The following is a 57671-nucleotide window of genomic DNA, read 5'->3' as shown; positions in this document are numbered from 1 at the left end:
CGACAGTCTCGTTATCTGCGGCACAACCGGCGAATCTCCTACACTAACGGAAGAAGAGAAGCTCGAAAGTTTTCAAAGGGCCGTAAAGCACGCGCGCGGCCGCTGCAAGATTATTGCAGGGACCGGCAGCTACGATACCGCTCACTCCATTCATTTGTCGCAAGCGGCCGAAAAGTTGGGTGTCGATGCGCTGCTACTGGTGGCGCCGTACTACAACCGGCCTTCGCAAGAAGGACTGTACCAGCATTACAAAGCCATTGCCGAGTCGGTTAACATACCGATCATCCTTTATAACGTGCCCGGGCGGACCGGTGTCAATATCGATCCGGAAACGACGATTCGTTTGTCGCACATTCCAAACATCGTTGCGACGAAGGATTGCACGGATACGGACCAGCTGACGCAGATCATTACCGGCGCCGCACCGGGCTTTCTTGTCTACAGCGGCGACGATAGCGCCACGCTTCCCGCTTTGGCGGTCGGAGCGCGGGGAATCGTTAGCGTTGCGAGCCATGTAATCGGCAAAGAAATGAGAACGATGATCGATTGCTACTTGCAGGGCGAAGTCAAAGAGGCGGCGAGGCTTCATGGTCGACTGCTTCCGGTGTTCCGCGGGCTGTTCTTATGCCCTCACCGCGTACCGAGCCCGGCTCCGGTCAAGCATGCGCTTAACCTGAAAGGACTGCGCGTGGGCGGGGTTCGCCTGCCGCTCGTGGACGTCACGGAACAAGAAAAACAATTTATCGCTTCGCTTTTTGCATAAGCTTTGCGAACCGGTGCCCTGCGGCATCGGTTTTTTTTGTTTTGGGAATAATACGAATTACGCAAGGTGGATGGCCGATTGACCGGCTCACTTGTAAAGAGTCATTTTTTTCATGTATAATGAATGTCAAGTGACTGGTGCGGTTAAAATTTGGTTTTGATTAATCATATGGAAATCGTCGTCAATTACATTGAGGAGGTTTAGTTACTTGTCCAAGAAAAATATAGACAAATTAACGATTTTCGCCCTGGGCGGCGTGGGTGAAATCGGGAAGAACATGTATGTCGTTCAATATGCGAACGATATTGTAGTCGTAGACTGCGGATTGAAATTTCCGGAGGAAGATATGCTCGGGATCGATATCGTCATTCCCGATATTTCTTACTTGACGGAAAATCGCGATAAAGTGCGCGGAATCGTCATTACACACGGCCACGAGGATCATATCGGCGGTTTGCCTTACGTTCTTAAGCACCTGAACGTTCCGGTGTACGGAACGAGGCTGACCATGGGTCTGATCGAGATGAAGCTGAAGGAAGCGAATCTGCTCGGGGAAACGAAACGGATCGTTATTACGGCCGAATCGGAATTGAAGCTCGGCTGCATGACCGCCACGTTCTTTAAGACGAACCATAGTATTCCCGACTCGGTAGGGGTATGCTTGGAGACGCCGGAAGGCAATGTGGTTCATACCGGTGACTTTAAGTTCGACCAGACGCCGGTCAACGAACAGTACGCGGATCTTCACCAGATGGCAGCGATCGGCCGCAAAGGCGTTATTGCACTGTTATCGGATAGTACGAACGCGGAGCGTCCGGGCTATACCGGTTCGGAGCGCAGCGTAGGCGCGGAAATCGAAGACGTATTCCGCAAAGCGAAGCAGCGCGTCGTTATCGCGACCTTCGCCTCCAACATTCACCGGATTCAGCAGGTCATTGACGCGTGCGAATCGACCCGCCGCAAGCTGACCGTGATCGGGCGGAGCATGGTGAATGTCGTGAGCATCGCCAGCGAACTGGGCTACTTGCGCGTTCCGGATGGCATGCTGATCGAACCGGAGGAAGTGAACAAGCTCGCGGCCGACCGCGTAGCCATTCTATCTACAGGGTCTCAGGGCGAGCCGATGTCGGCGCTGACGCGGATGGCCCGCTCCACGCATCGCAAGATGGACATTTTGCCCGGCGACACCGTCATCATCGCCGCTACGCCGATTCCCGGAAATGAGCGGTACGTAGGTCGTACGGTGGACGAATTGATGCGCATTGGCGCGCATGTCATCTATGGGCCTGGCTCGATCACAGGGGTACACGTATCCGGACACGGCAGCCAGGAAGAATTAAAGCTGATGCTGAATATTATGCGTCCTAAATATTTTATACCGATTCACGGAGAGTATCGGATGCTTCGCCAGCACGGGATGCTTGCCGAATCGGTCGGCATCGCGCGCGAAGATATTTTTATCGTGGATAACGGCGATACGGTGGAAATTCAGGACGGCGTTGCCCGCAAAGGTTCCAAGGTGCCGGCAGGCAACGTTCTCATCGACGGCCTCGGTGTCGGCGACGTCGGCAACATCGTGTTGCGCGACCGCAAGCTGTTGTCCCAAGACGGCATTCTGGTCGTCGTCGTAACGCTCAGCAAGCAGGACGGGACGATCCTGTCCGGTCCAGATATCATCTCTCGCGGCTTCGTATACGTACGAGAGTCGGAAGGACTGCTGGAAGAAGCAAACCGGATCGTGACGAGCACGCTCCATCGCTTAATGAACGAAAATGTCAATGAATGGGCTTCGCTCAAAACCCATGTCAAAGACGCACTCGGCCGATTTTTATATGAGCAAACCCGAAGAAGACCGATGATTTTGCCAATCATCATGGAAGTGTAAAACTTCCCACCAGTCATACGAACTCACTTGAGGATAGAGTTTATAAAAGCGGTTTTGTGTAAAGACCACGTAAACGGGGATTATTTCCCGCGCTTTACGCGGTCTTTTTTTCGTATACCCATATTCGGCGCCCCGCATAGTTTTGCCCGACTGCACCATACTAACAAGGACATTTCAGCTAACGGAGGGATGTTCTTCATGCAATCCAAAGATAAACAAGAGCAGCAGCCGGTGCAACCGCCCCAGGCGCCGACGACGGAAGAAGGACGCAAAAGCGCAACGGTCGATGCGATTCAGCAGCTGGGGCAGACAGCCGCGCCTGCCACCGAATCCAACATTTTTTGCATGACCATTATCGGGCAGGTCGAGGGTCATATCGTTCTGCCGCCGCAAAACAAGACGACCAAGTACGAGCATTTGATTCCGCAGCTTGTCGCCGCGGAGCAGAACGCGAAAATCGAAGGCGTGCTCATTATTTTGAATACGGTGGGCGGAGACGTGGAAGCCGGGCTGGCAATCGCCGAGATGATCTCTACGTTGTCCAAACCGACGGTAACGCTTGTACTCGGCGGCGGGCACAGCATCGGAGTTCCGATTGCGGTCTCGGCTAACTATTCAATCATAGCCGAAACGGCGACGATGACGATTCATCCGATCCGTCTGAACGGTCTGGTGATCGGCGTCCCCCAGACCTTCGAATATTTGGACAAAATGCAGGAGCGGGTTATCCGGTTCGTCACCCGGCATTCCCGGGTCGACGAGGAGAAATTCAAAGAACTGATGTTCAAAACGGGCGAGCTCACGCGTGACATCGGCACGACGGTCATCGGTGCGGATGCCGTCCGATACGGACTCATCGACTCGCTGGGCGGCATAGGGGAAGCCATTCGCAAACTCAACGCCTTGATCGATGAGCGGCGAGCCGGCAATGGAGGAGGCATGATCCAATGATTCATTATTCGATCCTGCCGCTGGAAACCGTCTACGAAGGAATCGAAGCGATGAAATCGTCCACTGTCGATATTGTGATGAACGGGGTCAGGATGCAGGTTGAGCCGGTCAACGCGCAGCAAGCAAAGATCGTCCGGCTGATCAGCTGCAACCCGCAAGATTTTTTGAACCCCCAATACGCTCCCGGGCGAATGATCGAATTTCAACCGATGGTCCGGGAATCCGGCGAATAAAGGGAGTTACGCAGAGGTTGGAGCGCTTCCTTGCCGCTTAATGGCCGGAGGGGAATATATTTTCGCATTCTTCGTTTAGCTTCACCCCAGTTTATGGTATAATGAAGGCTCGGGGGTGAGCGGCCTTGGCCAGGAAAAGGAAAAAGGGCAAGGGAATCAAATCAAATCTCAAATTTGAACTGTACGGCATCGTTATTTTGATTTTTTCGATCATCGCTTTATCCCGTGAAGGTTCGGTAGCCCGTTCGTTGACCTATCTGTTTCGATTTGTGATCGGAACTTGGGATTTTCTCATTCCGCTCGTGTTTATATACGCCGGATTGTACGCGATGATGAAAAGGGAATGGCCGGTGTGGCGGACACACCGCAAGCTCGGGGTGCTTCTGATCATCCTGTCGCTGCTGCTGATGAGCCATATCAGCCTGTTCTCGCAGCTTTACCCGAAAGGGAATTTCACTGAGGGCCAAGTGCTGTCCCAAACTTGGGCGAGCATGGTAGACGGACTGGATCCGACGGAAAAGGGAATGGCGATTCTGACCGACGGCGTCGGCGGGGGAATGATCGGGGCAGTGCTCTACGCGGTGCTGCACTTTTTGTTCAGCAACCTGGGCGCCCGTCTGATTCAATACACGCTGTTCGTCGTAGGATTCATTCTCATTACGGGATTGTCGGTCGGCGATATCATGAACAAAATCAGCGGGCGCAAGCCGTTTGCCGAGACCCTGCTCGGCCAATACATAAAGCGCAAGCTGCTGGAGAGAAGCCGGGCGAAGACGGCGGCCGCGAGCGCGCAGCGCAAGAAGAAGCCGGCAGCCGCAGCGGTCTATGTGCCGCCGCCGGAGGACGAGTTCGACGAAGAGACATTGAAGCCGGAGCGCAAGGAACGGAAGCCGGGAAAAATGCGCAGCCTGTTCTTCGAGCTGCTTAAACCGTCTGAAACGCAGGAAAAGAACAAGGCGGAGGGCAAGCCGAAAAAGGGACGCGTTCAACCGGAAGAGGAAGAAGAAGCGGTCACGGTCTATTCGGCGGCCCAGGATTCGCACGACAGCGATTCCGGCTTGCCGGAACAGCATATCCCTTACGAAGAAGAACACGAACCGGCAATCCCGGTGATCCGCGATTTTCAAGAGCAGGTTCATCAGGAAGCGGCGCGTGCATCCGACAGTCCCGCTTCCGCTGAGAATGCCGCAGACCGCAAACCTGATCCGGTGTCTAAGGAGCAGGAAAGTGCGGAAGGGGCGGACGATTTTGACATCAAAAACAAACCGCTCGCTATCCCGTACGAGCTGCCTTCCTTGCAGCTGTTGGCCAAGCCCCCTTCGGGCAAAGGAAGCGACTCGCTGGATTACAAGGCGGTTGCCCGCAAGCTGGAAGCGACACTCGAAAGCTTCGGCGTACGCGCCAAGGTGCTGGAGGTCGTCCGCGGCCCTGCGGTTACCCGTTACGAAATTCAGCCGGACGTCGGCGTAAAGGTAAGCCGCATCGTCAGCTTGACGGATGACATCGCCCTCGCTCTGGCTGCGAAGGATATTCGTATGGAAGCGCCGATTCCGGGCAAGTCCGCCATCGGGATCGAGGTGCCGAATACCGAGGTATCCGTGGTCACGATGCGCGAAGTTATGGAAAGCCCGGCCTTTCAGGACGCGGCGTCCAAATTGTCGATTACGCTGGGACGCGATATTTCCGGGCAGCCGATCGTCGGCAATCTCGCACGAATGCCGCACATGCTCGTCGCAGGGGCGACCGGCTCGGGGAAATCCGTTTGTATTAACGGGATCATCACAAGCGTTCTTTATAAAGCAAAGCCCGACGAAGTCAAATTTCTGATGATCGACCCGAAGATGGTCGAGCTGAACGTGTACAACGGCATTCCGCACCTGCTGGCACCGGTTGTAACCGATCCGAAGCGGGCCTCGCTTGCGCTCAAAAAAGTCGTCGTCGAGATGGAAAAGCGGTACGAGCTTTTCTCCAAAAGCGGTACGCGCAATATCGAAGGCTACAATTCGATGCTGGTGGAAACGCAAACTGGCGCTCCGCTGCCTTATATCGTCGTTATCGTGGACGAGTTGGCGGACCTGATGATGGTTGCGGCCAACGACGTGGAGGATGCGATCTGCCGCCTCGCTCAGATGGCGCGCGCCGCAGGCATTCACCTCATCATCGCTACGCAGCGGCCGTCGGTTGACGTCATTACCGGCGTCATCAAAGCGAACATTCCTTCACGGATCGCCTTCGGCGTGTCCTCGCAGGTAGACTCGCGGACAATCCTTGATTCTGCGGGCGCGGAGAAGCTGCTTGGCCGCGGGGATATGCTGTACTTGCCGATGGGCGCTTCGAAGCCTGTCCGGGTTCAGGGAGCCTTCCTCTCCGATCAGGAGGTGGAAGCGGTCGTTGGCTTCGTCCGGACGCAGGGGCAGGCGGAATACGTGGAAGACATGGTTCCGCATGTCGAAGATAAGCAAGAAGAGACGGAAACGTTTGAGGACGAATTGTACGATCAGGCGGTCCAAATTATTCTGGAAGCGAAGCAAGCGTCCGTATCCCTGCTTCAGCGCCGCATGCGTGTCGGTTATACGCGTGCCGCCCGGTTGATCGATACGATGGAAGCGCGCGGCATCGTAGGCCCGTACGAGGGCAGCAAGCCGCGTGAAGTCTTGATGTCGCTTGAACAGTATCAAATGAACCGAATGAGCTCCTGAGCGACTCTTGGATGATGCGTTATCCTGGCCCAGCGATTCCCAGTTTAGGCTGAATAGAAGCTGACTCCCTTTCTCATAATAACCTTAAAAAGGTTGCCGCAACGAAGGCGGGAAAGGTGAGGTTGCCAGAATGAATAAACGATTGATCTTCATTACGCTTGGCCTGGTATTTATTCTGTTCGCCGGACTTCAGTTCAAGCAGCATCTGAAGGTGCAGCAGACATTCAGCAAGAACGAAATCCGCTACGGCGCGTCCGGCACGGCCGACGTCTACGAGCTCCAAGGTCGTTTGAAGCATCTCGGATTTTATTACGGCAAGGTGGACGGCGATTTCGGCTATCAGACCTTAAAGTCGCTCAAGTGGTTCCAGTCCGAATTCGGGTTGAAGGTCGACGGCATCGCCGGGGACAAAACGAAGCTGAAGCTGTGGGAAGCAACAAAAGGATGGAAGGCGAAAGCCGAAGAGCTGCCTCCTTGGGTAGCAGGTGCCGGACGAGGGCAAGCCGCCGAAGGCGGACCCGTGCCCGAAAGCGCTGCGCCGCCGGCGAACGCAGGCATACCGCGTTCCAACCGTCTCGGTCTTTCCGAAGAGGATCTGAACTTGATGGCCAATGCGGTACACGGCGAGGCGCGCGGGGAGCCGTATATCGGCCAAGTCGCCGTTGCCGCCGTTATTCTCAATCGCGTGAATTCGCCAAGCTTTCCGAATACGGTCTCGGGCGTCATTTTCCAGCCTGGAGCGTTTACAGCCGTAACGGACGGACAAATATGGCTGACACCGAACGAAACGTCTCGCAAGGCGGTTCAAGACGCGCTGAACGGGTCGGATCCATCCGGCGGATGCATTTATTATTTCAATCCGATAACGGCCACATCCAAGTGGATTTGGACCCGTCCGCAAGTCAAGCAAATTGGCAAACATATTTTCTGCAAATAGCGCATGTAGTAGAAGTAACCATCTTCACGGTTGCTTCTTCTGTTTATAGAGGAATATAATGGAATATACCCGGGAAGGCGGAAGTGAAGCCATGATGATGAGAGGAGTTGTTTCGTCTTTGAAGCAAATACGATTCGAACGGGGAATGGTGCAGGGCGTGCGTGTGCATGTGCTGCCGACGGAGCAGTTCAAAACTTTTGCATTATCCGTCTATGTGGGCAGTCCGCTTCAGGAGGATACGGTTACGCCAAACGCGCTTATTCCTTTTGTGCTGCGGCGCGGCAGCAAGGCCTACCCGGAAACAAAGCAGTTCCGCGAGAAGCTGGACGATTTGTATGGGGCCGGATTCGGGTTTGACGTGTACAAGCGCGGAGATTACCAGATGCTTCAATTCCGTATGGATGTGATTCAGGACGATTTCGTTTCCAGTCCGCAGCCGCTCCTTGATCAAGCCATTCAATTTTTGGGCGAAGCGATTACGCAGCCGGCCATGGAAGGCGGAACTTTGGTCCGCAAATATATCGATTCCGAGAAAACGACTCTGCAGAAGCGGTTGGAATCCATCGTTAACGACAAAATCCGCTACGCTGCGGAACGGTGCATCGCCGAAATGTGCAGCAAGGAGCCTTATCGGCTCCATCCGCTCGGCGCGATCGACCGAATCCCTTCGATCGAGGCGGAAGGTTTGACCGAACGGTATGAAGCCCTGCTGCGGCAGTCGCCGATTGATATTTATGTTGTAGGCAATACGAATCTGGAGCAGGTGCTTCCCTTAATCGAGCGCTATTTTGCCGCCAGGGGCGAGCGATCTTCGGATTACTCGCTCAGAGCCGAACACCGCAGTGTCGGTCAAGTAAAGGAAGTCGTCGAGCGCCTCGATGTCAATCAAGGGAAGTTGAATATGGGACTTCGCGTCCGAACCTCGTATGCGGACGATTCGTACCCTTCGGCGCTGCTCTATAACGGTATCTTGGGAGGATATCCGCATTCCAAGCTGTTCACCAACGTCCGCGAAAAGGCGAGCTTGGCTTATTACGCCTCCTCCCGCTTGGACGGACACAAAGGCATTCTTACGATCCAATCGGGCATCGAAATCGCAAATTATGAGAAAGCCGTCTCGATTATTAAGGAGCAGCTGAAAGCGATGGAAGAGGGGCAAATCAGCGACACGGAGCTGCAGCAGACGAAAGCGATGATTACGGGACATTTGCGGGAGCTGCAGGACTCGGCTTTCGAGCTGATCGCTTTCGATTTCAACAACCGTCTGTCCGGTGCCGACCGTACGGTTCCGGCTCTGATCGAAGCGGTGGAGCAAACGGATAAAGAGCAGATCCGCCGGATGGCCCGCCAGGTGCAGCTGGATACGATATATTTTTTACGTGACAACAAAGGGGGGCAATAAATGCGCACGATCCCTTATCCGCATGTGAAGGAAACGCTGTACGCCGAAGAGCTTCCGAACGGGCTAAGCGTCTTTGTTTTACCGAAGGAAGGCTTCCAGAAAACGTATGCCACCTTCACGACAAAATACGGTTCGATCGATAACGATTTTCAGGTCGAAGGCGAAGCGCGGCGCAAAGTGCCCGACGGCATCGCGCACTTTTTGGAGCACAAGATGTTCGAAGAGCCGACAGGAGACATCTTTTCCGTATTCGCTGCCCAAGGGGCTTCCGCGAACGCGTTCACAAGCTTCGACCGCACGGCTTATTTATTTTCCGCGACCGGGCACATCGAGGACAACTTGTCGACGCTGCTTAACTTTGTGCAAAATCCGTATTTTACGGACGCAAACGTTGAGAAGGAAAAAGGCATCATCGGCCAGGAGATCAACATGTACCGGGATAATCCGGACTGGCGGGCGTATTTCGGACTGATCGAAACGATGTACCATAAGCATCCGGTACATATCGATATCGCCGGAACGATCGAATCCATCGGTCAAATTACGAAAGAAATGCTTTACGAGTGTTACCATACGTTTTATCATCCGAGCAATATGAGCTTGTTTGTCGTAGGCGGGGTCAACCCGCAGGAAATTATGGAACTCGTTAAACGGAACCAAGCGGGGAAAACGTTCAAGCCGCAGGGAACGATCAATCGTTATTTTGAAGACGAGCCACAACATGTGAAGGCCACGCGGAAAGTAACCGTGCTGCCGGTCTCGCTGTCCAAGTGCTTGTTCGGCTGCAAGGAGACGGGCCAGCCTTTGCGGGGGCGGGAGCTGCTGAAGCGGGAACTGACCATGAAGGTGCTCCTTGACTTGCTGGTAAGCCCCAGCTCGGCGATTTATCAAAAGCTGTACGATGAGCAGCTGATTTCCGACAGCTTCGGCTCCGAGTACAATATTGCCGAAAACTATGCATTCACCGTGATCGGCGGAGATACGAAAGACCCCGAACGCTTGATCGGCCGTGTGCAGGAAGAAATCGACCGGGTCAAAACGGACGGCATCGCCTCCGCCGATTTCGAGCGCAGCAAGAAGAAAAAAATCGGCGCTTTCCTGCGCCAACTCAATTCGCCTGAAGCGATCGCCAATGAATTTACGAAGTACCGGTTTAAGGGCATCGATTTGTTCGATATCCTGCCGGTGTATGAAGAGCTGACCTTGGAAGATGTCAACGAGCGGCTGCTCGCGCATTTCGATTGGAGCCGTCTGGCGGCTTCCATTGTGACAAGTGAAGCGAATGGAACCTAGTCATTGCAAGCCGTTTCCGGAGCAAACGGTGCTTGTCACGGGGGCGAGCCGCGGGATTGGCGCCGCGATCGCCTGCCGTTTTGCTTCGGTGGGCATGAATGTAGTTATTCATTACCTGAATTCGCACGAAGGGGCGAATGAAACGGCTCGCAGCTGCATGAAGCTGGGGAGTCGCGTGTTAACGGTAACGGCAGACCTGCGTTCGAGGGAGCAGATCGAACGGATGCAGGAGAAGCTGGCGCAGCACGGTCTCGTTCCGGATATTTTGGTCAACAATGCGGGCATTTCCCACTATGGCCTGTTCTCCGATCTGGAGGAGGCCCAATGGGATGAAATCATGGACATTAACTTGAAGGGCGCGTTTCTGATGACTCGTCAATTTATGCCGGCGATGATCCGTCAAAAGTACGGCAGAATCATCAACGTATCCTCGATTTGGGGCATCTCCGGCGCTTCCTGCGAGGTCGCCTATTCGACCGCCAAGGGCGGCATCAATGCTTTTACGAAGGCGTTGGCGAAGGAGCTTGCGCCATCCGGGGTCACCGTGAACGCCGTCGCTCCCGGCGCGGTCGATACGTTGATGATGGCGGGCTTTGACGAGCGGGAGAAAGAGATGATCGAGAACGATATTCCTGTCGGCCGCTTCGGCAAGCCCGATGAGATCGCGTCGCTCGTTTATTTCCTTGCGCTTCCCGAATCCGGCTACATCACAGGGCAAATCATCAGTCCCAACGGGGGCTGGCTGACCTGACGGCCCGTATAAATCCTTGTCGAAATGCAAACATTAACGTTGTAACGACATTCATTTCGATAAGGAGGATGCATGCATGGCGACGATGCTTAAGGTGTTCGATCGTTGGAAAGAATTTTTGGGAGAGCGTGTGGAGCAAGCGGAACGGGCAGGGATGACGGAAGAGACCATCTCGCAGCTGGCTTTTCAAATCGGTGAATTTTTGTCTGACAAAATCGATCCGGAAAATAAAGAAGAACGCGTACTGAAAGACCTGTGGGACGTATGCGACGAAGAAGAGCGCAAGGTCCTGGCACGGGCAATGGTCAAATTGGCTAAAGCACATCATTAATTATCCGGCATTTTACATGAGCCTCCTGTCCAGGGAGGCTTTTCTCTTGTTTCCTGCTGCTGCGCTTTCCGCATTGGCTTCGTGGCCGGTTTTCTTATATACTGGTATAGACGAATGGGAGAAAGAGGTTGAACCGCAAGTGAAGAAGCTGAAACGTTTGTTTGTAGGAATAGGCATTCTAGGTTTGCTTAGCGGCTGCGGCAAAAACATCCCGGCGATCGATCCTGCCTTGCTTCAAGCAAAATCGTCGATTCTCGTTGTAACGGGGCAGGAAATGCCGGACAATGTGAAAACCGCCCTGCAAACGGCACTCATCAATTGGCGTGATAAAAAGCAGACGGCCTTCGAATGGATGGATAATACGACCCCGCTGACCGAAGAGCAGCTATCCAAAATTAAAACCAGATCTTATGACTATATCCTTGTTGCCGGACATAATTTAGTACAGAATACGCTTCCGGCCGCCGCGAGCATCCCGGAACGTAAGTGGGTAATGCTGGACGACCAGCTGGCGAGGCAATCCCCTGTGGTTAACGGCAGCAACATCATGGTAAAGCTGGTCCCGGAGGACCGGTTCCGGAAGGAATGGAGCGAATGGGTAGGGCTGCAGCTTGACAATGACCGGGCGATCGAATGGGTGACGACATCGGCTTACCCGATTCCGTCCGAATGGGCGCCTTCCGAAGAAGCGGAATATATCAATCTGGCCGACTCCGAAGGCTGGTATACGCAGTTTCAATTCCAGGTGCACAGTCATGGGCCCGCGTGGATCGCAGTATTCGCTCCGCTGGAAGCGGCGCAATTACAGAGATTGAAGACTATGCAGGTTCCAGTGATTAATATGGCCTCCACCGGCATCGAGCTACAGTGGGGAGGCATTCTTGCATCCATCGAAGACATGTTGGCCAAAAAATCATGGACGCCGGGGATTCAGCCGTATTCGGACGCCGAAGCGAAAATCAATAAAAATTTGTGACTTTATGCCCTGAAACGGGGAGGATTTTATCGAATATTGTAGAATTCTTTTATAACCAATCACAAACCTAGGATCGGAGAACGACGGATGATAATCGAATCAAACGAAATCAAGCAGTGGTACATGGAATACCGCATCCACAAAAACCGTCCGGGGCTTCTCGGGGACATCGCCTCCCTGATGGGGATGCTCGATATCAATATCGTCACCATCAACGGGGTGGATAACCGTACCCGCGGCATGCTTTTGCAGACGAACGATGAAGAAAAAGTTGAATTAATGGGTAAAATGTTGAAAAAAGTGGATAATATAACTATAACGGCATTGCGTCCGCCCAAGCTGGTCGATATTCTTGCCGTCCGTCACGGCCGCTATATCGAACGGGACTCCGACGACCGGAAAACGTTCCGCTTCACCAGGGACGAACTGGGACTTTTGGTCGATTTTCTAGGCGAGCTGTTCAAACGTGACGGCAACCATGTCGTCGGGCTGCGCGGGATGCCGCGCGTCGGCAAGACCGAGTCGATTATCGCCGGAAGCGTCTGCTCCAACAAGCGGTGGACGTTCGTCTCCTCGACTTTGCTCCGCCAGACCGTGCGCAGCCAGCTTTCCGAGGATGAAATGAATCCGAACAACGTATTTATTATCGACGGGATCGTCTCGACGCTCCGTTCCAACGAGAAGCATCATATGCTGCTGCAGGAAATTATGGCAATGCCTTCCACCAAGGTGATCGAGCATCCGGATATTTTCATCCGGGAATCGCAATATACCTACGATCATTTTGACTGCATCGTCGAGCTTAGAAATACACCGGACGAAGAAATTACATACGAGACGTTCACGGCCGGATTTGACGAATATTAATGCCCTGTTCAGGTTCTGAGCGTCGGAAAGGGGTGACCACGTGTCCGATCTGGGTCAATTGCTAAGAAAAGCCAGAATCGAAAAGAAAATATCTCTCGATGACCTGCAGGAAACAACCAAGATTCGCAAACGGTATCTGGAAGCGATTGAGGACGGCAACTATAAAGTGCTGCCCGGGAATTTTTACGTCCGGGCTTTTATAAAGAGCTATGCCGAAGCGGTCGGGCTGGACCCGAATGAAGTGTTGAACATGTATCAGAATGTCATCCCGCAACCGGAGCCGGAGCAAATCGAACCGATCCGCACCAAGCGGACCACCCGCAATACGGAATGGCTCGGGAAGTGGGCGTCCAATGTGATGGTCATTTCTTTCGTCGTGCTTATTCTTGGGGTCATCTACTACTACATGAGCCAAAGCTATACCGGCAACACAAATGATGCGACCAAAGATTTGCCGAAGAAAATTACCGAAAAGATCGAGCCCGCCGCCCAGCCGCCCGATCCCGGAAATACCGGAGCAAACGGAGCGAATGGCGCGAACGGAACGAATGGAGCGCTTGCGGATAACAAGCCGGTGCAGGTGCCTACGCCGCCCCCGACTCCGACAACGGAGGTTAAGCTGGTCAAAAGCGAGCGGGGCACCGATTATTACGTGGTTACCGGTACGGATAAGCTGAAAATCGAAATGAAAGTCACCGGGGATTCCTGCTGGATGGAGGTCGATTCGCCGCCTGGCCCGAATAAAACGGTGATCGACTCCATGACGTTCAAAAACGGGGAAACGAAAACGTGGGAGTTGACCGATACGGCTTTCTTGATTTTCGGAAAAGCCAATGCGGTCGAGTTGAGCGTCAACGGCTCGCCGGTTGTCGTAGGCGATCAGCCGAACGTGAAAAAAATTCAAGTGGATATTCAAAAGTCATAGCATAAACCGCCGGCTAAAACGGAAATACTGGACATCGTATGCATCTGTTCATTTTTGCCTGAGGGATGTGCCGACATGATTGCCAGTAGGATGATTTGCCGGGCTTGGCGTCCTGGTCAGCATGCTCGGCTCGTATTTGACGCCGGATGCTTGGGGCTACGGCATTTTCGGTTTCGGTTTGGCCCACATCCTGCTGGGTCTTCTTGACATGTTTCGCCGATCGGCCGACAGCAACAACGCTTAAGTTTCCGGTGCATTCGAACAATACGGCTTCAAGACACGCGAAAGCTTTGTGCTGAGGGTGTCTTTTTTGTTACAATAGAGGGCGTGGAATTTAGATACGAAAGGGGAGCTGATTTGTGAGCAGTGAAAACTCGTTTGATATCGTATCGAAGCTGGATCTTCAGGAGATGAACAACGCCATAAACCAGGCGGAAAAGGAGATCGCGACACGTTTTGATTTCAAAGGAAGCAAGAGCAGCATCTCGTTGGAGAAAGAAGAACTGGTGGTCATCTCCGACGACGATTTCAAGCTTCAAAACGTATTGGACATTTTGCAGTCCAAGATGGCGAAGCGCGGCATATCGCTTAAAAATTTGGAGTTTGGCAAAGTCGAGCCCGCTGCGGGCAGTACGGTGCGTCAACGCATTAAAGTTAAGCAGGGGATCGATCAAGACAATGCCAAAAAAATCAACGTGCTGATCCGCGATTCCAAGCTGAAGGTGAAGAGCCAGATTCAAGGGGACCAAATTCGGGTAACCGGGAAAAGCAAAGACGACCTGCAGCAAGTTATGGCGCTGCTCCGGAAGGCGGATCTTTCGCTCGATCTTCAGTTTATCAATTTCAGGTAAGGCCAAAGAATGGTTCGGCTGCCTTACGGAAACGGGTCCGTAAGGTATTTTTGCTGCTTTTGACACCTTTTCACACGGTATATTATACTTAAACCAAACCGTTTAGTAGTAAAAGGTACTAACCATGGTGGAGGATTTTAGACATGACAGAGAAAGTGAAAGTGGTTACCTTAGGATGTGAGAAGAACCTGGTCGATTCGGAGATCATGTCCGGGCTCGTGCATGAGCGCGGGTTTTCCTTGGTGAACGATAAAGAAGAAGCGACCATCATTATTGTAAATACATGCGGATTTATCGATGCGGCCAAAGAGGAATCGGTCAATACGATTCTCGATTTGGCGGAACTGAAGCAGACGGCTAATCTCAAGGCGCTGATCGTATCGGGCTGCCTGACCCAGCGCTATAAAGAAGAATTGATGAAGGAGATGCCGGAGATCGACGGAATCGTCGGCACCGGGGATTTCCATAATATCAATGAGATTATCGACCAAGCGTTGGTCGGCCGCAAGCCTGTGATGGTCGGCAATCCGGTGTTCAACTACGAGCAGAAGCTGCCGAGAAGAATGGCGACTCCGCGCTATACGGCTTATGTGAAAATTGCGGAGGGCTGCGATAACGCCTGTACGTTCTGCAGCATTCCGATCATGAGGGGCAAGTTCCGCAGCCGCTCCGTCGAATCGATTCTGGACGAAGTGGCCCAGTTGGCTTCGCAGGGCGTCCGGGAGATCAGCCTGATCGCGCAAGATTCGACTAATTACGGGACGGATCTGTACGATACGTTCATGCTGCCGGAGCTGATGAACCGGGTAAGCGCCGTGCCGGGCATCGAATGGGTGCGGCTTCATTATGCGTATCCCGGCTTCTTTACGGACGAGCTGATCGACGTCATCGCGAACAACCCTAAAGTGTGCAAATACGTCGATATGCCTTTGCAGCATAGCGAAGACAGCATCTTGAAGCGGATGCGGCGTCCGGGACGTCAGCGGGACGCACGGGAACTGATCCGCAAAATTCGCGACCGCATTCCGGGCGTATCGCTTCGAACGTCGCTTATTGTCGGTTTTCCGGGGGAAACGGAAGAAGATTTCGAGAATCTGAAATCGTTTATCCGCGAAGTGAAATTCGACCGTTTAGGCGTGTTCACTTATTCCAAGGAGGAAGATACGCCGGCTTCCCGTCTGCCGGACCAAGTGCCGGACGATGTCAAAGAATACCGTTCGAACGTGCTCATGGAGCTGCAGCGCGAGATTGCTAACGAGCGCAACGGCGAGCGGATCGGTCAAGTGATCGACGTGTTGATCGAAAAATACGACGGGCGCAACGACGTCTACGTCGGCCGTTCGCAGTACGACGCTCCCGAGATCGACGGGGAAGTGTTTGTCGGCGGCGGGGAGCTCAAAATTGGCGAAATTGCCAAGGTTCGCATCACCCACTCCTTCGAGTTTGATTTGTCCGGGGAGGTCGTGGCATGAATCTGGCCAACCGGATCACTCTGGCGAGAATATTTCTGGTTCCGATCATCATGTTATTTCTGCTCGTCAACGTTAAGTTTCCGCACATTCGCATCGAGCAGTTCAGCATTACGTACAACCAGATTATCGCGGCGCTGATCTTTATCGTGGCCGCCAGCACCGACAGTTTGGACGGATATATCGCCAGAAAACGGAAGCTTGTCACCAATCTGGGCAAGCTTCTGGATCCGCTGGCCGACAAGCTTTTGGTGTCTGCCGTATTGATCTCGCTCGTTGAAATGGACAAGGTTGACGCTTGGATCGTCATTGTGATCATCAGCCGCGAGTTCGCCGTCACCGGCTTGCGGCAAATCGCTTTGCTCGAAGGGTCCGTCATAGCGGCCAGCAAATGGGGGAAATGGAAGACGGCGGCGCAGATTACAGCCATTATCGCACTGCTCATCAACAATTTTCCGTTTGCGTTCATCAACTTCCGCTTCGACATCGTGGCCAGTTGGATTGCCGCTATCATCACGATTTATTCGGGCTTCGACTATTTTATCAAAAACAAGCATGTCATTAATTTTAGCGATCAAAAACAGTAGGGAAAGCCTATTGTTTTTGTGCTGTTTGGAGGCGTACCGTGAGAGCTGAGATTATAGCCGTCGGCACCGAACTGCTGATGGGACAAATCGTAAATACGAATGCGCAGTACTTAGCCAAAGGCCTTGCGGATATCGGTGTGGGCGTTTATTTCCAGACGGTCGTCGGCGACAACGTCTCGCGGATCAAAGAGTCGCTGCATATCGCCAAGGGCCGTGCGGATCTCATTATTTGCACGGGCGGACTCGGACCGACGCAGGACGATTTGACCAAGGATGTGCTGGGCGAGGTGCTCGGGCAAAAGCTTGTCATTCATGAGCCTTCGATGAATAAAATGACCGAGATGTTCCAGCGGCGGGGCATCCCGATGGTGGAAAGCAATGCGCGGCAGGCGCTGATGCTGGAGCAAAGCGATCCGTTGTCGAACGACACGGGGCTTGCGGTAGGCGTAGCGGTGACGCACGAGGGGACGCACTACATTTTGCTTCCTGGCCCGCCCAAAGAAATGAAGCCGATGTTCGACCGGTATGCCAAGCCTTGGATTGAATCCAAGATGGACCACGTGCAGCCGCTTTACTCGGTCATGCTAAAGTTCGCGGGGATCGGAGAGTCGGCGCTGGAGCATGCCTTGATCGATTTAATCGAGGCCCAGACGGACCCGACCATTGCCCCTTATGCCAAGGAGGGCGAGGTGGCAATCCGGCTTACGACGCGCGCCTCTTCGCCTGACGAGGCGATGACCAGACTCCGCCCGCTGGAAGCGGAAATCCGGGGCCGGCTGGACGAGCATATTTACGCGTCCGAGGACCTCACTCTGGAGCAGCAGGTGCTGCGTATGCTTGCGGAGAGCGGGCAAAAGCTTGCCGTAGCCGAGAGCTGCACGGGAGGTCTGCTCAGCGATCTGCTGACTGCCGTTCCGGGGAGCTCGCAATCGTTTCTGGGCGGCGTCATTTGCTACTCCTCGGCGTTAAAGCATAAGCTGCTCGGCGTGCCGATGGAGCTGTTGGAAGGACCGGACGCGCCGGGTGCCGTCAGCGAGGAGACCGCGGCGGAGCTTGCGCGCAATACGCTTCGTCTGCTGGAAGCGGACATTGCCGTATCGATTACCGGCGTCGCAGGGCCTGGCGAGACGGAAGGCAAGCCGGTCGGCTTGGTCTACGTAGGTCTCGCGCACCGGAGCGGTCAAGCCTTTGCCGTCAAGCTCCAGCTGTCCGGCAACCGCGAAACGATCAAGCTGCGGGCAGCGAAAAGCGCACTCTATCATTTATGGAAAACGATAAAATCATAGTTGCCAGAATACCCAAAATAAAGTATAATAGATGTTAGCGGAAGAACCGTAACATTTTTGAATCAAACGTGTTACGGTTTTTCTTTTGCTAAGCAAGCGAATGTATGTTCGGAAAAATGCTTGTCAGCCGATTCAAAACACGGTAATATGGTATCAGCAGATAAATCAAAAAGGACGTGATTCTTTTGTCAGATCGGCGCGCAGCCTTGGAAAATGCCCTTCGTCAAATTGAAAAGCAATTCGGGAAAGGTTCGATCATGAAATTGGGCGAATCGACCCATATGCAGGTAGAGACGATCCCAAGCGGATCGCTGGCCTTGGATATCGCCCTGGGCATCGGCGGATTTCCGCGAGGTAGAATTATAGAGGTATACGGACCGGAATCGTCCGGTAAAACGACGGTAGCGCTTCACGCCATCGCCGAAGTTCAGAAAATCGGCGGCACCGCGGCGTTCATCGATGCGGAGCACGCGCTGGACCCGTTATATGCAAGCAAGCTCGGCATCAACATCGACGAGCTGCTGCTCTCCCAGCCCGATACGGGCGAGCAGGCGCTGGAAATTGCGGAAGCGCTGGTACGCAGCGGGGCGGTCGACATCATCGTCATCGACTCGGTTGCGGCTCTCGTACCGAAGGCCGAAATCGAAGGCGAGATGGGGGACTCCCACGTCGGCTTGCAAGCCCGCCTTATGTCGCAGGCGCTGCGGAAGCTGTCCGGGGCAATCAACAAGTCAAAAACGATCGCTATCTTTATCAACCAATTGCGCGAAAAGGTCGGCGTTATGTTCGGCAACCCGGAAACGACTCCAGGGGGCCGCGCGCTCAAGTTTTATTCGTCCGTCAGGCTTGACGTACGCCGCGTAGAGACGATTAAGCAAGGCAATGATATGGTCGGTAACCGGACCCGGATCAAAGTCGTCAAGAACAAAGTAGCGCCTCCGTTCAAGCAAGCGGATATCGATATTATGTACGGTGAAGGCATATCCAAGGAAGGCAGTATCGTCGATATCGCCACCGAGATGGATGTCATCCAGAAGAGCGGCGCGTGGTACTCTTACAATAACGACCGTCTCGGCCAAGGACGCGAAAATGCGAAGCAGTTCCTGAAGGAAAACCCGCATATTGCCGATGTCATCGAGAAAAAAATTCGAGAGAACAGCAACCTGATTCCGGTAGTAGGGCCGAATACGGACGAGGACGAAGAAGACGAAGAATTGGCGCTGTTTGAAGAGCAAGAATAAACGTTCCGGCACCTTTAATCCAGATTAAAGGTGCCTTTGCCATTTTCAAGGGAGGTACTTGGATTCATGATCGAGCAGGAAAGGCCGCAGCTTCAATCGGGGCTGATTACGAAGGTGGAGCGGCAGCGCAGGGGGCCGCACCGTTATAACATTTATATCGACGAGACCTTTGCGTTCTCGGTCCATGAGGACTTGATGATCAAGCACAGGCTCCTCAAAGGCGAAGCCGTCGAAGCAGCGCAGCTTGAGCAGATTTTGGCCGAGGACGAAGCGCATAAAGCTTATTTGGATGCGATCCGTCTGCTGTCCAGCAGGCTCCGGTCCGAACATGAAATGAAGGCCCGGCTGAAGCAAAAAGGGTACACGCCGGAAATCACGGCATCGACGGTCGAGCGTCTGGCGAAGGAAGGCTACTTGAACGACGAGCAATTTGCCGAGCAGCTCACCAAACAGCGCCTCGAATCGCAAAAAAAAGGGCGGCATTGGATCAAGCAGGAGCTACAGCAAAAAGGGATTCGTAAAGATCATATTCAAGCGGCGATGGAGCAGGTGGACGAAGAAACGGAATTTGCGATGGCGTACAGTCTTGCCTCGAAACGGTATCGTTCGGAGCTGGAGAAAGACCCGGTGAAGGCAAGGCGGAAAATTGCCGGCTTCCTGCAACGCCGGGGGTATCCGGGAACGGTCGTTAGCAAAGTGCTGGCGCGCTTGCCTCAAAAAGGATCGGAGGGGGATTGGGATGAAGAGATGTTCCCGGAGGAAGAGCAATTTTAGCAAATATGGAAAACGTAATCATGTGACGGGCGGAATATCGACTCATTCGGACCGAACACCTTGACAAGCTTCTTTGTCAAAAGATAAAATAATCATGTAAATGCGATACACAGAATCTTCCTGAACAGCCCGAGGGAGATTCGAACAAAGTAAAATCGCCAATTTTTACTTTTTACTAGCGCTTGTAGAATGGATTAAACAACCTGATTATCCCAAGCTTACCCCTTGGAGAAACAACGAGGAGGTGAACTGGATGCCTACGACAGTCATCTGGATCATAGTCGTTCTCGTTGTTGGTGCTCTATGCTTCGGGATCGGTTATTTTATCCGCAAGTCCCTTGCAGAGGCGAAGATTTCCAGTGCTGAACATGCTGCCGAGCAGATCAAGGAAAATGCCCGTAAAGAGGCAGAAGCACTGAAGAAAGAAGCGGTTCTGGAGGCGAAAGACGAGATTCACAAGCTCAGAACCGAAGCTGAAAAAGACATTCGTGACCGTCGAAATGAAACTCAACGACAAGAGAGACGATTGTTGCAAAAAGAGGAATCGCTGGATAAAAAATTAGAATCTCTTGAGAAAAAAGAGGAGCAGGTCGCCAACAAGGAGAAACGAATCGAAGAAACCCAAACGCAAATTGATCAGATTTATAAAGATCAAGTTGCCGAGCTGGAGCGAATTTCTGCGTTGACGATGGACGATGCCAAACAAATCATTTTGACCAACGTAGAGCAGGAAGTTCGCCATGAAACCGCTCAATTGATCAAGGAAATCGAACAGCAAGCCAAAGAAGAAGGCGACAAAAAGGCCAGAGAAATCATCACTCTTGCTATTCAACGCTGTGCGGCCGACCATGTGGCTGAAACGACCGTATCGGTCGTAGCGCTTCCGAATGAAGAGATGAAAGGCCGGATTATCGGACGTGAAGGGCGCAATATCCGGGCGCTGGAGACGCTCACCGGCATCGATTTGATCATCGACGACACGCCGGAAGCCGTCATTCTGTCCGGGTTTGACCCGATTCGTCGGGAAATCGCCCGAACTTCCCTTGAGAAGCTTGTAGCGGACGGACGAATCCATCCGGCCCGCATTGAAGAAATGGTCGAGAAGTCCCGCAAAGAAGTCGACGAGCGGATCCGCGAATACGGGGAGCAAGCAACGTTCGAAACCGGCGTACATGGCCTTCACCCCGACTTGATCAAAATTTTGGGCCGACTCAAATTCCGTACAAGCTACGGTCAAAACGTGCTCAAGCATTCCATGGAAGTGGCTTACCTCGCCGGACTGATGGCAGGAGAACTCGGAGAAGACGTGACATTGGCGAAACGTGCCGGTCTCCTTCATGACATCGGGAAAGCATTGGATCACGAAGTGGAAGGCTCTCACGTCGAGATCGGCGTTGAGATCGCCAAGAAGTACAAGGAGCATCCGGTGGTCATTAACAGTATCGCTTCGCATCACGGCGACTGTGAAGCGACTTCGGTCATCGCTATGCTGGTCGGCGCGGCTGATGCGCTGTCTGCAGCAAGGCCAGGCGCGCGCCGGGAAACGCTCGAAACGTACATCAAAAGGCTCGAGAAGCTCGAAGAGATCTCCGAATCGTTCGAAGGCGTCGAGAAATCGTATGCGATCCAAGCCGGACGCGAAGTGCGCGTAATGGTTCAACCTGAGAAGGTGGACGATACCGAGGCATTCCGACTGGCAAGAGACATTACGAAGAAAATCGAAAGCGAGCTCGATTATCCGGGTCACATCAAGGTCACGGTCATTCGGGAAACGCGCGCTGTAGAATACGCCAAATAATTGCATACACTACAGAGGGAAGTGGCGATTTTGCCACTTCCCTCTCTAATTCAGCGGAAAGTTGCAGTAAATTAAAGTGAGGTAGGGGGAGAGTCCGATGAAAATACTGTTCATTGGAGATATTGTTGGTTCGGTCGGCCGAAAAGCGTTGAAAACGTGCTTACCGACCCTCAAAAATAAATATAACCCGCATTGGATCATTGTGAACGGTGAGAACGCGGCAGCAGGACGGGGCATCACGGCCGCTATCGCCAAAGACTTCTTCGAGCTTGGCGTACATGGGATCACGATGGGTAATCATACGTGGGACCAGAAGGAAATTTTCGATTTCATCGACAAGGAAGACCGGATGGTCCGGCCGGCCAATTTCCCGCAGGGAACGCCCGGAAAAGGGATGACGTTTATCAAAGTAAAAGACATCGAACTCGCCCTCATCAATTTGCAGGGACGCACCTTTTTGCCTCCGCTCGATTGTCCGTTTGAGAAAGCGAATGAGCTGGTTGAGCAGGCCAAAAAGAGAACGAAGTACATCTTCGTGGACTTTCATGCCGAGGCAACTTCGGAGAAGCTGGCGATGGGCTGGCATTTGGACGGTAAAGTATCCGCCGTTGTCGGGACGCACACGCATGTGCAGACGAACGACGAACGGCTGCTGCCTCAAGGCACGGCTTATGTGACGGATGTAGGGATGGTCGGCCCGCGGGACGGTATTCTCGGAATGGAGCGGAACGCCGTGCTGCAAAAATTTAAAACCCAGCTTCCCGTACGCTTTGTCGTGGACGAAGGCAAATGGCATTTTCATGCCGTCAGCATTGAGTTGGACCCGGCTACAGGGCTCGGAAAAAAGATTCAGTTGATTCGCATGGATGAAGAGACGATCTTGTTCGATTGAATTGACGGACAATTCAAATATTTTAGAAAATACCATCTTCGGGTAGAAGGAATTAACCGCAAATTCCTAGAATATGATTAGTACTGGAAGCAATCATCATTCCCGAGGAGGTACTTTTCATGGAAGTATTAAAAGTGTCAGCAAAATCCAACCCAAATTCCGTCGCAGGCGCGTTGGCTGGAGTATTGCGTGAACGCGGGGCTGCTGAGCTCCAGGCCATCGGGGCAGGGGCCCTCAACCAAGCGATCAAAGCCGTAGCCATCGCGCGAGGATTTGTGGCTCCCAGCGGGGTTGATTTGATCTGCATACCAGCGTTTACCGATATTGTCATCGACGGCGAAGACCGGACAGCCATTAAGCTGATTGTAGAACCGAGATAATGGCTTTGCAGCTTATAACCGAACGACCAAAGCACCTGTTTACTTATGTAGACAGGTTTTTTTGGTTTCATTTCATTTTGGCCCAGTCAAACCTGCTCCCGAGGAGGGATAGCCGATGCATGTTATCGACGGGCACTGTGATGCTTTGCTCAAAATGGTTGAGAACCCGGCCATTGATTTTTTCGATCCTCATGCGAGCGCATTGGACGTATCTTATGCGAAAATGACGCAAGGGGGCGTAAAACTGCAATTTTTTGCGATTTACTTGCCTGAACGTATAACTCAGCCGCAATTTGACCATTACTTGGAATATATAAATATTTTTTATCAGAAAGTGGTGCGGGATCCGCGTATGCGGCAGGTTAAAAACCGGGCCGATTTGGAAGCGGTCCTGACGGGCAATCAGACCGGAGCGATGCTCACGCTCGAAGGCGCGGATGCGCTGCAGGGAAACCCCTTATATCTTCGGACGTTATATCATCTGGGCGTCCGAATGATCGGAACGACATGGAATTACGCCAATTGGGCGGCCGATGGGGTGCTAGAGCCCAGGCAGGGCGGATTTACGCGGCGCGGCAAAACGTTTATTAAAGACTGCAACGATTTGGGTATGCTATTGGATGCGTCCCATTTGTCCGAGGCGGCGTTCTGGGATTTGGCGGCGGCTTCGGCCGAGCCGTTCGTGGCGACGCATTCCAATGCAAGAGCCGTGTGCGGACATCCGAGAAACTTGAACAACGGGCAAATCCGGGAAATTGTCCGGCGGGACGGACGCATCGGCGTAACGTTCGTTCCCTGGTTCGTGCAGCAAGGCCGTCAAGCATCCATTGACGGTGTTCTGCAGCATGTCGAGCATATTTGCTCGCTGGGGGGCGGCGGCCAGCTTGTGCTCGGGTCGGATTTTGACGGCATCGATCAATGGATTCCGGGACTGGAGCATGCGGGGCAGATCCCGTACTTGACGGAAGCTTTGCTTAGAAGGTTTCCGGAGGAACTGGTGAGAGGGATCATGTACCGCAACTGGTTTACGTTCCTGCATCGTCATTTGCCCATTCATTAAAAATTAACATCTGATTTGTAGATATAAGACAACTAAATTATTCTCTAATCGATATGGATTTGATCTAAAAAAGCTATCTATGCATTTTGTCGAAAACCCTTGCTTTTTACGTGTATTAGTCATAGAATTTGATGAGACAACTGAAAGATTTTTTTTATATGAAATCAATCTTTACAGTTCATGGTTTAGCTGCATGTCAGCGAATTTAAAAGGAGTGGACAACGTTGATTAGCCAATTATCTTGGAAGGTCGGAGGACAACAGGGGGAAGGCGTGGAAAGTACCGACAAAATCTTTTCCACGGCATTGACCAGACTGGGGTACTACTTGTACGGGTACCGCCATTTTTCCTCGCGGATCAAAGGCGGCCACACAAACAATAAAATCAGAATCAGTACGAAACCGATTCGCTCCATTTCCGACGATTTGGACATTCTCGTGGCCTTTGACCAAGAAACAATTGATGTGAATGCGCACGAGCTGCGCGAGAACGGCGTAATTATCGCCGACGCAAAGGTTAATCCGGTCGTTCCGGAAGGCGTTAAAGCAAGACTGTTCCCTGTGCCGATTACGGCAATCGCGGAAGAGCTTGGCACTTCCTTGTTTAAGAATATGGCTGCTTCCGGCGCATCTTGGGCTTTGCTTGGTTTGCCGCTTGAAGTATTTAATAAAGCAGTAGAAGAAGAGTTCGGCCGCAAAGGCGCTGCCGTGGTGGAAAAAAACGTGGAAGCGGTTCGCAAAGCTGCCGAGTTCGTTCTCGAATTGACGGGCGGTCCGCTGCCGGAATTCCAGTTGGAACCTGCCGACGGCAAGCAAAAGCTGTTCATGATCGGTAACGACGCTATCGGTCTTGGCGCAGTAGCCGCAGGCTGCCGCTTCATGCCAGCCTACCCGATCACGCCGGCTTCCGAAATTATGGAATACCTGATCAAGACGCTGCCGAAATTCGGCGGAACGGTTATCCAAACCGAAGACGAGATCGCAGCATGTACGATGGCCATTGGGGCCAACTACGGCGGCGTTCGCGCCCTGACGGCTTCCGCAGGCCCTGGTCTTTCCTTGATGATGGAAGCGATCGGCTTGGCCGGTATGACGGAAACGCCTGTCGTTATCGTCGATACGCAGCGCGGCGGTCCAAGTACGGGACTTCCGACGAAGCAGGAGCAATCCGACGTGCTTGCCATGATTCACGGAACGCACGGCGAAATTCCGAAAATCGTTCTGTCGCCTTCGACCATCGAAGAGTGCTTCTACGACACGATCGAAGCGTTCAACCTGGCGGAAGAATATCAGGTTCCGGTTATTTTGCTGACGGACCTGCAGCTTTCCTTGGGTAAACAAACAAGCGAATTGCTCGATTACAATAAAATCCAGATCAAACGCGGCGAGCTGCAAACGGGCGAACTGCCTGCTCTGGGCGAGAACCAAATGTTTAAACGCTACGAGTTCACCGAGAACGGTGTTTCCAAGCGTTCGGTGCCGGGTCAAAAATACGGCATTCACCATGTAACCGGGGTTGAGCACGCCGAAGACGGACGTCCGTCGGAAAGCCCGGTTAACCGTAAGAAAATGATGGACAAACGTTTGGGCAAAATGAAGCACTTGAAAGTAACCAATCCGATTCTGGTCGACGCTCCTCATGAAGAGCCGGATCTGCTCATCATCGGTATGGGCTCCACGGGCGGCACGATTGACGAAGCAAGACGCCGTTTGGACGACAAAGGGTTGAAAACGAACCACATCACCGTTCGTTTGCTGCATCCGTTCCCAGTGGAAGAGATCAAGCCGTACCTGGAAAAAGCGAAAACGGTCGTTGTTCTTGAAAACAATGCTACCGGTCAGCTCGCTTCCTTGATTAAGCTGAACGTTGGCTACGCCGATAAAATTAAGAGCATGTTGAAATATGACGGTAATCCGTTCTTGCCTGCCGAAATCACTAAATACTGTCAGGAGTTGAACCTTGTATGGCAACGTTAAAAGATTTCCGTAACAATATCAAACCGAACTGGTGCCCAGGTTGCGGCGACTTCTCCGTGCAAGCGGCTATTCAAAGAGCGGCTGCCAATGTCGGTCTGGAACCGGAACAGCTTGCGGTTGTCTCGGGGATCGGCTGTTCCGGCCGGATTTCCGGTTACATCAACGCTTACGGATTCCACGGTGTTCACGGACGTTCGTTGCCAATCGCGCAAGGTCTCAAAATGGCTAACCGCGAGCTGACCGTCGTCGCCGCAGGCGGCGACGGCGACGGCTTCGCAATCGGCATGGGTCATACGGTTCATGCGATCCGCCGGAACATCAACATCACCTATATCGTTATGGATAACCAAATCTACGGCTTGACCAAAGGTCAAACGTCGCCCCGCAGCGCCGAGGGCTTCAAGACGAAATCGACGCCGTCCGGCTCCATCGAGTCCGCATTGTCGCCGCTTGAAGTAGCGCTTGCTGCAGGAGCTACGTTTATCGGTCAATCGTTCTCCAGCAACTTGAAACAGCTGACTTCCTTGATCGAAGAAGGCATGAAGCATGAAGGCTTCTCCTTCATCAACGTGTTCAGCCCGTGTGTAACCTTCAACAAAGTGAACACGTACGAGTGGTTTAAAGAGCATATCGTCGATCTGGAAGAAACACCGGACTACGATGCTTCCAACCGTGTGGCAGCCATGACGAAAATCATGGAAACCAACAGCCTCGTGACAGGACTTATCTATCAAGACAAGAGCAGAAAAAGCTACGAGGATATGGTTGCAGGCTTCAAGCCGGAAGGTCTTGCGAAGCAAAATATTAAAATCACCGAGCAAGAGTTTGAAAAATTGGTGGCGGAATTCAAATAATTTTCCGAACTTTCTTAAGCATACGGCCCAAGGCCGTATGCTTTTTTTATGCCGTGCGGGTATAATAGACTTGAGCTTCATGGAATCTTTTGCATAAGAGAGGGGCACATGGAAATGAAACAAGTACCGATCGGCGTTTCCGCCAGACATATTCATTTGTCGAAAGAACATATTGCTTTGCTTTTTGGCGCAGGGTATGAATTAAAGGAGATGAAGGCACTATCGCAGCCGGGGCAGTACGCTGCCGAGGAAACGGTCGCGGTCGTCGGACCTAAAGGCCGTTTCGACAAGGTTCGCATTTTGGGACCGGCCCGCAGCAAGTCCCAGCTTGAAATATCCCGTACCGATGCGTTCGCCCTCGGGGTGAATCCGCCTGTACGCGAATCGGGACATATCGACGGTACGCCTGGGATTAAGGTCATCGGACCGGCCGGCGAAGTGGAGCTGCAGGAAGGCGTCATCGTTGCGGCACGCCATATTCATTTTCATACGGACGATGCGGCCAAGTGGGGCATTGCGGATAAACAGGAGCTTACCGTACGCGTCGAAGGAGAGCGCGGCGTAACGTTTGAGCACGTGATTGCCCGGGTATCCGATCAATTCGCGTTGGACATGCATATCGATACCGACGAAGCGAATGCGGCCGGAATTAAAACCGGCGATATCGGCGTTATTTTAGTATAGAAGTCTATTCGAAGGATCTTCATGAATTGTTATGCAAAGGTATAACCAAAGGAAGGGATTGCTGCGGAAAGTTTACTGCCGCCTTTGAAATGAAGTTGTAACCGCAAGATAAAAAATAAAAACAACTTCAATTTCAAGAGCGGTGGAGCGGCAATCCATTCCTGACGGATACAACGTTTAATTAAGATTTTCCTTTCATCGAAGAGACTCCTATACCCACCATGAATTTCTTTGAAATGCAGGCTGCAAGCATGATATAATGAAAGGTATGATCTTTGCAGCATACTGCAAGCTTCAGGAGGAATTCATTTCATGACGACAAAAAATAAATCCGAGAAAGATTACTCGATATATTTCCAGCCGCCGTCTCTCAGCGATGCGAAGAAGCGGGGGAAAGAAGACATTCAAGTGCACTACGATTTCGACATCCCGGAAGAGATGCGCGAGATCGGCAAGGACAAGTATTACTTGATTCAAACGTACGGCTGTCAAATGAACGAGCACGACACCGAGACGATCAAAGGGCTGCTGGAGCAGATGGGCTACCGGTCCACCTATGACCGCAAGCAGGCCGACATCATTCTGCTCAACACCTGTGCCGTAAGGGAAAATGCGGAAGATAAAGTGTTCGGCGAGCTTGGCCATCTCAAGCATCTGAAGATCGAGAAGCCGTCGCTCATCCTGGGCGTGTGCGGCTGTATGTCGCAGGAAGAATCGGTCGTAAACCGGATCTTGAAGAAGCATCCGTTCGTCGATCTGATCTTCGGCACGCATAACATCCACCGTTTGCCGTTCCTGTTGAAGGAAGCGATGTTCAGCAAGGAAATGGTGATCGAGGTATGGTCCAAGGAAGGCGACATCATCGAAAACCTGCCGAAGAAGCGCGAAGGCATCAAAGCGTGGGTCAACATCATGTACGGCTGCGACAAGTTCTGTACGTACTGTATTGTGCCGTATACGAGGGGCAAGGAGCGCAGCCGCCTTCCGCAGGACGTGATTGCCGAAGTACGTGACTTGGCGCGTCAGGGTTTCAAGGAAATCATGCTGCTCGGCCAGAACGTAAACGCCTACGGCAAAGATTTCGACGATATGAAATACGGGCTCGGCGATTTGATGGACGAAGTCCGCAAGATCGACATTCCGCGTGTCCGCTTCACGACGTCGCACCCGCGTGATTTTGACGACCGTTTGATCGAGGTGTTGGCCCAAAAAGGCAACCTGATGGAGCATATCCATCTTCCGGTACAGTCGGGCAGCAACGAGATTTTGAAGCGGATGAGCCGCAAATATACGCGCGAGCATTACCTGGAGCTGGTCGCCAAAATCAAAAAGGCGATTCCGGATGTCGTGCTGACGACGGATATCATCGTAGGTTTTCCGGGCGAAACCGACGAGCAGTTCGAAGAAACGATCTCCCTCGTGCAAGAAGTCGGCTACGACAGCGCCTTTACGTTCATCTACTCCCCGCGGGAAGGTACGCCGGCAGCGGGCATGGAGGATAACGTGCCTTATGAGGTGAAGCGGGACCGTCTCATTCGTTTGAACGACGTGCTTAACGTCTACGCCAAGCAGAGCAATGAGCGGTTGAAAGGACAGACGCTGGAAGTGCTGGTTGAGGGCGAAAGCAAGAACAATGCCGCCGTATTGGCCGGCCGGACTCGCACGAACAAGCTCGTTCACTTCGAAGGGCCGAAGGAATTGGTAGGGCGGTTTGTCCAAGTGAAAATAACGGAAACCCCGACATTCTACATCAAAGGCGAATTGGTCGGAGAAGCCGTGGCTCAATAAATCGAATGCAGGGGCGTGACGAATCCTAATGGCAGAGCAAAAATATACGAATTGCGGCATGGAGCTGTATACGAATACGGAAATGATCGTGAGCGAAGACATTTTGGATAAAGCGAAGGAGCTGGCAGGGCTGCTGGCTACCTCGAACGAGGTGCAGTTTTTCCAGCAGGCGGAGCAGCAAATTGCCGGAAACGATCACATTCAGACGTTGATTAGCGCGATCAAAAAGAAGCAGAAGGAAATCGTCGCTTTCGAGTCGTTCGAGAATAAGAAAATGGTTGAAAAAATCGAGAAGGAAATCGACGAGCTGCAGGATCAGCTCGACTCGATCCCGATTGTCAGCCAATTCAAGCAGTCGCAGGAAGATATCAATTACTTGCTTCAGCTTGTCATGAGCGTCATTCGCGATACCATCTCCGATACGATTACGGTGGAACAAGGAACCGTAGCCCGTTCGGGATGCAGTGAGTAAACAAAATTGTACCGATACGCAGTTAGGACCGGCGTGCAGCCCCAGATGGGGGAGGCAGGCCGGTTTTTTGTCGGATGCGGCTGGTATAATGTGTCGGCCGGAGGAGGGGCTATTTCGTTTGCATCCGAATTCAGTTTGGGCGGCGGGTGTGCTACAATAATCGGGAGAGTGTGCGGATTGAGGTGAACGATTGTTGGAGAAAGACGTATTGACCCGGTTTGGCGTATCCATGCCGGAGGAACTAATCAAGCAGTTTGATCAATATATTGCGGAGCGGGGCTACACGAACCGCTCGGAAGCGATCCGGGATCTTGTACGTAAGGTGTTATTGGAGCCGGGTGGCTTGAAGGCCGATCAGCTCGTTGCGGGGACGATCGTCATGGTGTACGATCACCATGCGGCCGATCTTCCTTTGCAGCTTATCGAGCTGCAGCATAATTACCATCATGACATTATTTCGACGATGCATGTCCATCTGAATCACGATCAATGTCTTGAAATCATTGTCGTTCGCGGCCTACTGTCCAGGCTTCGGGAGCTGCAGCACAAGATTCAAGTACAGAAGGGCGTGCTTTACGCCGAGCTTTCCGTCACGTATTTGGACGAGCGGGGGGCCGGACAGGAGCACGCCGATGCCGCGGAGCATCATCATAGCTAGCCACCTTTAAACAGGCGGTCGTTTCTTTGTTCGCAAAGAAGCGGACGCCGATTTTATTGACAGCGGCTTCATTTCACAATATCGATTTAAAAAAAGGGTAGGAACGACCGATAAACTTAGGGTATGGAAAAGAAAGGCGTTTTTCATAAGCCATTAACACACGGAAAAGAGGTAACCGGGAATGACGAAGATTGGTATTGATCTGGGGACGACGAACAGTCTGGTTGCTTATTGGACGGAAGATGGTCCCGCTATGATTCCGAATATACTCGGGGAGCGTTTGACCCCTTCCATAGTAAGTGTGGACGAAAACGGCGAGATTCTGGTCGGTCAAATCGCAAAAGAACGATTAATAACGCATCCGGATCTTACAGCGGCCACCTTCAAGCGCTATATGGGAACGGAGAAGACGTATCGTCTGGGCCCGTATACTTTTTCTCCGGAAGAGCTGTCTTCGTTCGTCATCAGATCGCTTAAGGCGGATGCGGAGGCTTTTTTCGGCCATCCCGTTACGGAGGCAGTAATCAGCGTTCCGGCTTATTTCAACGATACCCAGCGCAAGGCGACGAAGCGTGCGGCTGAAATTGCCGGCTTAAAGGTGGAGCGGCTCATCAGCGAGCCGACGGCTGCGGCGATTTCCTACGGTCTTCATCAGCAGCAGGACAATACCAAGTTTCTCGTCTTCGACTTGGGCGGCGGCACGTTCGACGTCTCCATCCTGGAGTTTTTCGAGGGCGTGATGGAAGTGCAGTCGATAGCCGGAGACAATTACTTGGGAGGAGAGGATTTTACCCAACTGCTTGTATCTTACTTTATCGAAACCCATGGGATTGATTTTCAAGAGCTGGATTTTAAAGCCCGTTCCGCACTGTTCAAGCAGGCTGAACTATGCAAAAGGTTCTTAGGTACGGACAACGAAGGGAAGATGAGCTTTACGCTGGAAGATCGTACATATGAGACGAGTTTGAACCGCAACGATTTTGAGAAAATTGCCGGGCAGCTTATTTTGCGTTTGCGTCATCCGATCGAGCGCGCACTGCGGGACGCTTCCTTGTCCCCGGACGATCTGGATGCCGTCATTTTGATCGGAGGGGCGACCCGAATGCCAATCATCAAGTCGGTGGTAGGCAAAATGTTTGGCCGGCTTCCCTTCACTCAGATCAATCCCGATGAGGCCGTTGCCTTGGGGGCAGCCGTTCAAGTCGCGCTGATGGAAAGAAAAGAGGCCTTGAAAGAGGTCGTTCTGACGGACGTATGTCCATATACCCTCGGTATCGAAACCTCGAAATGGATGGGGGAAGGGACGTACGACCATGGCCATTTCTCTCCGATTATTGAACGGAACACCCCGATCCCTGTCAGTAAAGTGAGGACGTATTGTACGCTTAACGATAACCAGAAAGAGATTAGTGTGGATGTGTATCAAGGGGAAAGCCGGCGGGTGGAAAATAACTTGAAGCTGGGCGAGTTGGTGGCCGAGGTGCCTCCGGATAAGGCCGGCGAGCAATCCATAGACGTCCGGTTTACGTATGATATTAACGGTATTCTGGAGGTCGAAGTCACTACGGTCAGCACTGGTGCGAAGAAGATGATGATCATCGAGAAAAATCCGGGCAAGCTGTCGGAATTGGAAATTCAGGAAAGATTGAACCAGTTGAAAGATATTAAAATCCATCCCCGCGAAAGAACGGAGAACCGGCTGCTGCTGGCCAAGGGAGAACGGCTGTACGAGGAAGCGCTAGGGGAGAAGCGGTCGGAAATCTCGTCTCTGCTGGTAGAGTTTGAACGGGTTCTTGCCTCTCAAAACGAACAGGAGATCAAAAAAGCTTCCTCCGCACTGAGAAAGAAGCTGGAGCATTTCGAGAGGTGGCGTGACTACTAATGTCGGTATGGGAAATACTGGGGATCGAGCCGACGTATGAGGTATCGGCGATTAAGAAAGCTTATGCCGCTAAGCTGAAAGTCTATCATCCTGAGGACGATCCGACCGGTTATCAGCAGCTAAGGGAAGCGTACGATCAGGCGATCAAGCTGGCGAAGCGGCAGCAGAAACAGACGAGTCGATCGAACGATGAGCCGGAAGCTTTCGAAACATGGGACGTCAGGCAAGAAGACGGGACCGAATTGGAAGATATCGCAGAGCATGAGGAAGACGAACTGTATGATGAAGACGACGGACCGCAGCGCATTCCCCGTATGGTCATTTGGCAAGATCCGGGGAAGGGAATAGACGATCCCGGAAGCCAAGCAGAGCATTTTATGGAACGGGTAGAGAAGCTTTACGGCCAATTTCCGTCGCGAATCGATCCGAACCAATGGGCGGAGCTGTTGAATTCCGACGCCGTATGGAACATCAACCTGCAAAACGGCATTTCCGGCAGGCTGCTTGATTTTTTGGAAGAGCATTATTTTTTGCCTAGAGAGGTTTGGAAGCTTCTGGACAGCGCGTTTCATTGGAATGGACTGATTGCGGAAGACAAGGAAAGCTTTTTGGAACAATACCCCCAAGTATACAATTACGCTTTTTCGGAATCGTACGAAGCGGCAAACATGGGGTATTCCCTTCTGCTGGGTGCGGGGGAGATCGATCATGAAGCCTATCTTCATTATCGTGAGGAAGCCTGGTTGGCTTTGATAAATAATGATTTGGCGGCTGCCAATCAGTCGTTGCTGAAAGCGGGGGAGCTTTTCGATGCGGACCCGGACGTGATCCGTTTGGAGGCCGAATACGGCTGGCGCAGCGGAGAGTCGGAGAGGACGCTTGCCGTGAGCAATCGTCTGATCCGGTTGTGTCCCGACCAGATAGACGGCTATTTATACCGTTCGCGCATTTGGATGCAGTATGGAAAGCTGCCTGAGGCGGTTCAAGACCTGCAGCGCATTCTTGAGCAATTTCCGGATCACATGCTTGCGCTATCGCTGGCTGGGACCTGTTATAAAAGACTGGGTGACCTGGAAAAGGCCAAGGAGAGGTTTCAACGAATCCTTGCTTTGGATGCGAACGATATCGAAGCGGTTTTATCTTTGGCGGAAATTAATGCACTGACCATCAAAGACCTGAGAGCACGGCGTGTAAAAGGCAGCGGAAGGGCCATCAGGCAGCTTTACCGGGAACTGGGAAAAACACCTTTGCTTAAGCAATTGAAGAAAGCGGCTTATTATTTTGTTTCCTATAAATGGTTCAGCTTGATTTGCATTGTGGCGCTGCATTTTTGGATAGCGAGCTCGTTTGTCAAGCATACGGGGGAAACGCCCTTAGCTTATTTGAGCGAAAAGGTGAGACCTCTCAAAATCATGAACGTATCTTCCGCGTCCGAATGGGAGCTTCTGCCTCCGGAAGCGGCCGCTGTGCGGGTCAAGCTTGCCGATGCGTCTTATATGGCTATTCAAGAAGTAAAGGCTAAAGACGGCAACGGTAAGGAGACGACGAAGTATCTTTCTTTGGACGAGGCCAAGAAGCAGGGACTTCAATCGAACATTACGGGCCATCTCAGTATGGGCTATCTCGATGGAAAAGCAATCCTTGTCGTCGGCAATTACAAGCAGGCCAAAGAAATATACGATTTCCAAAGGATAGAACTGGAAGGAACCGTTCGTTCCATGCCTGACGAGCTGAAGACTGAAATCGAGAATTGGAAAAACCGAAGCTCGAAGAGCGGGATTTCGAAGCCGTTTCCCATGTCCGACAAATATATTGACGCCACAACGAAGCCGAGCAAGAAGGCTCTCCCAAGCCTGCCATTGCGGATTTATTTTTATCTGTTCATCTTAGGGTTGTTTTATGTTTCGGTGCTGCGGGAGCTCCGGAGAGTTAGCAAGCTCTTCGGCTATAACTGATAAGTGGGGAGAGAACATGCTATGACCGATACGGCGGCGCGGAAGGCCTTGAACGATTACGTTGAGGCGATGACTTCGTTATGTATCGTCGGGAAATTCGGTGAATATTTTTTGCACAATCCCGAGATGCTCTTCGAGCGGCGAAGCGGTTTACGCGGTATGTTCAAGTTTTGGGACATCGCGGATGCGCAGGGGCTTAAACAAAATCTAGAGTGGACGATCACGGCAGGAGCCAGAAAGGAGTTTGCAGAGCTTTACAACAGGCTGTCGTCCGTTTCGGAGGCCGAACGAGCTTCGATCGGACAGAATACCGACGATCCTGCACGCAAACATATGCTGTCCGTTGTCAGGCAATATTTATGGCGCGTGCCAACGGCTGGTATAGCGGCACACGATTATTCCATGGCGGTATTCAGAGCCTGTGCCGGACGAAAGCTTGGTTACTTAACGGAACAGGAGAAGTGGGCGTATATCGGAGTGGTCATCCCGATGGTGAAGGGTGATTTTTCCAGTTGGAAGGACTACATATATAGCTTCCACATAGGCGCCGTCTTTAGATCCCATCTTTTGAATGCGGATTATATAAGCGAAAACAGCATATTGCTAACGAAGCTGCTATTTACGCGCAACGATTCCTTTCGGAGGGCTACCTTGGGCTAGTACCTTGGGGCGGAAAGGGAGTGTGCTGTCCTGCAAATATGGAAAATACTAGATGTCGAGCCGACGAATGATATATCTGTCATCAAAAAGGCTTATGCGCGGAAATTAAAGCAGCACCATCCCGAGGACGATCCGGAAGGCTATCAGCGGCTTCGGGAAGCCTACGATCAAGCGATTCGCGCGGCCAAAAGAAATTTTAGGCTCGATTCAAGTCATGATTTGGCGGAGGAGGCTGCCGCCGAGCGAGAAGAAAGCGGGCAAAGCGATCCCGGACAAGACGAGCAAAAAGAGGAAGACAAGCCGGTTGTTATTCCCTCCCGGATGCTGTTTACGGAGTCTGGTTACGAGGAACGGGAAGAGGTAGGCCAGCCGGTTGTCGTCCCGTCCCGGATTTTGTTCGCGGACCCGACCCCTATGATACGCACCGCCGAACAGCGGTTAAACGAGTTCATGGAAAAAGTAAACGTCGTTTACCGCGACATCGCGCAAAGGATCGACATCGACTCGTGGCTGAAGATGCTCAATGACGATATCATGTGGGATGTTAAGCTTCAACGTGAGGTGCGTCAACAAATGACCGTGTTTTTGGAGCGGCACCCCCATTTGCCGAGGGACGTCTGGAAGCTGCTCGAAAGCAGCTTCTGCTGGAAAGAAAGGGTGCAGGACGACCGCGAATCGTTTTCCAGGCAGTTTCCCAACGTGTTTCTTCATGTGTTTGCCGATCCGTATTACGCCACGAGCCTGCGCTTCTCTTTCCTTACCAAGGCGGGCGGCATCGATTGCGAGGCTTTTATGAGGTATCGGCTGGGCGCGCTGCTGGCCTTGAAACATAATCACATGGAGCAAGCGGAAGAGATGCTAACCCGGGCATATGAGCTGTTTCCCGACGATCCGGACCTGCTGCGGCTGCAAGCTGAATATTTTCTCCGGCTTGGCAGCTTGAGCCGTGCGCTGACGGCCATCGACCGCAGTATGGCTTTGACTCCCGACGATCCGGAGCTGTATTGGTATCGTGCCCGAATTTATGTTAAAAGCAACCGGCTGACCGAGGCGATTCACGATGTGAAATACTTTCTTTCGCACAATCCGGGTCATCTCGGCGCGGTGTCTCTTGCGGCAAAATGCTATAAAAAGCTGGGGGACCCGGCATCCGCATGCGACATGTACCTTCGTCTGCTGGAGCTGCAGCCTGACGACATCGAAGCGCTTGTATACCTCGCCGAAGGCGCGCAGACGGAGAACGGACCGACGAGCTTGCCAGCGTCTTCGGCGGCATCGGTCGATCATTTGCCGGCTCATGATACGGAACGTGCGGCTTCACGCCTTTCAGAACAGCGCGCTGGGGCTAATAAATCGTCGTTTTTTTCCACAAAGAACTTGCCTTTAATTTTGGTATTGGGCTGGTTCTTCTTGTTCTTAATTCGGATGTTGTTTCGTTAGGCTTTTCCTTGTTATAAGCAAAGAAAGGAGGCCCCTTCGCTTCGTCATGGATTATTACGATCCCGAGGTACGCGCTCAATTGGCGCTGTATGGTCACGCCATGTCTTCCTTGTGCATGAAAGGACAGATGGCTTTCGCGTTGGCTAAAAATATGCAGGCGGTGTTCGAAAATAAGCGGCGTCTTCAAAGCGCGTTAGAGCTGTGGGAAATTGAAAATTCCGCCGCATTGAAAGCTGAGCTTCATTGGCTGTTCGAAACCGGGGTGCGGAAAGAGTTCGAAGATTGCCAAATGCTGTTATCGGGGCTTGCCGACACGGAACGAAGCGGATATTTGAAATCGCTCCCTTCGGGTGAAGCCCATACGGGCAAGCTGCACGTTGCGGCCTATTATTTAACGCGTCTGCCCGCAAAGGGGATTGCGGCATTCGACTATTCTTGGTGCGTCTATTTATGCTGTGCCGGCTATCGTCTCGGCTATTTGTCCGAAGAGGACCAATGGAGAATCGTCGCTATGTGCGTCAGGCATGCCCGAATCGCTTATGCAAGCTGGAAGGACTATATCATTGGCTTTGCGGCGGGCGCTGACTTCCATCAAGCTTCCCCTTCCTTAGACCATGTGAAAAAATACAAGGATTTTTTCGTGAAGCTGCTTACGGCACCAGAGAGTCCTTTGGGTCAGGTTAACTTGAGGTAGGCTCAAAAACGATCAGCGCGGCTGCACTCCGTTTCTATTCACGGAGTGGCCGCGTTTCTTTGTCATGAAAATCGCCGCTCGTCCATATAGTTTAACAATGACCGGCTGCTGGGGCCTCAATCGGAATGGAGTGAGACGCGAATGAGCGGACAAGCGGATTTGAGCCGGATTACGCTGCATGTTACCGGTATGACGTGTGCGGCTTGCGCCGCGCGCATCGAGAAGGCGGTCGGCAAAATGGAAGGCGTGGCGGAGGTCGGCGTCAATATTGCTTTGGAGCGGTCGGTCGTCCTGCTGGATGCGAAGCGGGTCCGGGTAGAGGAAGTCGCAGCCCGGATCGAACAGCTCGGATATAGCGTCCGTCCGCTGCATCCGGCCGATGGGAAAATCAACGGCCATAGCAACGAGGAAATTCGTCGCAGCCGGGCGATGTTTCTGCTTTCGCTTGCTTTTACGCTGCCTTTCTTCTGGGCGATGGTCCCTCATCATGTTGGTTCTTCCTCGACCTGGGTGCCCGAGCTGCTGGCAAACCCATGGTTTCAGCTTGCGCTTGCCGTTCCGGTGCAGTTCGGTTTCGGTCTCCCTTTTTACATCCGGGCCTACGAAGCTTTGAAAAACGGAAGCGCGAATATGGATGTGCTGATTGTACTGGGCACGTCAACGGCCTTTTTGTATAGTCATTATTTGTTGTTTCATCCCGGGCAGGCCATGACGGGGAGCGGGCACCATAGCCCGTACTATTTCGATACGAGCACCATGATTATTACGATCGTATGGCTTGGCCGATGGATCGAAGCGTCCGCCCGGAAGCGTACGGCGGATAGCCTCTCGCAGCTTCATGCGATGCAGACGGACACGGCTTGCATGCTGATCCCGGACGGCGAACGCCGGGTCCCGGTAAGCACGTTGAAGGAGGGCGACCTGCTCCGCGTCCGTCCCGGCGAGCGGGTGCCTCTCGACGGCATCGTCGTGCAGGGGACATCCCCGGTGGACGAATCGCTAATAACCGGAGAAAGCATGCCTGTGAACAAACGAAAAGGAAACCGCGTCATCGGCGGAACCTTGAACGGTTCCGGCGTGCTGGAAATCCGCGTCCTGCGAACCGGCGGTCAAAGCACGGTAGCCCGGATGATTCGGATGGTGGAAGAAGCACAGAATGGGAAGGCGCCGATTCAGCGCGTTGCCGACAAAATTGCTGCTGTGTTTGTTCCGGTTATTGCCGTTACGGCCGTGTGCACCTTTTTGTACTGGTACGGATTGGGCGAGCCGGGTGCTGCGGGCGGGGCTTTGGAGAAGGCTATTGCCGTGCTGCTGATTGCTTGTCCATGCGCTTTGGGACTGGCAACACCGGTATCCATTCTGGTCGCATCGGGCCGTGCGGCTCAGAAGGGGATCGTTTACAAGGAAGGGGCCGCACTGGAGCGGCTTCATCAAACGGACATTCTTCTGTTCGATAAAACGGGGACGGTGACGTTCGGGACGCCCAAGGTGACCGATGTGATTGCCGCAGAAGGCGAAACGCAGGCCACGCTGTTGAGCAAGCTCGCGGGCGCGGAACAGCTCTCCGAGCACCCGCTCTCGCGTGCGGTTGTCGAAGAGGCCGAGAGGCGGGGATTGCGGGTGCCTGACTGCGGCAGCTTTTTGGCTGTTCCCGGTTGCGGGGTTCGGGCCGATGTGCTCGGATGCGGGATCGTCGCGGGGACTCGGCGTTGGCTGGAGGAGCAGGGCATCCCTTTTGCGGATACGGAAAAGGTTGCCGGTCCGCTGCGCAGCCAAGGGAAGCAGTTGATCTATGTGGCAGTGGACGGCCGTCCGGCCGGGGTCGTCGCTCTCGCCGATACGCTTCGGCCGACGGCGTCATCGGCGCTTCGGCAGCTCAAACAGCAAGGAATGGACATCCGGCTGGTGACCGGAGATCATGCTGCGGCGGCCAAAGCGGTTGCGGAAAGGCTTGGGAATGTGCCGTATTACGCGGATATGCTTCCGGACCAGAAGCTCGGGCTCATCCGCCGGCTGCAGAGCCAAGGGAAGCGGGTAACCATGGTTGGTGACGGCGTAAACGACGCGCCGGCGCTCGCGGCCGCAGATATCGGCGTAGCCGTCGGTAACGGAACGGATGTGGCCAAGGCAGCGGCTGATGTGCACTTGTTAAAAAGCGACTTGAAAGCTATGGCCGACGCTGTAAGGATCAGCCGAAAGACGATGAGAAATATTTACCAAAATATGGCATTATCTTTCTGCTATAACGCTTTGGCGATTCCTGCGGCCTTAAGCGGTCATCTGGCGCCATGGATGGCCTGCACGGCAATGGCTTTAAGCTCTTTGACGGTAATTATTAACGCACTTCGACTGAAACGGGTGTAATTCCCTTCATTCCAAGCGAAGAAGGCGGGGAAGAAAAGATGGCGATCGGCATTCATGATCTGACGCTGGCTTGGCTTGCCGGATTGCTCGGCGCGCCGCACTGCATCGGGATGTGCGGCGCGACTGTCTCCGGTTTTGCGTTGCAAGCGAAGGCGAGTCCGCTGCGCTCCGTACTGGCTTACAATGCCGGCCGGATTGCTACCTACGCCGCGCTCGGGGCGTTTATGGGCGCGGTCGGCTCGTTCGTCGATGGTGCGGGGAAGCTGGCGAATGTGCAGGGGACAGCGAGCTTATTGGGCGGCTGTCTTATTTTGCTGTGGGCTTTGCGGCGTATCGCTCTCCCGCTGCATCGACTGGACCCGCATCGGCTGCCGCTTTTCCGGCGGCTTACGGCGAGGTACCGAACGACTGAGGAGGCCGGTGCCGCGGTCGTAAGCGGGCTGCTGCTCGGATTCCTTCCCTGCGGGTTGACCTATGCCATGGAAATGAATGCGGCGGCAAGCGCAAGTCCGCTGCATGGCTTGCTGCTTATGCTGCTGTTCGGTTTGGGGACCGTGCCTGCGCTGGTTTCCGTCGGACTGTTTGCGGGCAAATTAAACAAGCGGCTGCGGAGCAAGGCCGTAATGGCCGGGCAATTCGTAGCCGTCTGGATCGGAGTGCTGTCCGTGCTGCGGGGCTTGGCTGCGGCCGGATGGATTCCCAGTGTTCATCCCTGGCTTTGGTGATAAATTGTAAGGGATTGTCCGCAAAACCGTCATAAATAAAGTGAAAAATAGCCCCGGGGAGTCATAGGCGCACGCCGGACGATTCGATACAGTGGAAGCAGGCTAGGGAAAAAAACGGATATTATCGGACGGCGGCAAAAGGAAACCGGACCCGGAGCGATTTGTCTCCGACCGTCATCGATACGTCGGCAACGGACGAGCCCGCCATGAGCGGAATGCCTTCGCCGACGTACCGGCCGGCCTCCGTTTCCGTCAGGGTAAAGGGGCTCTCCCCGCATAGCATTTGCGGCATCGAGATGGTGGCGCCCCCGGTCGCGCCGCTTACCGGCCGTCCGGCCGCGTCGCGAAGCGTGACGGTAAATGTGCCGGGCTTCAGCGCTGTGGTCGGGATCGGGTGAAGCGACACTTGAATGCGGTAGCCTTCTACCATAAAATCCGAGACCGGAGGGAACTGCGGAGAGGTGGCGGCGAATTGCCGGAAACCGAACCAAGTCCCCGCGACGATCATGGCGCCGAGGCCGAAGAGGCGAAGCCAAGCGATGTTGGGCATAGCGACCGTATCCCTGCCTTTCCGGGAGTATCGTTTCATATGTATCCCGGGTCAAGCTCCAATATTCCTCAAAATAAAGGTGGTAATGGTCATGAAGCGAGCCTGGATCCCATTGGCAGCCGGATTGCTATTGTTAGCCGGACTTGCAACGGCTTGCGGCGGGGACAAAAGCGGTGCACCGGCGAGCGCCCCCTCCAAAAAGGCAGCCGGCGAAGCGTCCAGCGCGGAGGCGATTTACAAGGCGAACTGCGTCTCCTGTCACCGGGCCGATCTCTCGGGCAAAGTCGGGCCCAATCTTCAGAAGACGGGGGCCAAGCTGAGCCAAGAACAAATCACGGCCAAGATTCAGAACGGAGGCGGAGGAATGCCCTCCTACAAAAACACGTTGAAGGAGCCGGAAGTTCAGGCATTGACGGAGTGGTTGTCCGCCAAGAAGTAAACGAAGGGAGCGCGTCCCGCCGAACGGACGCCTCTCTTTTTTTGGTTAACCTGGAGGAGAGAAGGCGGTATAGCGGCGGTCGTTTCATGAAATTGTCAAGGTTATCGCAGCAGCGGAGTATTTTTCCGTTGGAAATTGTGGTATTTTGGTAAGCAAACGGTTAAACTATACTGTTGATTCGAAAGGGGTTTGAACAGAAGCTATGGCAACTATCATTTTGATCGTTTGCTTGCTTGTTATGGGCACGTTTTTCAGCTTGGCTTTCGTGTGGCTGTTTCAGAAAAAAAAGGGACTTGCCATCAGCTTTACGATTTTGGGCCTCGTAAGCGCATTCGTGTTCTATTACGCGATTTTTCAGGGCTGGCTTGAGCTGCCGGAGCAGTACGGATGAGCAACGGACGCAAGCGTGCTGACGTTCTTCCGGGCGCCGAGGTGCTCATCGTCCTGAAGCAGGATCAGCGGACGGGGAAGCTGACGCGGGGTATCGTGAAGGATCTGCTGACGAACTCGGCGACGCATCCGCACGGCATCAAGGTGCGTTTGACAGACGGACAAGTCGGCCGGGTCAAGGAAATCGTCAATCCGGCAACGACGAAACAGGAATAGAAATAATCGTGCCTCTTCCCGCGTATCCTGTAGCATCCGGGATAAAAAAGCGAAGGGGAGAGCGTCTTTATGTCGGTTTGTCCGCTCCCGCCGGTGCCATATGTTCCGCTTCCGCCGGCTCATGCCCACGCGTTCATTGGCTTGACCTCCGTGGCACGGGGACATGTCCATAGAATCGAGATGTTCGTCTATGCCACGAATGGAGACGGGACGGATGAGCACGTTCATAGGTATCAAGGGCATACAAGCAACGTTTCCGGCCACTTTCACCGTTTCATCGGGCTTACGGGACCGCCGATTATGCTGCCGGACGGCTCTCATTATCATGAGATCGACGCGCTGACGGACGACGAGCCGTTCGAGTTTAAGCAAAATTATTACAAGACCGTGCTATCGGTCAAAAGGCACGAGCACAAGTTTGCCGGACGAACGGGAACGGGGATCGGTTATGAGCCTCCGGGCTGGTGAGTTATTTTTCTGACGCGGATTTGGACGATCCGGGTCTTTTTTTGTTGGCCTTGTTTGCTTTGAAATTCAATGTATTCGGATCGACATTGTAAACATAAATTCATTGTGATTGAAACTAAGAAAACTGCGATAAATCTCAGCTCATTCCATAGGGCTGATTTTGTTGTGTTTAGGGTCATTCAGGAAAATGGATGAAAACATTATTCCAAAATGAATTAAAGTGAGGTATACTTAAATGGACAACGGGGAACGGGGGGAGCGGGATGAAATCATGGCTGAGGAAACTGAGGCCGCTGGGGTCGATCTTCTGGACCTTTTGCAAAATCAGTCCGGTCACATTCGGCGGCGGTTACGCGATGATCCCTGTCATGGAACGGGAGGTCGTCGGCAAACGGCGCTGGATTGAACCCGACGAGATGAGCGGCGTCTTATCGATAGCCGGATCGGCTCCGGGCGGCGTAGGCGTCAATGCGGCGGCGTTCATCGGTTACCGGCTGGCCGGGGTGCCGGGAGCCGCGGTGGCGGTCGGCGGAATGACGCTGCCGGCTTTTTTGATCGTATTTTTGCTGAGCCTTGTGTTTCGAGAGATCTATGACCTGCCGAAAATGGCTGCAGCCTTTCAAGGCATTCAAGCGGCGATTGCGGCCTTGATCATCATTTCGGCGTATAACATGGGAAAAAGCGCCGTCGTGGACCGTACGACGCTGGCTACGGCGGCTTTCACGGTCTTGCTGCTGCTTGTTTTTCATGTGCATCCGATGCTGGTTATTTTGCTCGGACTCGTGATCGGGCATCTGCTTGTCCGCGTGAAACGAAAGCTCGGCTATCGCGCGCTCGAACCTAAGGACGAGGAACCTCCGGCGGCCGGAAACGGCTATAAATATGCGGATTACTTTATTGCGGACGGGATTTAAAACGGGGTGACGGTTATGCTATGGAGTTTGTTTGCAGTATTTCTTAAAATCGGTCTTGTTTCGTTCGGCGGAGGGTATGCGATGATTCCGCTGATCCGGCAAGAGGTGCTGCTCCACGGTTGGATGGAGGAGCGGCAGTTTACGGATACCGTCGCGTTGGCGGGAATGGCCCCGGGGCCGATTGCGACGAACAGCGCCACCTTGATCGGCTACGAAGCCGCCGGCGTTCCCGGAGCGATCCTGTCGACGCTCGGCATGGTGCTGCCGTCGCTGGCAATTATCGTGCTTATCGCCGCGTTCTTTTTCCGAATGCAGCAGCGGCAGTGGGTCAAAGCGACGTTCTACGGGCTGAAGCCGGTGGTGACCGGGATGATCGTCTACGCGGCGATTCACTTCAGCTTGCCGGGAAGCGGAGCCGATTGGATGAGCTGGCATACGGTCGGGATGCTGATCATTTTGGCGGTATGTCTCGGCGCTCTGATCAAATACCGCTTGCATCCGCTCGCAGTGATCGTCCTTTCGGGCGTGCTCGGAATTGCTTTTTTTCAATAAAGCGAGAATTGTATAGGATGAGCCCTGTTAGGGGCTGTTTAGAAAGTGGTCATATAGAAAAATATACGGAGGTGGGGTATCTACTGGAGGAGCGATAGCGTTCGCCTTTGTCTGCGGGAAATACCCGCTACTAAGCGGCTTCTAATAAAATTTCCCGCTGACAACAGTGACCGGAAGTAGATACCCCCCCCTCGTACACCTCTATTACCTCACTAGATTACTTTCTCAACACTCTGAGCCCTGTTAGGGGGCTTTCTTTGTGCGGTTGTGGTACAATAAAAACCGAATTTGCCGTACGTTGGAGTGAACGAATATGGGAGAACTGCCGATAGATCGCGTTTTAACGCATTTGAAGGAGAAGCTGGGCGAGCATACAAATGCCGTACTGGTAGCGCCGCCCGGCGCAGGCAAGACGACTCGGGTGCCGCTTGCGCTGTTGGAAGAGCCGTGGGTGGCCGGGCGCAAAATTATGATGTTGGAGCCGCGTCGGCTGGCCGCGAGAGCCGCTGCCCGGTACATGGCGGCCCGGCTCGGAGAGCAGGTCGGCCAAACGGTGGGCTACCGGGTCCGGCTGGATACGAAGGTCGGACCGAAAACGCGCATCGAAGTCATCACGGAGGGCGTGCTTACGCGCCTGCTGCAGGCCGATCCCGCGCTTGAGGACGTGGCCGTCGTTATTTTTGACGAATTTCATGAACGAAGCTTGCATGCGGATCTGGGCTTGGCGTTTGCTCTGGAGTCGCAAGCGGTGCTGCGGGACGACCTGCGCATCCTGGTCATGTCGGCTACGCTGGACGCGGCTCCGGTCGCCGCGCTGATGCGCCATGCGCCGGTTGTGGTCAGCGAGGGCCGCAGTTATCCCGTGGAGACGCGGTATTTAAGCAAGCCTGTGGAAGGGAAGCTGGAGCCGGCGTTGGCTGCGTGCATCCGTCAGGCGCTGGCTGCCGAAGAAGGGGATCTGTTGGCGTTTTTGCCCGGCGCGGGGGAAATTCGGCGCGTGGAACGGCTGTTGCTTGAAGCGGGACTCGGTTCGCAGGTGCGGATCGCTCCACTGTACGGGCAGCTTGCTCAAGGGGAGCAGGACGCGGCCATTGCGCCGAGCGTGCCGGGGCAGCGCAAGGTCGTGCTCGCCACCTCCATCGCCGAAACGAGCTTAACCGTAGAAGGGGTGCGCATCGTCGTCGACGGCGGCCGGATGCGCGTACCGCGGTTCTCGCCCCGGACGGGCATGACGCGGCTGGAGACGGTCACCGTCTCGCGGGATTCGGCAGATCAGCGCCGCGGGCGCGCCGGACGTACGTCTCCCGGCGTGTGTTACCGGCTCTGGACGGAGCAGGAGGATCGCCGACTGGCGCCTCACCGGGCGCCCGAGATCATGGAAGCGGATCTGGCCGCTCTTGCGCTTGAGCTTGCCGCTTGGGGCGTCGCCGATCCGGCGCAGCTCGCTTGGCTGACGCCGCCGCCTGCAGCCGCTTTTGGTCAGGCGGTGGCGCTTTTAAAGCAGCTCGGCGCACTGGGGGACGACGGAGCGATTACCCCGCACGGCCGCCGAATGGCCGAGCTAGGCGTATCGCCCAGGCTCGCGCACATGATGTTGCGGGCGGTGCCGCTCGGGCTTGGCGGGCTGTCCTGCGAGCTGGCCGCGCTGTTAAGCGACCGCGACCTGCTGCGTTCCCGGCCGGACTCGCCCAATGCGGACCTGCGGCTGCGCGTGGAGGCGCTTCGCGGAGCGGGCGGCGCCGTACAGGCGGCAGATCCGGCGGCCCGCCGCCGAATCGCGGCGGAGGCCGAGCAGGGGAAGCGCGCGCTGGGCCTGCCGCTTGAGCAAAGAGCCGAAGTGAACGCCTGCGGAATGCTGCTTGCGTTCGCCTATCCCGACCGGATCGCGCAAAATAAAGGAAGCGGACGCTACCTGCTGAGCGGGGGCAGGGGAGGGTCGTTTTCGGGTCCTCAGCCGCTCTACGGCGAGAAATATTTAGTCGTCGCGGAGCTGGATGACCAGGGGGCGGACGGCCGCATCGATCTGGCGGCCCCGATCTCGGAGGAGCAGCTCCACCGGGTATTCGCGGGCGATATCGAAACGGAGACCGCAGTCGCGTGGGACCGGACGGCTCAAGCGGTTCGCGCCCGCAAACGGGAGAAGCTCGGCGCGCTTACCTTGCGGGAGGCGCCGGTGGAAGCCCCGGACCCGGAGCAGGTGCTGAACGCGCTGCTTGAGGGTATCGCGGCCGAAGGCTTGTCTATTCTGCCGTGGACCAAGGCGGCGAAGCAGCTGCGCGAGCGCATCGGCTTCATGCACAGGGTGGACCCGGCTTGGCCCGATGTTTCCGACGAGGCGCTGCTCGCGGGGCTGAAGGAATGGCTCGGCCCGCATCTGTACGGGCTCAAAAGCCGGGATGACCTGCAGCGGCTCTCGATGGCCGCGATTCTGGACGGCATGCTCCCGTGGCCGCAGCGGCAGCAGCTGGACGACTTCGTGCCGACGCACATTACGGTGCCGAGCGGCTCGCGGATCCCGGTCGATTACAGCGATCCGGTGTCGCCGGTGCTGGCCGTGAGGCTCCAGGAGCTGTTCGGACTGCGGGAAACGCCGCGCATCGGGGGCGGCAAGGTGCCGCTGCTGCTGCATCTGCTTTCCCCGGCACATCGGCCGGTACAGGTCACGCGCGATTTGGCGAGCTTTTGGCAGGACGCCTATTTTGAAGTGAAGAAGGATTTGAAGGGCCGCTATCCGAAGCACGTATGGCCTGATGATCCGCTCGCGGCTTTGCCGACCAACCGCGCCAAGCCGCGCGTATAACTCGCTTTAGCTTTAGAAGGACGAATAAATGAGGCGGTACCATGTCCGTCCCATCCGGCTGTTCTGCCGGGCGGGAAGGGAGACATGGGCCGCCTCTTTCGCCGTATTATTTCCAATTCCGGTAACCTTGGGACTGGCCGATTCTCACAAGGATCCAGCCGAAGTAGATGATGGCTCCGGCCAGGATCAGGCTGATGAACTTCGGCAGCCAGAAGATGATGAGCGCCGCGCCTGCCAGCATGACCAAGCCGCTGCACACGCGCTTGAGCGTCGTGTCCGCCGTTCTCCACAGCCAGTAGCCGAAGGCGATCATAGCTAGAGCAAAAATATACCCGAATAATCCGCTGATGCCGCCCCAACCGATCAATCCGATGATGCCAATCCCCATCAGGACGAAGCCGCCTATCGTCTGTATGTTCCATTTCAACTTCATCGTCGTCACCTGACTTTCGTTCGTTTAGATCTTGTCTCTATTGTATACGAATTGCATGTCCGGTAAAACCGTCCGAAGGCGGTACGGAAGCTGGACTTTAGTCGGGGAGACCGGGTGGATGGGGGCAATCCGGCTTTTGCCACAGATTCGACACGGATGATACGCGAAACCGGGAAAATGGCGGCTTGGACAGGCGGGCGGCGAGCTTTTTTCATGGGGCTGGGTTATAATGGAGAAAAAATGCAGCGGAAGAGGACGACATGACGACGAATCAAGCGATACAAGAAGAAGCGGCGACGTTTGTAGCGTCGTGCTATGAAGAGTTGGGCAAAAGCGGAGAGGAAACGCGTCGGCGGCTCGCGGACGTTCGGGAAGAGCTTTCCCGGCGCGGAACTTACGAGCTTACCTACGAGGAGCTTGCGCACGGCGCGAGAATGGCTTGGCGAAACAGCAACCGCTGTATCGGCAGGTTATTCTGGCCGTCGCTAAACGTGTTTGACGAGAGAGGGCTGGAGCGGGAAGACGACATTGCGGAAGCGATATTCCGCCATATCGCCTATGGGACCAATGGCGGCATGATCAGGCCGTCGATCACGGTGTTTGCCGCCGAAACGGACGAGCGGCGTATTCGCATCTGGAACCATCAGCTGATCCGCTATGCCGGGTATGAAACCGGGAACGGGATCGTCGGCGATCCGGCCTCCGTCCGGTTCACGAAAGCATGCATGAGCCTTGGCTGGAGGGGAGCGGGCACGCCGTTCGACGTGCTGCCGCTGGTCGTCCAAGTGAACGGGCGGCACCCCCGTTGGTATCCGATTCCCGACAATTTGGTGCTTGAGGTGCCCATTCGACACCCGGAATACGATTCGTTCGCCGGGCTGGGGCTCAAATGGTACGCCGTTCCGTTTATTTCCGACATGCTGTTGGACATTGGCGGCATCCGGCATACGGCGGCGCCGTTCAACGGTTGGTACATGGGAACGGAAATCGGCGCGCGCAATTTGGCCGATCCGGACCGTTACCATATGCTGCCGAAGGTGGCCGAGCTGCTGAAGCTGGACACGTCGACCAACGTCTCCCTGTGGAAGGACAGAGCGCTCGTCGAGTTGAATGCGGCGGTTCTTCATTCCTTTAAGGCGGCAGGGGTCAGCATCATAGATCACCATACGGCGGCGGAGCAGTTCCGGCGGTTCGAGCAGCAGGAAGAGCGGAGCGGTCGCCCGCTAACCGGGGATTGGACGTGGCTGATTCCTCCGGTTTCCCCGGCGGCGACGCATATTTTCCACCGGTCCTACGACGATCGCATCGTCAAGCCGAATTATTTTCGCCAAGATTGCCCGTACGACATCATGGACGCCGGCGAAGCCAAGGCACAGGCGGACCCGTCGGCCGATGTGCCGACCTGAGGCTGAGGAGCGGTAAGATGTCCATTTCTTACAGACCGCGGCTTTTCTTATTGTCCGGCATGGCGACGGCGCCGAATTTTATGGAAACGTTCGGAGAGCAGCTGTGCCGCAGGCTGGAGGCGAAGGGATTCCAGCCGGAGTACCGGCTGCTGTTCCCTTACGGCGACTGGAGCCGGAGAACTGCGGCTCAGATGCTGGAAATCTACCGGGATTTGCGGCTGAGACCGCAGGCGGCCGCGCGCTCGTTCGGAGGCCGTAGGGCGGCGGAGGCGATCCGCAGCATGTGCGGCGACGGCTTCCCCGTCCTGATCGGGCACAGCGGAGGCGGAGTGGCGGGTGTGCAGGCGGCCGAGCTGCTGCGCCCGGCGCTTTCCCTGCCGGGTATCCAGACGGTGCAGATCGGCTCTCCGAAATGCCCGGTAAGCCCCGCAGGCCGGGAACGGACGCTTTACATACGCGGCATCGGCGCGAAAGGCGGCGATCCGATCGCCCGGCTTGGTTCGTGGGGCGGCTGGGTAGCGGAAGGCTCCAGGCTTCGTCACCGGTTCCGGTACGACCGCTTCAAGCATGCGCCGGCGAATCGGATCAACCTGGCACTGACGGGCGGGCATCCGGACTATTTTCGCGGCCACGAGCCGTTCGTGAATCCGGACGGACGAACCAATCTGCAGATTGTTGCCGATTGTACGACGGCTTGGCTGTTAGAGCGATGGGACTCGGAAAATGGGGCTTGACATTTATTTTAAATATGTCATAATGACATTATCGAAAGGATAGAGTTGATAGTCTCATGAATACAGACGCATGGAAAGGGAAGGTGCCCTTATGAAAGCTCTCGTTGTGATCGATTATACAGTCGATTTTGTTACCGGCAAGCTGCCGTGCGGGCAGCCGGCGATCGATTTGGAGCAAAGAATCGCCGAATTGACGGAACGGTTTGTCGAAGGAGGCGATCTGGTCGTCATGGCCGTCGACCTTCATGAGGAAAATGACGCGTATCATCCGGAACACAAGCTGTTTCCGCCGCATAACATCCGCTTTACGGAGGGCCGCAAGCTGTATGGCCGGCTTCACGAAGTCTATTCGGCGCGCCAGGACCGCATTCATTGGATGGACAAAACGAGATACAGCGCCTTCTGCGGGACGGATCTGGAGCTGCGGCTGCGGGCCCGCGGCATCGACGAGGTGCACCTGATCGGCGTCTGTACGGACATTTGCGTGCTGCATACTGCCGTGGATGCCTATAACAAGGGATATAAAATCGTTGTTCATGAGGACGCGGTCGCGAGCTTCAATCCGGCCGGACACGAATGGGCACTGACTCATTTTAAGAACGTGCTGGGCGCCGAAGTCGTCCGCGCTGCGGATAAAAACGTCTAACGAAGCGAGAGGGGAACTACGATGAGCTGCGACAATTTGACGCTTCATACGGATAAATATCAAATCAACATGATGTACGCCCACTGGTTCAACGGTTCGATGGACCGCAAGGCGGTGTTCGAGGCTTACTTCCGCAAGCTGCCGTTCGGCAACGGATATGCCGTGTTTGCCGGTCTGCAGCGCATCGTCGAGTATATTCAGCACCTGCGATTCGACGAAGCGTCGATCCGATACTTGGCGGAGCAGGAGGAGAATTACGACCCGGCCTTCTTGGAAAAGCTGCGTCAGTTCCGATTTACCGGTTCGTTATGGTCGGTGGAGGAAGGATCGCTGGTGTTTCCGAATGAGCCGTTGATCCGGGTCGAAGCGAGTGTCTTTGAAGCGCAGCTGCTGGAAACGGCGATCTTGAACTTCATGAACTACCAGACGCTGATCGCGACCAAGGCGTCGCGCATCCGGCAGGTCGCGCCGGACGATGTGCTGATGGAATTCGGCACGCGGCGGGCCCAAGAGGCGGATGCGGCGGTATGGGGCGCGCGGGCGACTTATATCGCTGGCTTCGACGCCACTTCGAACATGAGAGCGGGCATGATGTTCGGCATTCCGACGAAGGGCACGCACGCGCACGCTTGGGTACAGGACCATGATTCGGAGGAAGAGGCGTTCCGGAAATTCTCGGCCGCGCTGCCTGATCAGGTCACGCTGCTGGTCGACACGTACGATACGATCAAAAGCGGCGTGCCGCATGCGATCGAAACGGCCAAATGGCTGCAAAGCCAGGGCAAACGGATGAGCGCGATCCGGCTCGACAGCGGGGACTTGGCTTATCTGTCGAAAACGGCGCGCGCGATGCTGGACGAAGCGGGGCTGCAGGATGTCAAAATCGTCGCTTCCAATGATTTGGACGAGAACATTATTTTCAACCTGAAAGCCCAAGGGGCGAGAATCGACAGCTGGGGAGTCGGCACAAAGCTGATTACGGCGGCCGATCAGCCCGCGCTGGGCGGTGTGTACAAGCTGGTGGCCCGCGAGCGGGAGGACGGTTTCGTACCGGTCATCAAAATTTCGGGCAATCCGGAAAAAGTGACGACGCCGGGCATTAAGGACGTCTACCGCATCGTCAATCGCGAGACCAACAAGGCGATGGCGGACTATATCGCGCTGACGGACGAAGACGATGTGCAGCAGAGCAAGCCGCTGAAGCTGTTCGACCCGGTGCACCCTTATATTTCGAAAACGGTGAAGCAATACGAAGCGCAGCCGATGCTTCGTCCGATTTTCGCGAATGGCAAGCAGGTGTACGAGCTGCCCACGCTGGAGACGATCCGCGAGCATCACCGGAATCAGCTGACCTTATTCTGGCCGGAATATTTACGCAAACTGAATCCGGAAGTATATCCCGTTGACCTGAGCCCTAAAGCTTGGGACCAGAAGATGGAGCTGATTCGCAAACATAAAGAATAGGACGGCGTACGCAGTCGTCTTTCATTGGAGCCTGAAAAAGTCAGGCTCCTTTTTGCGTTCCGGTAAAAAAAGATGGTTCGTTTCGCAATGTTATAGTATTATTATCCATATAAGTTTTATTATGTATTAATTGTATTGTTTTACTTTTGTATTCACTAAAATTTTCGGGAGGAAACGGAGATGCTGTTCAAAACACAAAATCGGCAAATCATCGTCATGATCGTGTTAGGCTTGCTAACCAGTGCGATTTTTCCCTTTTCGGCTTCGGCCGGTCTGGTTAGTTGGGGCGGAGATACGGCCGGTGTCGAAAAAACAAAAACACCGACGATAGACGGAGATCTCTATGATGATGACCCCTATTTAAGAGGCTGGGCCGAACCGGATGCTACAGTAACGTTCCAACGGTCGGACGGGACCTACAGGGTGGGGACCGCCAAATGGGACGGCGAGTATATGATCTATCACGACTACGATAGGTGGCCATGGATACTTAAAGGAGGGGAGCAATTGGCCCTTTGGGCGCAGGCTCCGGGAAAAACGGTTAGCGATACCGTGTATATCCCGGTACTGCCATCGGTGCAGACGTCTAAGCCAACCGTCACAGGGAATGTCTATATAAATGGGGGGTGGCTTAGCGGCACAACGGAACCCGGTAAGCTCGTATATATTAGATTGAAAAACAATTCCGGAGACGTGGTAGGGAGCGCTTCAACGGAAACCGGCTTTTATACGATGCAAGTCAAGCCGTCCTACCCCATAACCGCCAGGGAAAAACTGCAATTGGTAGCGGAAGCAATGGGCGCCGGGATAAGGGAAAGCGACCCGGTCACGGTTACGGTCTTGCCGCTAAAAGGAAAAACGGCGGCTCCTACCGTAGCGGGGGGAGTCTATGAACGCTCGTTGAGGGGGCTCACCGAGCCCGGGTCCGTCGTAACGATCCAACGAGCCAGCGGCTTGGAGTCCCAAGTGACGTCATCCCGGGAAGACGGAACGTTTTCCGTAGACCTGAACATCGATTCTTATAAACTGGGAGAAAAGCTGAAATTAACGGCGGTAACCTATGGTAAAACGGTTAGTGATCCGGTTTACGCCATTGTTCAACCCTCACCCAAAAGCTCAGTCCCGACCGTATCGGGAAATGTTTATTCGAATGGCCCATGGATTAGCGGCAGCACGGAACCGAATACGCGCGTTTTCGTGCGATTGAAAAAAGCGGACGGAACTCATATCCTAGGGGATTGGACAACTAACGGCTCGTATTCTATTAAAAGTCTACGGACCGTCCCAATGGAAAAGCTGTACGTAACGGCTATGGCCGATGGGAAAAAGGAGAGCGACCCGGTTCCGGTAACCACCATCCCGACTGTGGGGAAAACGGATGCGCCTGCGATAATCGGTCATGTAGACGCAGTAAACGGGATTCTCACCGGGAAAGCCGAACCCGAATCGGAAATAACGATTAATCGACCGAACTATCAGCTTCATAGCCAGCCCTCCCAAACCGACGGTTCCTTTTCCATAGATCTGCATTGGTATCAGCTCCGCGTTGGCGAGCAGCTAACGGTTACGGCGGAAACGGTCGGGAAAGGGATCAGCGATGAGGTTACATTCACCGTTCAGCCGGCGCCGTAAATCACCGGATCAGTCTGGATAACGAGTGTTTGGATGAAGTGTCAAGCTTCCTTATGCGACCGGCGCGTTTTAAAACTGATGAACTTGCGAGATTGGAGCCTGCAATATGTCAGGCTCCTTTTTTAATGCTCGCCTTTCACGTTCCGGCTGTATCGCCCGGATGCTATGATTCGTGTAATAGATACACTTAAAAAACACATTTATCAAGTAACATAAGCTTGATACAGCTTGTTTCATGGGATTACGTCGAAATCAAATTCAGACCCGCCAAAAGACCATTCCAGGAGGTGAAGAAACGAAATGAACATCACCGTCGAACAAGTGCTGTCCATTTATCCGTTGTCCGAAGGAAAGCTTGTTGCCGGACAAAGCGGTGCGTCGCGCCTCGTGAAGTCTGTTAAAGTCATGGATACGCCGGATATTGCCAATTGGATCAAAGAAGGCGAGATGGTATTCACGACCGCTTATTTGATGAAAGACATCCCGGATGATGCTATTTCTCTGCTTCGTAAGTTGAACCATCGCCGCTCGGCCGGACTCGGAATTAAGATCGGCCGCTTTTGGGACGAAGTGCCCGAGCCGATCCTTGAAGAAGCCAACCGCCTCGATTTCCCTCTGATCAAATTACCTTATGAAAGTTCTTTTTCAGACCATTTGCACGGACTGTTTCATGTTGAAATGCAATATCATACGCAAATTCTTCACACCGTGCTCGACAAACAAAAGAGACTGATGCAATTCGCACTTAGGCCGGATCGGATAAACCATTTTTTTCAGAAGCTTCTGGGGATCTTAGGGTACCCGATCGCCGTTGTCGGTTCCCGCGGTCAACTCGTATTCAATGCGACTTCTTTCGGAGCTCCGCAGCTGCTGCACGGCTGGCCGTGGGAGAAAGAGGCGCAGTGGGCGTTTGTGGAAGAGAGCCGATGTTTTCGTGTTCCGCTTACGGAGCACGAGGAGTGTACCGGCTATATGGTCATTTTTCCGGAGAACCCCCATCCGGTAAAGGTGGAGGAAGAGTTGTTTCTGCAAACGGCGGAAATTATTTCGTATCATATGGGAGTGATCTTCAACGAATACCGCAACCACGCGGCGCAAAACGATCTGGGGGCGCTGCTGGGCCGGTATTTGCGGGGGAGCGGTACGATTGAAGCTCTGACGGAAGAAGCGGCCCGGCAGGGGATTCCGCTGTTTCAGGGCGCGTATCGCGGACTGCTTGTCCTCGTATCGCCGGAAGCGGGCTGCGGGGAGAAGGAGAGGCTGCTGCGGAATATCCGCGAGGAAATGCAGTATCACCCGGAGCTCAAGGAGATGGCCGTTATTCATTTTTATATTCAAGAGGGCTTGTTCTCCATCTTTCTGGTCGATGCCCCCGGGGCCGACGGGAAGCTGACCGACTTGCTGCGTTCGTGTCTGCGCGGGGTGCTGCAGGAGGACAGCGGCGCTCCGCTTCGGATCTGTGTCAGCAATAAGAAGAACAGGCCGGGCCAACTTCGGGATGCTTACAAAGAATGCTTGGAGACGTCCCGGCTGGCTGACCGGCTCGGTATTCGGGACGCCGTGGTGCAGTTCGGGTCGGTCGAGCTCGCGTACTTGTTCCAGCATGTCCCCAGGGAGCATATGCAGATATACGTCAACGAGGTACTGGAGATGCTCTTGAAGAAGGACCCGGAATACTCGCAGGAAATGCTGCGTACGCTGGAAACGTTCATAGAGAACGACGGGCAAGTTAACGAGACGGCCAAACAGCTGCTGATTCACCGCAATACGGCGGCTTACCGGCTGGAGAAGGTTGGCGAACTGCTGGAAGTCGATTACAAAACAATTAACGATTTGCTTCGCTTGAAGCTGGCGTTTACTTTTAGACAAATGCTGAAGCCGATGTAAACCGTCCCGCTATTGCGTTGAAAGGAAGCCCAGGAAAGCTGCCCGACCGGCTCAATCGAGCGCCCCGGCCGGATTCTGATTCCGGCTGGGCGGCTGCTGAGATGCAGGAACGGTCATCTAGAGTGTGAAGGAATTACTTGACATATTTTAGCGAGAAGGCTTACAATTTTATCAAGCGCCGCTTGCAGGACAAGGACGCAGATGACATCTTTACTGATAAAGGCAAACCTGTTGAAAAGCGGGGACGCAAAGCTCCGGGTCTAAGGCATAAGTTATGCGATGACGGCCGAGCCGCCAAAGAGGGATGCAGCTTAAACGTACGCTCCGTTCCGTTTAAGATTGCGGGGCTATTTGTCATGCACCGCAAGAACAAACGTGAAACCAGTGTATTTTCCCGGTTAAGGAAAAATGGGCATGCAAACGTTTTCCCCTCCTTGGAATTGCAGTATAATACAGTCAACTTTATATACTCTTTCCATTACTAAGTACCGGAGGCGTATCATGCGAGTTCACGAAATTGTTATTTCCGATGATCTGCGGCCCGAATATTTGCAGCAAATCGTGCAGTATGCCAACCAATACCGTTCCGACATTAAAATCCGTTTCGAGGCGGAGTGTATGCAGCTTGATGCCAAGAGCATCCTCGGAATGATGCTCATTCCGATCCGGCGCGGGACGAGATTGACGATCCAGACGAAAGGCGCCGACGAAGAGGAAGCGATCGAAATGATGAGCTCTATGCTGGAGAACAAGGAGCGTCAAGTATGATCTTGCCGAATGGAGGCGTCGGGGTCGGCTCCGACCATGTGGAGCGGCTTGTCCGCAGCTACCGCCGGTTGACGGGAAACGAGCTGCTTCCTGGACCGGAAAACTCCGGCAGCTTGGCCGAGCGGTTGTTCCTGTCGCCGATTGTCGTGCTGTCCCATGGGACCGAGACTGATCCGGTGTTGAACTACGGCAACCAAGCGGCGTTGCATTTGTGGGAGATGGATTGGGAGACGTTCACCCGTACCCCGTCGAGGTATACGGCGGAAGAGATGGAGCGCACGCAGCGCGAGCAGTTGTTGAAGAAGGTGCAGGAGCAAGGATATGCCGACGATTACACCGGAATCCGCATCTCCCGCAGCGGACGAAGATTTTATATTAAGAAGGCTACGGTTTGGAATATCACGGATGAGGATGGCCGCTATACAGGGCAAGCCGCCTGCTTCACCGAATTCGAATATTGTTGACGCATCCCCGTCCGTCCGGCGGGGATTTCTTGTGCATGGAACCTGTTGTCCGTTGTCGTTCATATCCAGTTTATATTTCTGTTGTATTGTAAGTCCTAGTTGAAGGAAGTTGAACATCAGAAAGGCGGTTGACGAAGCAGATGAGCAGAATCATGGTTGTCGACGACGATCCGCATATCCGCGAGCTGGTTAAAGTATGCTTGCGTCAGGAAGGCTTTACGGTACATGAAGCCGCCCACGGGCAGGAGGCGCTCGACAAGCTGGAATCGTTCAAGGCGGATTTGGTCATTCTGGATATTATGATGCCGCATATGGACGGTTGGGAGCTGTGCCGTCAGCTTCGGCGGCTTTACGACTTGCCGCTGCTCATGCTGACGGCGATTGGCGAGACGAAGCAGAAGGTCAAGGGCTTCGAGCTCGGCACGGACGATTATCTCGTGAAGCCGTTTGAGCCGGCAGAGCTGATCGTCCGCGTGAAGGCGCTGCTGAAGCGGTACCGGATCGCTTCGTCGCAAACACTTCAGGTCGGTGAACTGACGATGAACCGTCTCACGTATGAGCTTTCCGTAGGGCAGGGGAACATCACGCTTCCGCTCAAGGAATTTGAGCTGCTGTTCAAGCTGGCCAGCTATCCCGGCAAAACGTTCTCACGCGATCAGTTGATCGAAGATATCTGGGGCTACGACTATGACGGAGGCGAGCGGACCGTAGACGTCCATGTGAATCGTCTGCGCGAACGGTTTCCCGAGGAACGGCATTCGTTCAAGATCAGCACCGTCCGGGGGCTCGGCTACCGGCTGGAGCTGCGGGCATAGAGCAGAGGGCCGACAGAGAATGGCTTCCAATTAACAGATCGGCAGGAGGATACATGAATCCATCGGACAAAAAGCTAGGCGCTCTCCGGCTCGTCATGGAAGCGCAGTTCCGGGCGAACGCAACGACGAATCTGTTCACGTTTCAAGCGGAGGATGCAGTCCTGTCGAAGGAAACCGTCGCTTTTGCCATGCGGGAGAAAGATGGGGCAGCCGGGATGCTGCCCCCTTTGTTTGGCGATGAATCCGAGAGCAGGAAACGGCTCGCCGCATGGATGGCGGATCGTTTGATGCGGCATGTAATGCGGATCAATCAATTTGCTGCAATGACGGCAGATGAAAAAGAGCAGCTTTTGCGCATTTATGAGGATTATTTGGATACGATTGGGGAAACGATACTTGCGGCAAAGGATCGGGAAGGCCTTGCCCTCTCGCTCCGTTCGCTCGTTGTCCGGCATTTTTTTACGCTGCGCTCGTTTTTTCAAGGCATCCGGGATGCCAAGCTGTTCGACAGCCTTCGTCACAGTCCGGTGCTGCTTCATATCCCATGCTTCGAATATACGCCCGAGCTTCAAATCGAGCTGCTTGGCATC

55 protein-coding genes and 1 riboswitch (1 of these 56 running past the window's edge) are annotated in these 57671 nt (G+C 54.0%); of the genes, 53 read left to right on the top strand and 2 right to left on the bottom strand.

Annotation, left to right across the window (positions count from 1 at the left end):
* The 36 genes from dapA to QJ48_RS20490 form a co-directional block, all read left to right on the top strand.
* Positions 1–763 carry the 3' portion of a 4-hydroxy-tetrahydrodipicolinate synthase gene (gene dapA, locus QJ48_RS20665; RefSeq protein ID WP_054975397.1) on the top strand. Its footprint begins 113 nt before the window's first position, so 763 of the gene's 876 nt are visible here — the last part of the coding sequence; its start codon lies off the left edge, out of view; its stop codon occupies positions 761–763.
* Between the two features lie 208 nt (positions 764–971).
* Entirely contained in the window at positions 972–2648 is a 1677-nt protein-coding gene (locus QJ48_RS20660) for a ribonuclease J (RefSeq protein ID WP_054975396.1), read from the top strand.
* Positions 2649–2846: 198 nt separating this feature from the next.
* Complete coding sequence (locus QJ48_RS20655; RefSeq protein WP_054975395.1) at positions 2847–3599, top strand: ClpP family protease; 753 nt, start codon at positions 2847–2849, stop codon at positions 3597–3599.
* Positions 3596–3832, top strand: a complete 237-nt coding sequence (locus tag QJ48_RS20650) for a YlzJ-like family protein (RefSeq protein WP_054975394.1) — start codon at positions 3596–3598, stop codon at positions 3830–3832. Before QJ48_RS20655 ends, QJ48_RS20650 begins: the two co-directional genes overlap by 4 nt.
* Before the next feature lie 125 nt (positions 3833–3957).
* A complete protein-coding gene (locus QJ48_RS20645; protein WP_054975393.1) occupies positions 3958–6531 on the top strand; it encodes a DNA translocase FtsK in 2574 nt (857 codons plus the stop codon).
* 130 nt (positions 6532–6661) lie between these two features.
* Positions 6662–7468, top strand: coding sequence for a spore cortex-lytic enzyme (gene sleB, locus QJ48_RS20640; RefSeq protein ID WP_054975392.1), 807 nt, complete (start codon positions 6662–6664; stop codon positions 7466–7468).
* 97 nt (positions 7469–7565) lie between these two features.
* Positions 7566–8870, top strand: coding sequence for an EF-P 5-aminopentanol modification-associated protein YfmF (locus QJ48_RS20635; RefSeq protein WP_054975417.1), 1305 nt, complete (start codon positions 7566–7568; stop codon positions 8868–8870).
* Positions 8871–10163 carry an EF-P 5-aminopentanol modification-associated protein YfmH gene (locus tag QJ48_RS20630; RefSeq protein ID WP_054975391.1) on the top strand — a complete coding sequence of 431 codons (1293 nt, stop codon included), beginning with the start codon at positions 8871–8873 and terminating at the stop codon, positions 10161–10163.
* A complete protein-coding gene (locus tag QJ48_RS20625) occupies positions 10153–10914 on the top strand; it encodes an elongation factor P 5-aminopentanone reductase (RefSeq protein WP_054975390.1) in 762 nt (253 codons plus the stop codon). Before QJ48_RS20630 ends, QJ48_RS20625 begins: the two co-directional genes overlap by 11 nt.
* A 76-nt stretch (positions 10915–10990) precedes the next feature.
* On the top strand, positions 10991–11245 hold the full coding sequence (locus QJ48_RS20620; protein WP_054975389.1) for a DUF3243 domain-containing protein: 255 nt from the start codon (positions 10991–10993) through the stop codon (positions 11243–11245).
* Positions 11246–11291: 46 nt separating this feature from the next.
* Positions 11292–12221 (top strand): hypothetical protein, encoded by a 930-nt coding sequence (locus tag QJ48_RS20615; protein ID WP_237762990.1) that lies wholly within the window; start codon positions 11292–11294, stop codon positions 12219–12221.
* 87 nt (positions 12222–12308) lie between these two features.
* Positions 12309–13088, top strand: coding sequence for a DUF3388 domain-containing protein (locus tag QJ48_RS20610; RefSeq protein WP_054975388.1), 780 nt, complete (start codon positions 12309–12311; stop codon positions 13086–13088).
* 40 nt (positions 13089–13128) lie between these two features.
* Positions 13129–14013 (top strand): helix-turn-helix domain-containing protein, encoded by an 885-nt coding sequence (locus tag QJ48_RS20605; protein WP_054975387.1) that lies wholly within the window; start codon positions 13129–13131, stop codon positions 14011–14013.
* A gap of 359 nt (positions 14014–14372) precedes the next feature.
* Positions 14373–14864 (top strand): YajQ family cyclic di-GMP-binding protein, encoded by a 492-nt coding sequence (locus tag QJ48_RS20600; RefSeq protein ID WP_054975386.1) that lies wholly within the window; start codon positions 14373–14375, stop codon positions 14862–14864.
* A gap of 143 nt (positions 14865–15007) precedes the next feature.
* Positions 15008–16336, top strand: coding sequence for a 30S ribosomal protein S12 methylthiotransferase RimO (rimO, locus tag QJ48_RS20595; protein WP_054975385.1), 1329 nt, complete (start codon positions 15008–15010; stop codon positions 16334–16336).
* On the top strand, positions 16333–16920 hold the full coding sequence (gene pgsA / locus QJ48_RS20590) for a CDP-diacylglycerol--glycerol-3-phosphate 3-phosphatidyltransferase (RefSeq protein WP_054975384.1): 588 nt from the start codon (positions 16333–16335) through the stop codon (positions 16918–16920). The genes rimO and pgsA overlap by 4 nt, the downstream gene beginning before the upstream one ends.
* 38 nt (positions 16921–16958) lie before the next feature.
* A complete protein-coding gene (locus QJ48_RS20585; protein WP_054975383.1) occupies positions 16959–18206 on the top strand; it encodes a competence/damage-inducible protein A in 1248 nt (415 codons plus the stop codon).
* Positions 18207–18391: 185 nt separating this feature from the next.
* Positions 18392–19447: a recombinase RecA gene (gene recA / locus QJ48_RS20580; RefSeq protein WP_054975382.1), complete on the top strand. Its 1056-nt coding sequence runs from the start codon at positions 18392–18394 to the stop codon at positions 19445–19447.
* Positions 19448–19513: 66 nt separating this feature from the next.
* On the top strand, positions 19514–20221 hold the full coding sequence (locus QJ48_RS20575) for a RecX family transcriptional regulator (RefSeq protein ID WP_054975381.1): 708 nt from the start codon (positions 19514–19516) through the stop codon (positions 20219–20221).
* A gap of 253 nt (positions 20222–20474) precedes the next feature.
* Positions 20475–22019, top strand: coding sequence for a ribonuclease Y (gene rny, locus QJ48_RS20570; RefSeq protein WP_010491189.1), 1545 nt, complete (start codon positions 20475–20477; stop codon positions 22017–22019).
* A gap of 97 nt (positions 22020–22116) precedes the next feature.
* Positions 22117–22911, top strand: a complete 795-nt coding sequence (locus QJ48_RS20565) for a TIGR00282 family metallophosphoesterase (RefSeq protein WP_054975380.1) — start codon at positions 22117–22119, stop codon at positions 22909–22911.
* Positions 22912–23030: 119 nt separating this feature from the next.
* Positions 23031–23291, top strand: a complete 261-nt coding sequence (locus QJ48_RS20560) for a stage V sporulation protein S (protein WP_006286829.1) — start codon at positions 23031–23033, stop codon at positions 23289–23291.
* Positions 23292–23406: 115 nt separating this feature from the next.
* Positions 23407–24351: a dipeptidase gene (locus tag QJ48_RS20555; RefSeq protein ID WP_054975379.1), complete on the top strand. Its 945-nt coding sequence runs from the start codon at positions 23407–23409 to the stop codon at positions 24349–24351.
* A 224-nt stretch (positions 24352–24575) separates the two neighbouring features.
* Entirely contained in the window at positions 24576–26327 is a 1752-nt protein-coding gene (locus tag QJ48_RS20550) for a 2-oxoacid:acceptor oxidoreductase subunit alpha (RefSeq protein WP_082420605.1), read from the top strand.
* A complete protein-coding gene (locus QJ48_RS20545; protein ID WP_054975378.1) occupies positions 26315–27181 on the top strand; it encodes a 2-oxoacid:ferredoxin oxidoreductase subunit beta in 867 nt (288 codons plus the stop codon). The genes QJ48_RS20550 and QJ48_RS20545 overlap by 13 nt, the downstream gene beginning before the upstream one ends.
* Positions 27182–27295: 114 nt before the next feature.
* Entirely contained in the window at positions 27296–27865 is a 570-nt protein-coding gene (gene pduL / locus QJ48_RS20540; protein WP_054975414.1) for a phosphate propanoyltransferase, read from the top strand.
* 312 nt (positions 27866–28177) lie between these two features.
* Positions 28178–29653 (top strand): tRNA (N6-isopentenyl adenosine(37)-C2)-methylthiotransferase MiaB, encoded by a 1476-nt coding sequence (miaB, locus tag QJ48_RS20535; RefSeq protein WP_054975377.1) that lies wholly within the window; start codon positions 28178–28180, stop codon positions 29651–29653.
* Positions 29654–29681: 28 nt separating this feature from the next.
* Positions 29682–30125, top strand: a complete 444-nt coding sequence (locus QJ48_RS20530; RefSeq protein WP_054975376.1) for a RicAFT regulatory complex protein RicA family protein — start codon at positions 29682–29684, stop codon at positions 30123–30125.
* A 190-nt stretch (positions 30126–30315) separates the two neighbouring features.
* Entirely contained in the window at positions 30316–30783 is a 468-nt protein-coding gene (gene nikR, locus QJ48_RS20525) for a nickel-responsive transcriptional regulator NikR (protein WP_082420604.1), read from the top strand.
* Between the two features lie 181 nt (positions 30784–30964).
* Entirely contained in the window at positions 30965–32665 is a 1701-nt protein-coding gene (locus QJ48_RS20520) for a molecular chaperone HscC (protein ID WP_054975375.1), read from the top strand.
* Positions 32665–34620 carry a J domain-containing protein gene (locus QJ48_RS20515; RefSeq protein WP_054975374.1) on the top strand — a complete coding sequence of 652 codons (1956 nt, stop codon included), beginning with the start codon at positions 32665–32667 and terminating at the stop codon, positions 34618–34620. Before QJ48_RS20520 ends, QJ48_RS20515 begins: the two co-directional genes overlap by 1 nt.
* Before the next feature lie 21 nt (positions 34621–34641).
* Positions 34642–35280 carry a DUF1266 domain-containing protein gene (locus QJ48_RS20510; protein ID WP_054975373.1) on the top strand — a complete coding sequence of 213 codons (639 nt, stop codon included), beginning with the start codon at positions 34642–34644 and terminating at the stop codon, positions 35278–35280.
* A 219-nt stretch (positions 35281–35499) separates the two neighbouring features.
* Complete coding sequence (locus QJ48_RS20505) at positions 35500–36720, top strand: lipopolysaccharide assembly protein LapB (RefSeq protein WP_054975372.1); 1221 nt, start codon at positions 35500–35502, stop codon at positions 36718–36720.
* Between the two features lie 46 nt (positions 36721–36766).
* The gene (locus QJ48_RS20500) at positions 36767–37414 is read left to right on the top strand and encodes a DUF1266 domain-containing protein (RefSeq protein ID WP_054975371.1); all 648 of its coding nucleotides are present in this window, start codon (positions 36767–36769) and stop codon (positions 37412–37414) included.
* A gap of 141 nt (positions 37415–37555) precedes the next feature.
* Positions 37556–39778: a cation-translocating P-type ATPase gene (locus tag QJ48_RS20495; RefSeq protein WP_054975370.1), complete on the top strand. Its 2223-nt coding sequence runs from the start codon at positions 37556–37558 to the stop codon at positions 39776–39778.
* Positions 39779–39816: 38 nt separating this feature from the next.
* Positions 39817–40503: a sulfite exporter TauE/SafE family protein gene (locus QJ48_RS20490; protein WP_054975369.1), complete on the top strand. Its 687-nt coding sequence runs from the start codon at positions 39817–39819 to the stop codon at positions 40501–40503.
* 121 nt (positions 40504–40624) lie between these two features.
* Here the strand turns inward: QJ48_RS20490 and QJ48_RS20485 are convergent, their stop codons facing one another.
* Complete coding sequence (locus QJ48_RS20485; RefSeq protein ID WP_237762989.1) at positions 40625–41053, bottom strand: FixH family protein; 429 nt, start codon at positions 41051–41053, stop codon at positions 40625–40627.
* A gap of 91 nt (positions 41054–41144) precedes the next feature.
* Here QJ48_RS20485 and QJ48_RS20480 point away from each other — a divergent pair, with 91 nt between their 5' ends.
* From QJ48_RS20480 to hrpB, 7 genes are all read left to right on the top strand, one after another.
* Positions 41145–41492 carry a cytochrome c gene (locus QJ48_RS20480; RefSeq protein ID WP_054975367.1) on the top strand — a complete coding sequence of 116 codons (348 nt, stop codon included), beginning with the start codon at positions 41145–41147 and terminating at the stop codon, positions 41490–41492.
* A gap of 202 nt (positions 41493–41694) precedes the next feature.
* A complete protein-coding gene (locus tag QJ48_RS20475) occupies positions 41695–41883 on the top strand; it encodes a hypothetical protein (RefSeq protein ID WP_036676228.1) in 189 nt (62 codons plus the stop codon).
* On the top strand, positions 41880–42098 hold the full coding sequence (locus QJ48_RS20470; protein ID WP_054975366.1) for a YwbE family protein: 219 nt from the start codon (positions 41880–41882) through the stop codon (positions 42096–42098). The genes QJ48_RS20475 and QJ48_RS20470 overlap by 4 nt, the downstream gene beginning before the upstream one ends.
* Before the next feature lie 69 nt (positions 42099–42167).
* Positions 42168–42566, top strand: coding sequence for a YmaF family protein (locus QJ48_RS20465; RefSeq protein WP_054975365.1), 399 nt, complete (start codon positions 42168–42170; stop codon positions 42564–42566).
* Positions 42567–42829: 263 nt separating this feature from the next.
* On the top strand, positions 42830–43480 hold the full coding sequence (locus tag QJ48_RS20460; protein WP_337589633.1) for a chromate transporter: 651 nt from the start codon (positions 42830–42832) through the stop codon (positions 43478–43480).
* Positions 43481–43495: 15 nt separating this feature from the next.
* On the top strand, positions 43496–44032 hold the full coding sequence (locus QJ48_RS20455) for a chromate transporter (protein WP_054975364.1): 537 nt from the start codon (positions 43496–43498) through the stop codon (positions 44030–44032).
* A gap of 313 nt (positions 44033–44345) precedes the next feature.
* Positions 44346–46832 (top strand): ATP-dependent helicase HrpB, encoded by a 2487-nt coding sequence (gene hrpB, locus QJ48_RS20450; protein ID WP_054975363.1) that lies wholly within the window; start codon positions 44346–44348, stop codon positions 46830–46832.
* A gap of 106 nt (positions 46833–46938) precedes the next feature.
* On the opposite strand, the gene QJ48_RS20445 is transcribed toward hrpB, so the two are convergent.
* Entirely contained in the window at positions 46939–47265 is a 327-nt protein-coding gene (locus QJ48_RS20445) for a hypothetical protein (protein ID WP_054975362.1), read from the bottom strand.
* Between the two features lie 260 nt (positions 47266–47525).
* On the opposite strand from QJ48_RS20445, the gene QJ48_RS20440 reads away from it, so the two are divergent.
* The 10 genes from QJ48_RS20440 to QJ48_RS20390 form a co-directional block, all read left to right on the top strand.
* Positions 47526–48671, top strand: coding sequence for a nitric oxide synthase oxygenase (locus QJ48_RS20440; protein ID WP_054975361.1), 1146 nt, complete (start codon positions 47526–47528; stop codon positions 48669–48671).
* 17 nt (positions 48672–48688) lie between these two features.
* Positions 48689–49405: a hypothetical protein gene (locus tag QJ48_RS20435; protein ID WP_054975360.1), complete on the top strand. Its 717-nt coding sequence runs from the start codon at positions 48689–48691 to the stop codon at positions 49403–49405.
* Between the two features lie 91 nt (positions 49406–49496).
* Positions 49497–50051, top strand: coding sequence for a cysteine hydrolase family protein (locus tag QJ48_RS20430; protein WP_054975359.1), 555 nt, complete (start codon positions 49497–49499; stop codon positions 50049–50051).
* 21 nt (positions 50052–50072) lie between these two features.
* Positions 50073–51515, top strand: a complete 1443-nt coding sequence (locus QJ48_RS20425) for a nicotinate phosphoribosyltransferase (RefSeq protein WP_054975358.1) — start codon at positions 50073–50075, stop codon at positions 51513–51515.
* Between the two features lie 180 nt (positions 51516–51695).
* Positions 51696–53147, top strand: a complete 1452-nt coding sequence (locus QJ48_RS20420; protein WP_054975357.1) for a hypothetical protein — start codon at positions 51696–51698, stop codon at positions 53145–53147.
* A 300-nt stretch (positions 53148–53447) separates the two neighbouring features.
* Entirely contained in the window at positions 53448–55034 is a 1587-nt protein-coding gene (locus QJ48_RS20415) for a PucR family transcriptional regulator (RefSeq protein WP_054975356.1), read from the top strand.
* 211 nt (positions 55035–55245) lie between these two features.
* Positions 55246–55333: riboswitch (cyclic di-GMP riboswitch) on the top strand.
* A 202-nt stretch (positions 55334–55535) separates the two neighbouring features.
* Positions 55536–55802: an HPr family phosphocarrier protein gene (locus tag QJ48_RS20405; RefSeq protein WP_054975354.1), complete on the top strand. Its 267-nt coding sequence runs from the start codon at positions 55536–55538 to the stop codon at positions 55800–55802.
* Positions 55799–56266: an MEKHLA domain-containing protein gene (locus tag QJ48_RS20400; protein WP_054975353.1), complete on the top strand. Its 468-nt coding sequence runs from the start codon at positions 55799–55801 to the stop codon at positions 56264–56266. The genes QJ48_RS20405 and QJ48_RS20400 overlap by 4 nt, the downstream gene beginning before the upstream one ends.
* A gap of 140 nt (positions 56267–56406) precedes the next feature.
* Complete coding sequence (locus tag QJ48_RS20395) at positions 56407–57081, top strand: response regulator transcription factor (protein ID WP_054975352.1); 675 nt, start codon at positions 56407–56409, stop codon at positions 57079–57081.
* A gap of 53 nt (positions 57082–57134) precedes the next feature.
* Positions 57135–57671 (top strand): hypothetical protein (locus QJ48_RS20390; RefSeq protein WP_157261701.1); only part of this gene is annotated, 537 nt, incomplete at its 3' end.

The organism is Paenibacillus sp. A3 (genome assembly GCF_001399685.1).
Lineage (GTDB): Bacteria > Bacillota > Bacilli > Paenibacillales > NBRC-103111 > Paenibacillus_G.
The sequence above is the reverse complement of the archived record's forward strand: the minus strand, read 5'-3'. Positions and strand labels throughout refer to the sequence as shown.

Bases quoted from the DNA above. Each gene is read 5' to 3' on its own strand.
- QJ48_RS20655 (WP_054975395.1), top strand. From the start codon at position 2,847: ATGCAATCCAAAGATAAACAAGAGCAGCAGCCGGTGCAACCGCCCCAG.
- QJ48_RS20650 (WP_054975394.1), top strand. From the start codon at position 3,596: ATGATTCATTATTCGATCCTGCCGCTGGAAACCGTCTACGAAGGAATC.
- sleB (WP_054975392.1), top strand. From the start codon at position 6,662: ATGAATAAACGATTGATCTTCATTACGCTTGGCCTGGTATTTATTCTG.
- QJ48_RS20635 (WP_054975417.1), top strand. From the start codon at position 7,566: ATGAGAGGAGTTGTTTCGTCTTTGAAGCAAATACGATTCGAACGGGGA.
- QJ48_RS20630 (WP_054975391.1), top strand. From the start codon at position 8,871: ATGCGCACGATCCCTTATCCGCATGTGAAGGAAACGCTGTACGCCGAA.
- QJ48_RS20625 (WP_054975390.1), top strand. From the start codon at position 10,153: ATGGAACCTAGTCATTGCAAGCCGTTTCCGGAGCAAACGGTGCTTGTC.
- QJ48_RS20620 (WP_054975389.1), top strand. From the start codon at position 10,991: ATGGCGACGATGCTTAAGGTGTTCGATCGTTGGAAAGAATTTTTGGGA.
- QJ48_RS20610 (WP_054975388.1), top strand. From the start codon at position 12,309: ATGATAATCGAATCAAACGAAATCAAGCAGTGGTACATGGAATACCGC.
- rimO (WP_054975385.1), top strand. From the start codon at position 15,008: ATGACAGAGAAAGTGAAAGTGGTTACCTTAGGATGTGAGAAGAACCTG.
- pgsA (WP_054975384.1), top strand. From the start codon at position 16,333: ATGAATCTGGCCAACCGGATCACTCTGGCGAGAATATTTCTGGTTCCG.
- QJ48_RS20575 (WP_054975381.1), top strand. From the start codon at position 19,514: ATGATCGAGCAGGAAAGGCCGCAGCTTCAATCGGGGCTGATTACGAAG.
- rny (WP_010491189.1), top strand. From the start codon at position 20,475: ATGCCTACGACAGTCATCTGGATCATAGTCGTTCTCGTTGTTGGTGCT.
- QJ48_RS20565 (WP_054975380.1), top strand. From the start codon at position 22,117: ATGAAAATACTGTTCATTGGAGATATTGTTGGTTCGGTCGGCCGAAAA.
- QJ48_RS20560 (WP_006286829.1), top strand. From the start codon at position 23,031: ATGGAAGTATTAAAAGTGTCAGCAAAATCCAACCCAAATTCCGTCGCA.
- QJ48_RS20555 (WP_054975379.1), top strand. From the start codon at position 23,407: ATGCATGTTATCGACGGGCACTGTGATGCTTTGCTCAAAATGGTTGAG.
- QJ48_RS20545 (WP_054975378.1), top strand. From the start codon at position 26,315: ATGGCAACGTTAAAAGATTTCCGTAACAATATCAAACCGAACTGGTGC.
- pduL (WP_054975414.1), top strand. From the start codon at position 27,296: ATGAAACAAGTACCGATCGGCGTTTCCGCCAGACATATTCATTTGTCG.
- miaB (WP_054975377.1), top strand. From the start codon at position 28,178: ATGACGACAAAAAATAAATCCGAGAAAGATTACTCGATATATTTCCAG.
- QJ48_RS20530 (WP_054975376.1), top strand. From the start codon at position 29,682: ATGGCAGAGCAAAAATATACGAATTGCGGCATGGAGCTGTATACGAAT.
- QJ48_RS20520 (WP_054975375.1), top strand. From the start codon at position 30,965: ATGACGAAGATTGGTATTGATCTGGGGACGACGAACAGTCTGGTTGCT.
- QJ48_RS20515 (WP_054975374.1), top strand. From the start codon at position 32,665: ATGTCGGTATGGGAAATACTGGGGATCGAGCCGACGTATGAGGTATCG.
- QJ48_RS20510 (WP_054975373.1), top strand. From the start codon at position 34,642: ATGACCGATACGGCGGCGCGGAAGGCCTTGAACGATTACGTTGAGGCG.
- QJ48_RS20500 (WP_054975371.1), top strand. From the start codon at position 36,767: ATGGATTATTACGATCCCGAGGTACGCGCTCAATTGGCGCTGTATGGT.
- QJ48_RS20495 (WP_054975370.1), top strand. From the start codon at position 37,556: ATGAGCGGACAAGCGGATTTGAGCCGGATTACGCTGCATGTTACCGGT.
- QJ48_RS20490 (WP_054975369.1), top strand. From the start codon at position 39,817: ATGGCGATCGGCATTCATGATCTGACGCTGGCTTGGCTTGCCGGATTG.
- QJ48_RS20485 (WP_237762989.1), bottom strand. From the start codon at position 41,053: ATGCCCAACATCGCTTGGCTTCGCCTCTTCGGCCTCGGCGCCATGATC.
- QJ48_RS20480 (WP_054975367.1), top strand. From the start codon at position 41,145: ATGAAGCGAGCCTGGATCCCATTGGCAGCCGGATTGCTATTGTTAGCC.
- QJ48_RS20475 (WP_036676228.1), top strand. From the start codon at position 41,695: ATGGCAACTATCATTTTGATCGTTTGCTTGCTTGTTATGGGCACGTTT.
- QJ48_RS20470 (WP_054975366.1), top strand. From the start codon at position 41,880: ATGAGCAACGGACGCAAGCGTGCTGACGTTCTTCCGGGCGCCGAGGTG.
- QJ48_RS20465 (WP_054975365.1), top strand. From the start codon at position 42,168: ATGTCGGTTTGTCCGCTCCCGCCGGTGCCATATGTTCCGCTTCCGCCG.
- QJ48_RS20460 (WP_337589633.1), top strand. From the start codon at position 42,830: ATGAAATCATGGCTGAGGAAACTGAGGCCGCTGGGGTCGATCTTCTGG.
- QJ48_RS20455 (WP_054975364.1), top strand. From the start codon at position 43,496: ATGCTATGGAGTTTGTTTGCAGTATTTCTTAAAATCGGTCTTGTTTCG.
- hrpB (WP_054975363.1), top strand. From the start codon at position 44,346: ATGGGAGAACTGCCGATAGATCGCGTTTTAACGCATTTGAAGGAGAAG.
- QJ48_RS20445 (WP_054975362.1), bottom strand. From the start codon at position 47,265: ATGAAGTTGAAATGGAACATACAGACGATAGGCGGCTTCGTCCTGATG.
- QJ48_RS20440 (WP_054975361.1), top strand. From the start codon at position 47,526: ATGACGACGAATCAAGCGATACAAGAAGAAGCGGCGACGTTTGTAGCG.
- QJ48_RS20435 (WP_054975360.1), top strand. From the start codon at position 48,689: ATGTCCATTTCTTACAGACCGCGGCTTTTCTTATTGTCCGGCATGGCG.
- QJ48_RS20430 (WP_054975359.1), top strand. From the start codon at position 49,497: ATGAAAGCTCTCGTTGTGATCGATTATACAGTCGATTTTGTTACCGGC.
- QJ48_RS20425 (WP_054975358.1), top strand. From the start codon at position 50,073: ATGAGCTGCGACAATTTGACGCTTCATACGGATAAATATCAAATCAAC.
- QJ48_RS20420 (WP_054975357.1), top strand. From the start codon at position 51,696: ATGCTGTTCAAAACACAAAATCGGCAAATCATCGTCATGATCGTGTTA.
- QJ48_RS20415 (WP_054975356.1), top strand. From the start codon at position 53,448: ATGAACATCACCGTCGAACAAGTGCTGTCCATTTATCCGTTGTCCGAA.
- QJ48_RS20405 (WP_054975354.1), top strand. From the start codon at position 55,536: ATGCGAGTTCACGAAATTGTTATTTCCGATGATCTGCGGCCCGAATAT.
- QJ48_RS20400 (WP_054975353.1), top strand. From the start codon at position 55,799: ATGATCTTGCCGAATGGAGGCGTCGGGGTCGGCTCCGACCATGTGGAG.
- QJ48_RS20395 (WP_054975352.1), top strand. From the start codon at position 56,407: ATGAGCAGAATCATGGTTGTCGACGACGATCCGCATATCCGCGAGCTG.